Genomic DNA, 45,641 nt, shown 5'->3' on the forward strand with positions numbered 1-45,641 from the left:
CCGCCGCGTCGACCGGGAGCCCCGCCTGCGGCTGCGCGGGGACGCCGGCCGGGCCGCGCGTGAGCGCGGCCCGGGGGCGGGTCACTTCGAGGCGTCGGCCTCGGCGCCGGTGTCTGCGTCGGGCGCCGCGACGGCGGCGGCCACCCTCTCCGGGTCCGGCGCCTTCGTGAGGAGGCTGACGGCGACCAGGGCGACCAGGGCCGCGGGCAGTGCCGCGATGACCCCGTTCAGGCCGGCCGGGGTTCCGGCCAGCTGCCAGCCGATGGTCGTGGCCGCGCCCACGACGAGGGCGGCGACGGCTCCGGCGGTGGTCGCGCGCTTCCAGAACAGCACCGACAGGACCACCGGGGTGATCGCCGCGCCGTAGACGGTGTACGAGTACATCTGGAGCTCGAGCACGGTCGGGAAGTACAGGCTCAGGGCCAGGCCCGCGAGCGCGATGCCCAGGACCGACAGCCGCTGGACCACGAGCTTGCTGCGCTCGCTCACCCGGTCCCCCACGAAGCGCGCGTACAGGTCGTAGGCGACGTTGGAGGCTCCGGACAGCATGTACGACGAGCCCGTCGTGATGACGAAGGCGACCGCGCCGGCCAGGATCAGGCCGCCCAGGACGGCGGGCAGGTAGCCCTCGGAGGCCAGGCTCAGGACCGCCATGTCCCCGTTGATGCCGGGCATGAGGACGGCGGCGGCCGTGGCGAGCAGGACGACGGGGATGAAGACGAAGAAGCTGCCCACCAGCATGCCCATGGTGGACGACCTGGCCTCGCGCTCGTCCTTGGCGGCGGCGAGGCGCTGGTACATGTTCTGGTCGGCGAGGAGCAGCAGGAACAGCGGGAGGAAGTAGCCGAGGAGCTGGAGCGCGCTCAGTCCGCCGCTGAAGGTCCGCGCCTGCTCCGGCAGCCCGTCCCAGTAGGCGCCCGGACCGCCGACCGCGGCGAACACCAGGGGCAGCGCCATGCACAGGCCGAGGACGATGAGGATGGCGGACACGAAGTCGGTGTAGGCGACGGAGAACAGGCCGCCGCTGATCGTCAGCAGGGTCACGACGACGGCGATGAGCACGGTCCCCTGGGTGGCGGACAGCGGGGTGACCAGGCTGACGACGTACCCGCCGCCGACGAACTGCGAGGCGGTCAGGCCCAGGAAGGCGATGGTGGTGACCACCGCCGCGACGGTGCGGACCCCGATGCCGAAGCGCACCTCCAGCAGTTCGGGGATGGTGTGCCTGGACGCCCTCCGGATGCGGCGGGCCGCCAGGAGCAGGACGAGGATGCCCAGCGGGGTGCCCGCGAAGAAGACGAGCCCGGCCGTCGGCCCGTAGGTGTAGGCGAAGTTGGCGCCGCCGATGATGGTTCCGGACCCGACCCAGGTGACCAGCATGGTGGCGATCATGACCGGGCGGGGGAGGCTGCGTCCGGCGAAGAGGAAGTCGTCACCGCCGCGCAGCTTGCCGGAGCGCAGGAAGTAGAGGGCGATCCCCAGCATGGCCAGGATGTACACGGCGAGGATCACGAGATGGGTCGTCTGCATTGGCCACCTGCGAGGTTCGGTTCAGGGGATGGGCACGGGGGGAGACCACCGGCGGTGATCCGTCCGCCATGAAAGCAGTCGCGCCAGTGAAGTGCAACACTTATTGCAAAGAACGTGATCCTGATCACGTCACGTGCGTGTCACTCCGTCGCCGCAGGTCATCCACCCGGCCGTCGCTCAGAAGAGCTCCGTCTCCTCCCACAGGCGCTCCGTGTCGCGCACGGCCCGCAGCACCCCGTCCCCGCCGATCCGCGCCAGCTCGGCCAGCACCGCGTGGATCACCGACATCGCCGGGACCAGCGAGGGGAACATGCCCACCCCCTCGCTCGGGACGAGCAGCAGGTGCGCGGCGCCCTCCGCCAGCGGGGAGTCCCTGCGGTCGGTGATGACCGCGACCGGCACCGACCGCTGCCCGGCGACCCTCACCGCGGCGCGCAGCGCGGTGGGCAGCCGCCACAGGTCGCACGCCAGCAGCAGGTCCTCCGGTCCCATCCGCCCCAGGGCGTTGACCAGCGCCGTCCCCCCGACGTCGAACCGCTCCACGTCGTAGCCCATGATCCCGGCGGCGTGCGCCAGTTGCAGGCCGGGCGCCGCGAAGGTGCCCGAACCCACCACCCTGGTCCTGCGCGCGGCGTGGATGGAGGCGGCGAGCGCGCGCACCCTGCCGGGTTCGAGCGTGAGCTCCAGGGTCCGCAGCCCCTCGCGGTCGGCGCGGACCGCCGCCCGGACCGGGTCGGCGTCGGACCCGGCGTGCTCGGCCAGCACCTCCCCCGCGCTGAGGGAGGCCAGGTAGCGCGAGCGCAGTTCGACGCGGAGCGCCGGCCAGCCGCTGAACCCGAGGGCCTGCGCGGCGCGGACCACCGTGGCGACGTTGACCCCGGCGCGCTCGGCCAGTTCCGCGGTGCTCGCGTAGGACGCGAACCTCGGCTGGTCCCGCAGCACCCTGACCACGCGCTCGGCCGCGCGGCCCAGGCGCCCGTCGCCGAGCGCGGCCTCGATCCAGTCCGCCATCACCCCTCCGTCCCGGCGCGGCCGGAACACCCCGGGCCGCGCGTCCACCAAGCGATACCACCCCCTGGCCGTCCGCGCGCCTTTGATGCAACATATATTGCAGATGCGTGGCCCACACGCCGAGCCGTTCCATCGGAGGTACACATGACCCGCCAGTCCCAGCCGCCGCTCCTCTTCACCGGGGCGGGCCTCCTCGACCCGGAGGCGGGCACCAGGACGCCGGACTCCTGGCTGCTCGTGGAGGACGGGCTCATCGCGGGCAGCGGCCGCGGCCCCGCCCCCGAGAAGGACGGGGCCGTCGAGGTCGTCGACCTGGGCGGAGCCACCCTCATGCCGGGCCTCATCGACGGCCACATCCACGCGACCGCCTTCAGCGCCGACCTCGGCGCGGCCATGGACCACTCGCCCTCCTACATCGCCAGCTACGCCGCCACGTCCCTCAACGCCATGCTCAAGCGCGGCTTCACCACCGTCCGCGACGTCGCCGGGGGCGACTGGGGCCTGGCCCTCGCGGTGGAGGAGGGGCTGGTCGACGGCCCCCGGCTGATGTTCGGCGGCAAGGCCCTCTCCCAGACGGGCGGGCACGGCGACTTCCGGGGCCCCGGCCGCCAGGGCAACGACACCCACGCCTGCTGCCCCGGCGCCGGCGTGGTCTGCGACGGCCCCGACGAGTTCCGCCGGGCCGCGCGCGAACAGCTCCGCACCGGCGCGCACCACCTCAAGATCATGCTGTCGGGCGGGGTCGCCTCCCCGACCGACCGCATCGACTCCACGCAGTCCTCCGAGGACGAGATCCGCGCCGTGGTGGAGGAGGCCGAGGCCGCCAACCGCTACGTCACCGGCCACGCCTACACCGCCCGCGCCGTCAACCGGGGCCTGCGCCTGGGCGTGCGCTGCATCGAGCACGGCAACCTCATCGATCAGAGCAGCGTCGAGCTGTTCCTGGAGCACGACGCCTTCCTGGTGCCCACGCTCGTGACCTACGAGGAACTGTCCCTCCAGGGCGCCGCCTACGGCCTGCCCGCCGCGAGCCAGGAGAAGGTGGACACCGTCCTCACCCGCGGCATGGACGCGCTGCGCATGGCGCACGAGGCCGGGGTGAACCTGGTCTTCGGCAGCGACCTGCTCGGCGGTATGCAGGACCGCCAGAGCCGGGAGTTCGCCATCCGCGGCCGGGTCCAGCCCGCCGCCGACGTCCTGCGCTCGGCCACCGTCAACGCCGCCCGGCTCCTCGGCCTGGAGGGCGTCGTCGGCACCCTGCGCGACGGCGCCCGTGCCGACCTGCTGGTCGTGGACGGCGACCCCCTCGCCGACATCGGGGTGCTCGCGGATCCCGAGCGCAACGTGCGCACCGTCCTGCGCGACGGCCGCGTGCGGCACGAGCGCAGCGACGCGGACGCCGCCCTGGCGTAGGCCGTGTTCCGCGGGTCGTCCCGGGCCCGCGGCGATCGGCGCGAGCGCCGGGCCCACCGAAAGCACCCACGGACCACGCCCAGGTGTGCTGGCCGCTGAGGTCGGGAACCGCCCACCCCGCCCGACCCAAGCGAAGAGGGCCTCCGGTATCGGTGTGGATCGTCTGGATCTGCACCGACTCACCGGAGGACCCTCCGTGGTTCACACCATCCATGCCAACGCATCCCTGGCCCCGTGGGCGCCTCGCGCCGGCCCGCTGCGTGGTCGAGGACGGATGGTCGCCGCGCCGAGCCGGGGAGGGCCCGTGCGGGCCCTCCCCCTCAGGCGAGGCCCCGCCGGGGGTTCTTGGCCGGAGCGGTCATCGACATCCGCACGACGGCGGGCACCCTCTCCAGGTCGAGAGAGCTGCGCAGGTTCGCCAGGGCGTCCGAGCGCACCCGCTGCCACACCCCCCTGACGTCGGCGTCGTCGTCCAGGGTGAGCGCCAGCCGCAGGTGCGGCGCGTCGGAGGACTCCGTCAGCCTCGCACGTGCGCGGCGCACACCCGGGTAGTCCGCGACCTCCTGCTCCAGCGCTCCGCGGGCCACGCTCTCGGACATCTCCACCCGGCCGTCGTTGCCCTTGTCCAGGACCAGGCGCCCCACGGTGTCGTTGAGCCCCTGGATCATCAGCCAGCGCAACGCCAGGAACCCCGCGACGAACGCCACCGCGACCGCCGCGTACGGCACCCACGGCCGTCCGAGGAAGTCGGCCGCCGACGCGCTGAGCAGGGGGCTCTCCGCGAGGGACGCGCCGAACAGCCCGCGCCCCGCGGCGAGCGCCGCCAGCCCCGCGGCGAGCGGGACCGCGCCCACGACCGCGAGGCCCCAACGGTTCCCCCGGGCCGACCTGCGGGCCCTGTCTCGCACCACGGTCACACCTCCGCGTACCTGACATGGGTGGCGATCCGCATGCTGCGCAGCGGCGCCAGCTCCTCCAACCGCCGCTCCACGGCCGCGGTCACCTCCGCGGGCAGCCCCGCGGCCTCCCGCATACCGGTGCGCACGTGCACCCGGAGCCTGTTGCCCCGGACGGCGACGTTCACGGCGTCGACACCGCTGACCTCGTGCGCCGCCGCGGCCACCGCACGGCGCAGCGCGGGCCTGGTGAGCCCCACCACCAGTGCGGGGTCGTCGGTGCGCAGCGCGGTCCAGTGCCCGTGCCCGGGCGTGAGGGCTGCCACGATCAGCGCCAGGCCGATCAGCGCCAGGACGGCCGACGCGATCTGCACCGAGGGGGCGGACCAGGTGGTGGCCCCGGCATATCCGGTGGCCGCGCCCACCGGGATGAGCCGCAGCGGGCTCCCGGCGAGCGCGGAGATCACCTCGGCGGCGGCGACGACGGCCACGACGAGGATCACGAGCCCCGTGATCACCGCGGGCCACGACCTCCTCGGCCGGAAGGTATGGACCGCCACCCGCTTCGCCCGACGGTCGACGCCCTGGTCCGGGCGGCCGAGCACCTCTTCCACGGTGGTCATGTCAGCGCACCAGCTCCGCGATCTCGATGTCGATGTGGTGGACTTGCTTGCCGGTGGTCCGCTCGACCCGTTCCTTGACGTGTCCGCGGACACGGGCGGCGGCCTCCCGCGCCGAGCGCGGGTAGCGCACGGTGATCCGCAGCCGCAGGAGGACCACGTCACCGCTCACCTTCGCCCGTGCGGCCCTCGACCTGGCCGCGCGGGCCCCCTCGACCTCGCGGACGGCCCGGGCCGCGACCTTCTCGACCACTCCGGGCTCGATGACGGTGCGGCCCGCGGGGCCGTGTCCGCGCTCGTGCCGCCCGTGGTCCGGCCCGCCGGGCGGGTGCTCCCTCTGCCTGGGGACCGTATCGGTCCGCACTCCGGCCACGACCGCTCCTTCCCTCCGGGGCGCGTGTGTCGGCGGCGCCCTCGCCCGTCCGAGGGGCCCGCCTCAGGCCGATCGCCGCGAGAACATCTCACCGAGGTCGATCTCGCCCTCCATCGCCCGGCCCGCGACGAACCCGACGAGGCCCAGAACCAGGACCAGCGCGAAGGCCGCGAACCCGCCGAAGGCGGCGGCGAGCCCCAGTACCGTCCCGTAGGACAGGCCGACGATGGGCCACATGGCTTCCCCCTCTTGTCCAGCACCTGTTGCTTCCACGTTCAGAGCCCCGTCCGGCTGCCGTCGCCGAGACCGGCGACCACGTCCTCCACCGAGATGTGGACGGTGCGGCCGCCGGCCAGCGGGGCCAGGCCCCGGCGCAGCTCGGCTGCGATCTCCGGCAGCGGTCTCCCGAAGCGGACCACGACGCCCACCTCGACCCCGTCCGAGCGCACCGCGACGCCGTGCACGCGTCCGCCGGGCACGGGGGTGGCCAGCGTTCCGAACCCTCCGGACGACAGCTCCACCACGTCCGGGAAGCGGACGGCCTCCTCGGCCACGCGCCGGGCCACCTCGCCCGGGTCCCCACCGCCGGCCGCCACTACCGGACCCGGGGCCCGGAGTCGTCGGAGTCGTCGTCCTGGTCCTCGTCGGGCAGGTGGATGTCGTCCACCCTGATGTTGATCTCGGTGACCTCCAGGCCGGTCATGCGCTCCACCGCCGTGGCGACGTTGCGCCGCACGGAGGCCGCGAGGTCCTGGATGGCGGCCCCGTACTCGACGACCAGGTCGATGTCCACGGCGGCCTGGCGCTCGCCCACCTCGACCGAGACCCCGCGCGAGACGGAGCCGCGGTCGGCGCCGCCGCCGGTCACGGCGTCCCTCACGGCGCCGACGGCGCGCGCCGTCCCGCCGCCCATCGCGTGGACGCCGCCGATCTCACGCGCGGCCATCCCGGCGATCTTCGCGACCACCCCGTCCGCGATCTGGGTGCGTCCTCCCCCGTCGCCGGAGGCGTCCCCCCTGCCCGCCTCGCGGGCGCCCGGCACCTTCGCTTCGGTCCTGATGTCCGACACTGGTCCCCCCCTGCGCAGTGTGCAGAAACCCCGTGGTCACAGCGGTCGTCAGCGCTTGAAGACGTTCTTGGCCTTCTCGCTCGCGTCCTTGGCCTTGTCCTTGGCCCGGTCGGCCTTGTCCTTGGCATCGGCCTTGGCCTGGTCCGCCTTGCCCTCGGCCTCCTTGCCGCGGTCCCCCGCGGCCTTGCCGTAGGCCTCCTTGGCCTTGCCGGCGGCGTCGTCGAAGTGCTTGCCCATGTTTTCTGCCCCCTCCTCCGAGCGCATTGCTCTCGGAGATTTCGGACCGAAACCCGGTATCTGCGCCAAGGGATGGCCAGATGAGTTCCGAACTAAACACACCATATACACACTGTACGTAGCTACCAAGATACTTTGAGTAACGAATCGCTGGTCAGAAGAGGAGAGAGTCTTTCCCATCCCGCCTCCACGGGCACGACACACCCCTGCGTCGCGGGAAAACGAAAAGGGCGCCCCGGAAGGCGCCCCTGAGTCCGAAAAGCGGTCCCGCCCGGCGATCCGCCGGGGAGGCCGTGTCCCCGGCGTCAGCCGAAGACGACCGTCTTCCCCCCGTTGAGGAGGACCCGGCGCTGCGCGTGCCAGTTGACCGCGCGTGCCAGCGCCACCGACTCCAGGTCCCGGCCGATCGCGGTGAGCTGCTCCGGACTGTGCGTGTGGTCCACCCGGGACACCTCCTGCTCGATGATGGGCCCCTCGTCCAGGTCGGCGGTGACGTAGTGGGCCGTCGCACCGATCAGCTTGACCCCGCGCGTGTGGGCCTGGTGGTAGGGGCGCGCACCCTTGAAACTCGGCAGGAAGGAGTGGTGGATGTTGATGATCCGACCGGACATCTTGGTGCACAGCTGCTCGGAGAGCACCTGCATGTAGCGGGCCAGGACGACCAGGCCCACGTCGTAGGAGTCCACCAGCTCCAGGAGCCGCGTCTCCTGCTCCGGCTTGTTCCCCGCGGTGACCGGCAGGTGGTGGAAGTCCACGCCGTAGGAGTCCGCGAGGAACCCCAGGTCCGGGTGGTTGGACACCACGGCGGCGATGTCGGCGTCCAGGAGCCCGCTGCGCTGGCGGTAGAGGAGGTCGTTGAGGCAGTGGCCGAACTTGGACACCATGACGATCATGCGCGGGCGCACGTCGCGGGGGTTGAGCGTCCACTCGACGAACGCCTCGCCCGCATCGGACCCGAAGTCCCCCGCCAGCGCAGCGAACGCCCCGCGCAGCACGTCCTCGCCGACCGGCCCGTCGCCGCCCCGCTCCGCCACGAACTGCATCCGCAGGAAGAACCGGCCCGTGTAGTGGTCGCCGTACTGCTGACTCTCGGTGATGTTGCAACCGTGGTCGGACAGCAGGTTGGCCACTGCCGCGACGATGCCCCTGCTGTCGGGACACGAAAGGGTCAGGACGTACTCGCGCTCACTCATGGGAAAGAACCATTCCTGGGGTCGGACCGGCTAATCAGCCGTGACGCCCCAGGATATCGACCCGGGCCGCCCGGCGGAGCGGTTCCGGGGCGTCGTCCCGGCCACAGGGTTCACCGAACCGTTCACCATCGGGAATATGAAACACATTCATGTTCTGGCATCCTCGGACGCATGACAAGCCTGCGTGAGAAGTACGAGGCCGCGACGCGCGAACTCCAAGCCCCCTTCGCCATGGTCGACCTGGCCGCCTTCCGCGCCAACGCGGCCGACCTCACCCGCCGGGCCCACGGCAAGCCCGTCCGCATCGCCAGCAAGTCCGTGCGCAGCCGTGCCCTGCTCCGCACCGCCCTCTCCCTCCCCGGCTACGCGGGGATCATGGCCTTCACCCTCCCCGAGGCGCTCTGGCTGGCCGAGGGCGACTCCGAGGGCCCCTTGGACGACGACATCCTCGTGGCCTACCCCACCGTCGACCGGGAGTCCCTCACCCGGCTCGCGGGGGACCCCGACGCCGCCCGGACCGTCACCGTCATGGTCGACGACACCGCCCACCTGGACCTGATCAGCGCCGCCGTGGCCGACGCGGCCGCCTCCGGCGCGCGCGGAGCCGGGGCCCCGCCCGTCCGCGTCTGCCTGGACATCGACACCAGCTGGCAGCCCCTCGGCTCCCGCGCCCGCATCGGCTCCTTCCGCTCCCCCGTGCGCACCCCCGCACAGGCGGCGGCGCTCGCCCGCGCCGTCGTCGAGCGGCCCGGGCTGGAGCTGGCCGGGATCATGGCCTACGAGGGGCAGATCGCCGGGGTGGGCGACGCCCCTCCCGGGCGCCCCCTGTACGCGCGCGTCCTGCGCGCCGTCCAGCGAAGATCGGCGGTCGAGCTCGCCCGGCGCCGAGCCGCCGTCGTGCGGGCGGTGGGCGCCGTCGCCGACCTGCGCTTCGTCAACGGCGGCGGCACCGGCAGCCTCCACACCACCGGCCGGGAGAAGGCCGTCACCGAGCTCACGGCGGGGTCCGGCCTCTTCCACCCGCACCTGTTCGACCACTACCGGGCCTTCCGCGGCCGCCCCGCCGCCCTCTTCGCGCTCCCCGTCGTGCGCCGCCCCGCCCCGGGCGTGGTGACCGCCCTCGGGGGCGGCTACCCCGCCTCCGGGCCCGTCGACCCCCACCGGGCGCCCACCCCCCACCTCCCCGAAGGACTGTCCTACACGGCCAACGAGGGAGCGGGAGAGGTGCAGACCCCCCTCGTCGGCGCCGCGGCCGACGGCCTCGCCGTCGGCGACCGCGTGTGGATGCGCCACGCCAAGGCGGGCGAGCTCTGCGAGCGCTTCGACACCCTGCACCTGGTCGACTCCGACACCGGCGAGTACGTCGGCGCCGTCCCCACCTACCGGGGCGAGGGCCGGACCTTCCTCTGAGCCGGGCGGCGGCCCGGGCTCCGGGCCGCGCCACCGGCACCCGCGGAGCGGCCCGGAGCCGGCGGGGTCCGCCGTCCCCGCGCGCCCGCCACGGGGGCTGCCCCCGGTCCGCCGGGCCGGAGCCGCCTGAACACAGGACCGCCCGTACGACGAGGGGCCCGTGCGCCGAGCGCACGGGCCCCTCCCACCGGTTCCGCTACCCGCGGCGGCGGACCGCCCAGGCCACCACGCCCACGGCGATCACCGCGCCCACGCCGACCGCGAGGATCAGCGCCTCCGGGGGCAGCCGGCGGCGCGACTGGTAGGTGGTCACGACCTCGTCATCGCCCTTGATGACGATGCTGCCCTCCTCGGGGGCCACGAGGTGGCTCTCCACACGCACAGCGCCTCCGCCGACCACGAGGGCGCGTGCCTCGTCGACGATCCGTGCGCCGCGTTCGCGGGCCCTCCCGATCTGTCTACGGGCGATGTTGGCAGGCCGGGCCTGCTCACTCAGCTCGTCCAGGGTCTCCGCCAGCCGCCGCTGTTCGCGGGTGATCTCGGCCTGGATCTCAGCCGGGGTCTGGCGCGGTTCGGTGTCGCGTCCCGTCATGGGGCTCCGCCTCTCTCCACTGGCGCAGGGTCGTCTGAGAGCCCGAGTCCGAGTCCGAGCCGGAGTCCCGGCTCTCCTCCGCGCCGTCGGACGGACCGGAGAATCTCAGCGCGCCGTCGATTCCGTCGACCACGCGGAAGAAGTCCCGCGTGGACAACCACAGTTTATAGATGATGGCTATCTCGAAGGCGAGAAGCAAAACGCCCGCGGCGGCGGTGATCCAGCCGATCAGCGACGTGGTGCCGAGGACCGCGACGGCCAGGGGAGCCACCACGAACACCGCCAGCTGGAACTCGATACCGCCCACCAGGTGCGTCCTGATGCGCCTGGCGTTGAGCGCCGACCAGAAGCGCTGGTACCAGGGGAAGCGGGAGCGGAACTCCTGGTGGAGGTCCACCTTGGGCAGCGTCAGGTCCGGCTGCTTGCCCGCCGTGCGGTGGTTGCGCGCCTCCCGCTCGTTCTGGCTGTGCAGTATCTGCTCCAGCACGCCGATGCCGTGGCGGAGCACCGCCTGCTCTCCGCCGTCGCTCATCGTGCGTCCGCCGCCGGTGGCCGAGGCCGTGTCGTCGTCCTCGGGCTCCAGCATCGACAGGGTCGCACGGGCCCTCTCCAGCGCGGCCGCCAGGTGCGAGCGCATCTCCCTGCGCACCTTGTAGACCTGCAGGGCGTTGAGGTACCGGAGCATGTCCAGGAAGACGACGGCCAGGGCCAGCCACACGAACCACACCGGGTTGGAGTCGGGGGCGACCTCCTCGGACACGACGTACTGCCCGCCCATGAGGGCGACCGCGCACACCAGCACCCGGAACCGGTCGGACACGTAGTCCATCCACGACCCGAACAGGGACTCCGAACCGGTGAGCCGCGCCAGCTTGCCGTCCACGCAGTCCACGAGGAAGCACAGGATGTACAGGACCGCGCCCAGGGCCAGGAACTGCCGGTAGCCCAGGGCGAAGCAGACCGCCGCGCCGAGCCCCAGGAAGAGCGCGACCACCGTGAGCTGGTTGGGCGTGATCGAGGTCCGGTTGGCGACCAGGCGGACGAGCCGGACCGCGACCGGGTCCACGAGGGAGACCGTGAGCCAGGAGTCGCGCTCCTTGAGCGTGCGCTCCCTGACCTCGTCGAGTGTGAATCCAGGCATCGTCGCCAATACTCCCCAACACGAAGCGGATGTGTTCCGGCCCGGAGGCCGTGCCGACCACCACCGGAGGGGCGTGGCGCCCGGGTGCGCGAAGGGCGTCACCAGCGGGTCGACCGAAAGCACGAGTGCGGTCAACAATAGGTGATCGAACCGCTGGTCACCCCCAAAGCGGATGAACCGAACCGGAATCGCAACCGAAGCCGGTAAACCCAGCCTGACACAGGTGAAGAAGCGCCGCTCCCCGGGGCACCCCGCGCGCTCGCTACGGTAGGAGCAGTGAGCGGGCGGGGCCCCACCGCCCCGCCGACGAGCAGATGGGAACACCACGTGAGCGACCCGATCCGCCTGGCGCCCGGCGACCAGGCCCCCGACTTCACCCTCGACGACGCCGACGGCAAGCCCGTCACCCTCAGCGAGGTGCTGGCCTCCACCGGGCAGCGCGTCGTCCTGTACTTCTACCCGGCGGCGATGACCCCCGGGTGCACCACCCAGGCCTGCGACTTCCGCGACAACCTCCGCGAGTTCGGCTCGGCGGGCCTCACCGTCCTGGGCGTCTCCCCCGACACGACCGACAAGCTGGCCGCGTTCCGGGAGAAGGAGGGCCTGACGTTCACCCTCCTCGGCGACCCCGGCAAGGAGACCCTGCGCGCCTACGGCGCCTTCGGCGAGAAGAAGAACTACGGCCGCACGGTCCAGGGCGTCATCCGCTCCACCGTCGTCGTCGGCGCCGACGGCAAGGTGGAGAAGGCCTTCTACAACGTGAAGGCCACCGGGCACGTCGACCGCCTCAAGAAGGAACTCGGCGTCTGACCCTCCGGCCTCCGGCGGCCCGGCCTGGCCCGGCCCTGCGGGGCCTGGCGGCCGGGTCCGCCCGCGTCCCCGGTACAGTTGTCCCGACGGGGCCGTAGTCCAACCGGCAGGAGACGACAGCTTTAGGTGCTGTACAGTGCGGGTTCGAATCCCGCCGGCCCTACGAGGTGGTATGCGCCGGTCGGTGGGCTCCGCCCACCCTCCGCACGACCCGCGACACCCCGGGGGACACCCCCCACCCCGAACCGCAGGCGGTATGCGCCGGTCGGTGGGCCCCGCCCGCCTCCTGCGCACCGCGGTCCCGCACGGCGGGCCCCGGCGCCGAACCCCGCCACGGGCACAGGACCGGTGAGGACGGGGGCGTCGGGCCGCGACGGCCGCTCCCGCGGCCGGCCCGCTAGCGGCCGAGCAGGGCCCAGAGCACGACGGCCAGCAGGAGCACCACGCCGAGGGCGACGCCGGCGAACACCGGCAGCATGCTCTTCTCCGCGTGCCGGCCCGAACTCGTCAGCCCCAGCGTGTCCGTGGACTCGCGGATCGACGTCATGATCGAGTTCATCGCCTCGGGGCTGTTGCGCAGCCGCTCGTTGATGGACTCCGCCAGGACGTGGGCGCCCGCCTTGAAGTGCTCGCGGGCCGACTCCCGGTCCTGTTCGTCCCCGCCGCCCTCGCCGGGACGCGGCTCGGCCGGACGGGCCCCGGAGGCGGCCGTCTCCACGCTGGTCTCGGGCGCCCACGGGGCCAGGGCCGCGATCCGCAGCATCTTGGTGGCGTTCTCCGCGGTCAGCCGCTCGCCGGGCTCGACGCGGAGCAGGCCGGCGAGCACCGGCGCGAGCGGGCCCGCGTTCGCGGCCTCCGCGGGCTCGTCCAGCTGCTCCTGGCGCAGGATCTTGATGTAGCCCTTGCGGTCGTAGGGAGGGTGGCCCTCCACCGCCGCGTACAGGGTGGCGCCCAGGGACCACAGGTCCGACTCCGGCCCGACCGGTCCGGCCTTGGCCCTCTCCGGCGGGATGTAGGCGGGAGAGCCGATGATGCGGCCCGACGCGCTCAGCGCCGACTCGCCGTTCCAGGCGGCCAGCCCGAAGTCGGTCAGCACCACGCGCCCGGCCTGGCTGATCATCACGTTCTCGGGCTTGACGTCGCGGTGGACGATCCCCTCGGTGTGCGCGACCTTGAGGGCGTCGATCAGCTGGAGCCCGATCTCCGCCACCCGCTGGTAGGGCAGCGGGCCGCCCACCTGGATCAGCTCCTCCAGGGTGGATGCCTCGACCAGCTCCATGACGATCCACGGCCGGTCGTCCTCGTCCACGACGTCCAGGACGGTGACCAGGCTCGGGTGGGTGAGGCGCCCGGCGACCCGGGCCTCACGCGTGGTGCGCTGGAGGAGGGACTCGCGCTCGGAGCGGCTCAGGTCGGCCGGGAGCCTGAGCTCCTTGACGGCGACCTCGCGGTCGATGACCAGGTCGACGGCGCGCCACACCGTGCCGACACCGCCCCTGGCGATCTCCGACACCAGCTGGTAGCGCCCTTTGAGCAGGCGCCCCTCAGGACCGGAGTCGCCCATACCGGCTACCTCCGGACCTTCGGAAGAGCGCGACGCCCGGGGCCGCTGTGTGTGAGGGTTGTCTAGGGAGGACACGGTTATCCACGGGTCCATTCACCGGCCATGGTGGCCTCCTGCGGAGCATTGCGGTCGCTGTCACCATGTAGGTGCACGGATCACTCGTTATACCAGCAGGACGCCGAGTCCACGCTGGTAGTTGCCATAACACTGGCACATAGGTTCGCTTTCGTTATGTCCGACGAAAACCTGCGCATGCCATGACCTGCCTCTCCTTTACCCGTCCTTGCCCCGGCCATGGGGCGGGCGTGCGGGCGCGACACGCCCGCACGCCCCGGATCAGGACCAGAGGGACTCCGGGTCGCGGACCTCGACGGGACCGATCCCGGTGTCGGTGAGCGGCTGCCGGAGGCGGTCCGCGTCGCCGACCACCACGACGACGGCCTCCTCCGGGTGCAGGTACTCGGTGGCGGCCGAGTCCAGGCTCTCCTTGGTCAGCCTCTCGTAGCCGGCCCGGTTGCGGTCCACGTGGTCGTCCGGCAGGTCGTGGACGACCATGTCGACCAGGGCCCCCGCGAGGGAGCGCGCCGTCGAGTAGCTGACGGGCAGGCCCACCGTGTTGGACTCGCGCACCGCGGTGAGCTCCTCCTCCGTGACGCCCGACTCCCGGAGCTCGGCGACCTGCTCCAGCGACGAGGTGACGGAGTGGGCGGTGGTGTCCGCCTCCACCTGGGTGGACATGAAGAACACGCCGCTGTCGCGTCGCAGGTCGAACCGGGATCCGGCGCCGTAGGTGTAGCCGAGGCGTTCGCGCAGCTCCATGTTGAGCCTGGACGTGAACATGCCGCCCAGCACCTCGCTGATGCCCTCGGCCCTGGGCAGGTCGACCTGCGAGCGGGACGGGGCGCGGTGCGCGATGACCAGGGCCGACTGGACGGAGCCGGGGCGGTCGACGATCAGGATGCGGGGCAGCTCGCCGGGCGGCGGCGCCGGGACGGAGGACTCGCGCTCCGGGACGGAGGCGGCGTCGCCGAACACCGTCTTGCCCAGCTCCTCCAGGTCGATCCCGTCGAGGTCGCCGACGACCACCAGGGTCCCGGCGACGGAGGCGATGGACTCGGCGTGGAAGGACGCCACGGTCTCCGGGGTGATGTCGGCCAGCCGGACCGGGCCTCCCCCGAGCGGGGTGGCGTAGCGGCCGGTGAACAGCTGGCCGCCGAGGCTGCGCATGGCCAGGGTCCCGGCCGTGGCGGCCTCCAGCCAGAACCGCTCCAGCAGCTGCTCGCGGCGGCGGACGACGTCGTCCGGGTTCAGGGCGGGGCGCCGGACCGCGTCCGCGAACAGGCGGACGGCCTCGTTGACGCGGTTGGCGGGGGCGTCCAGGCCGGTGATGAATCCGTCCCAGTTGACGCGGGACATCCACTCGGCGCCGTGGCGCTCCAGTGCGGGGGCCAGGGAGCTGTTGCCGTCGGGGCCGTCCTCCAGCACCTCGCTCGTGAGCACGTTGACGCCCATGGCGTCCAGCGGCTCCACGGCGCCCCCGTGGGGGTGCACGAGGCGGAGGGAGACCAGTCGCTGGCCGGGCACGTCGATGGCGACGACGGTGCCGCCCCCGACGGTGACCCGTTGGGGCTTCGGGAAGGAGTAGGACGCTACGGCACCGAGTGGCGGGCGGGTCTGCGGCATGCTCTGCGGCTCTTTCTGCGGCTTGCGGTGACAGGGCCAGGGGTGGCGGCGCGCCCTAGGAGGCGCCGGCGGCGTTCGCCTCGGCGTCCGCCTGGAGGGTCTCGGCCTCCGAGGACTCCTCGGGGTCGAAGCGGACGACGAGCAGGTTGTCGTCGACCAGCAGGCGCTCGGCGGCGGCCCGCACCTCCTCCGCGGTGATGTCGTCCCAGCGCCGGGGCCAGGTGTAGGCGAGCTCCGGGTCGTCGAACAGCTGCGTGCAGCTGCTGATGCTGTCGGCCAGCCCGGCAGGACTGGAGATGGACTGGAGGTGGTCTCGCTCCATGACGGCGCGGGCGCGCTCCAGCTCCTCCTCGGTCACGCCGGAGGCCAGCTTCGCGATCTCCTCGCGCACGGCCTCCTCCAGCACGTCGCCGTCGACGCCCTCGCGGGCGAGCATGTTCACCAGCAGGAGGCTGTCGGTGTAGCGGAAGGGCAGGATGTCGGCCGCGGCGCCGCCGTCGTCGGCGGCGATGGGGCGGTCCACCACCAGTGAGCGGTAGAGGCGGCTGCCCTGCCCCTGGCCGAGCACGGCCGAGGCCAGGTGCACGGCGTCGAACTCCCGCTCGCCGTACGGGGGGACGCGGTACCCGATGAACACCCCGGCGGCGGGCACCGTCTCGGTGACGGCGTCGCGCACCGGACCGCCCAGGGGCGCTCCCAGGGAGGCGTCGGGCGCCTCGGGGACGAAGTCCCTGGCGGGGATCGACCCGAAGTACTTCTCGACGCGGGCCAGGACGTCCTCGGGGTCGAGGTCGCTGACCACGGTGAGCACGCAGTTGTCCGGCCCGTAGTGGGCCTTGTGGAACGACTTGACGTAGTCGAGGTCGGCGGCGTCCAGGTCGGCCATGGAGCCGATGGTCGGGTGGTGGTACGGGTGGCCCTCGGGGTACGCCAGGCGCAGGATGCGCTCCAGGGCGGTGCCGTAGGGCTGGTTGTCGTAGCGCTGGCGGCGCTCGTTCTTGACGACGTCGCGCTGGTTGTCCAGGACCTCCTGGGTCATGCCGTCGCGCAGCGTCTCCAGGCGGTCCGCCTCCAGCCACAGCACCCGGTCCAGGGCGTGCTCGGGGACCGTCTCGTAGTAGTTCGTGCGGTCGCTCGACGTGGAGGCGTTGATGTCGCCGCCGAGCCGCTCGATCTCCTCGAAGTGCTCGCCCTTGGACACGTTGCCGCTGCCCTGGAACATGAGGTGCTCGAAGAGGTGCGCGAAACCGGTGCGCCCGGGGACCTCGTGCCGGGAACCCACGCCGTACCACAGGTTGACCGCGGTGACCTGGCCGGTGGAGGCCGCCGCCGTCACCAGGCGCAATCCGTTGTCGAGCGTGTACTGACCAACCCGTCCCGCCGCTCCGATGGTGGTCACCAGTGCTGCACCCCGCTTCGCGCTGTCGCCTGAACTGCCGTCGTCCGCGCGGCCGTGCGCCGCCCCGGACGTCCTCTGCCGTGACGAGTACGACCCTATGGCCTAACGGGACCCGGGGGACACTGGAACGGCGCAACCGGTGGCCGAATCCGGGACGGACGCGCCAGGTGTCAGCTCCGGTACTCGGTCGTGTCCATGGAGGCGGCCATCTGGTCGTAGACGGCGGAGTGCTGGGAGTCGGCGGACCAGACGTACAGGAGGACGTCGCTCGTGGGCAGGAACCACATGCGCACCTCGAAGGTGTCGTCGTTGGCGCAGGTGACGTCCCAGACGGAGTGGTGCGACTTGAGGGTGTCGGCGTGTTCGGTGAAGTCGGAGACCCGCAGCTCGGCGTCCTTGATCCCGATGTCGCCGGAGGCCGCGGTGTTGAGGCTGCGGCAGCGGTCGGTGTTGTCCGCCCAGCCGTCCGCCTTGCTGTGGGCCCCGCCCCTGGAGGGCCACTCCTGGGGGTGGTTCTCCGCCGCGTGGGCGGTCAGCTGCACCGACCCGTAGGCGCAGGCGGCCTGGCCGGGAGGGCTCGCGCACAGCGTGCCGCCCTGGTTCTGGACGTCCCAGCCGTCGGGGACGTCGATGGTGATGCCCTCGACCGTCTGGGGGGTGAAGCCCTCCGGGCCGGGCGGTTCGACCGCCGGGACCATGCCGCTCTCGCCGCGCTCCAGCTCGATCGCGGTGCCGCCCTCCTCCGCGCCGCCCGAGCAGGCGCCCAGTAGCAGGAGTGCGGAGGCCGCTACGGCCGTTCCCGCCCCGGCGCGCACGCCTCGCGCCCGATGCCGTCGCCCGTGGATGCCCGCCATGCGTCGTCCCTCTCCCGCGTCCCGTGGTCAGAACCCAGTCGACCATAGCGCCCCCGGCACACGGTGCGAACCCGAGGATCCCGGCACGTTCGCGACAACCGAGGCGCTGCCGGGACGGGCGAGGGAGTCGCTGGACAGCGGCCACTACGCTGGGGCCATGGTGGACCTCGCGAAGATCACAGAACCCTTGTCCCTCACCCGGTTCGGGCCGCGCCCCCGGGGGCCGCTGGTACTGGAGCTGGACCTGACGGAAGGGGTGGCCGACGAGGCCCCCGGGGACCCGATCAGCCAGATCGTGAACCGGCGCCGGCAGCACTACCTGGACATCGTCGAAGGCATCCGCCGCGGTGCGCGCGACCCGGGGGTGGCCGCGCTCCTGGTCCGCGTGGACGCCAGGTCGCTGGGGTTCGCGAAGGTCCAGGAGCTGCGCGACTGCGTCGCCGACTTCCGCGCCGCGGGCAAGACCGCCGTGGCCTGGGCAGACTCCTTCGGGGAGACGGGCGAGGGCAACCTCCCGTACTACCTCTCCTGCGCGTTCTCCCGCGTGGTCATGGCCCCCACGGGGGTGCTCGGGCTGACCGGCCTGATGATGCGCGTGACGTTCCTCAAGGGCGCCCTGGACAAACTAGGCGTGTCCTACGAGGTCGGCAGGCGCCACGAGTACAAGAACGCGCTGAACAGCGTCACCGAGACCGGTTTCACGGAGGCCCAGAGGGAGGCGTCCGGCCGCATCGTCTCGTCGCTGGGCGACCAGCTGGTGGAGGCGGTGTCCGAGGCGCGCGGCCTGCCCGAGGAGAAGGTGCGCGAGCTGGTCTCGCGCGGTCCGTTCATGCCCAAGGAGGCCCTGGACGCCGGCCTGGTCGACGGCCTGGCCTACCGGGACGAGGTGTACGCCGACCTCCTCGGCGAGGTCCGGTCGCAGGCGGACGGGGCCGGGGACGGCTCCGCCCCGGAGCCCTCGCTCCAGTTCGTCACCCGCTACCACCGCAAGCACACCCCGGCGCCCCGCCCCCGCGCGGCGGGCGGACCGGGGTACATCGCGCTGATCTCCGCGACCGGGGCCATCAGCCTGGGAAGGACCCGGCGGTCCCCGCTGGGCGGCGGCACCGTCATGGGTTCGGACACCGTGACGGCGGCGTTCCGGGCCGCCCGCAAGGACCCGCAGGTCAAGGCGGTCGTGTTCCGGGTGGACAGCCAGGGAGGGTCGCCGACCGCCTCCGACGCGATCCGCCGCGAGTCCGAGCTGACCAGCCGGGCCGGCATCCCGGTGGTGTCGGCGATGGGCGACATCGCCGGTTCGGGCGGCTACTACGTGACGCTGGGCTCCGACGCGGTCGTCGCGCAGCCCGGCACCCTCACCGGGTCCATCGGCGTGATCACCGGCAAGCCGGTCCTGGGCGGGCTGCTGGAGCGGTTCGGCGTGACCAGCGACTCCGTGAGCACCGGGGAGCACGCGGGCATGTTCGACACCCGCAAGCCGTTCACCGAGTCCGAGTGGGAGCGGGTGAACGCGCTCCTCGACGAGATCTACGAGGACTTCACCGGCAAGGTCGCCGAGGCGCGCAAGATGACCCGCGAGCAGGTCCACGAGGTCGCCCGGGGACGGGTGTGGACCGGTCGCGACGCCAAGGAGCGGGGCCTGGTGGACGAGCTGGGCGGCCTGGAGACGGCCGTGCGCCTGGCCCGGGAGAAGGCGGGCGCCGGCCCCCTGCCCCTGCGCGCCTTCCCGCGCGCGCACCCGCTGGACCGGATCCGCCAGCACGAGTCCAGCGAGGACATGGCGGCCTCGCAGCCGCAGACGGTGCTCGGCGCGTGGGGCCCGCTCCAGCACGCGGCCGTGGCGATGGGGCTGCCCGCGGCCGGTCCGCTGACGATGCCCGACGTCTGGGACATCCGTTGACCGGTCCGTACCTGGACGCCATGGCGCTGCTGCCCGCCGGGGTCACCGTGGTGACCGTCGCCGACGGCCGGGACGACGTGGGCGCGACCGTCACCGCGTTCGGCTCGGTGTCGGCCGACCCGCCGATCGTGTGGGTGGGCGTGAGCGCGGAGGGCTACATGGCCGAGGTCATCGGGGCCGCCGGGGCGTTCGCCGTGAACGTTCTCGGCGCCGGACAGCGGGTGGTGGCGGGCCGCTTCTCGGCCGAGGGGCGCCCCAGCGCCAGACTCCTGGTGACGGACCAGCCCCACCACCGGGGCGGGCACACGCGCGCCATCGTGCTGGACGACGCGCTGGCCGCCCTGGAGTGCACGGTGCGGCAGCGCCTGGAGGTCGGCGACCACGTGGTGTACCTCGCCGACGTGGTGGGCCTGGCCGGTGTGCGGGGCGAGGGTCCGGCCCTGGTGCGCCGCTCCGGCCGCTACCACGCCCTGGACTGACCGGGGGGCCGTGCCGGGACCGGAGGGCTCCGGTCCCGGCACGGCGCTCACTCTCCGGCGATGAGCTCCCGGAAGTGGGCGTGCAGGTGCTCCGGCGAGGGTTCCAGCCCCGTGATCAGGCCGAACGCGTCACTGGCCTGGAAGACGGCCATGCCTCCGCCGCCCAGGGTCCGGCAGCCGCGCGCCTGCGCCGCGCGCAGCAGCTCGGTGCGGACGGGCCGGTAGACGACGTCGGCGACCCACAGGGACGGGCGCAGCAGACCGGGGTCCAGGGGGATCCCGGGGTGGTGCGCCATGCCCGTGGGCGTCGCGTGCACCAGGCCGTCGGCCCCGGCCAGGGCGGCTCCGAGCCCGTCCGTCCCCGCGGGACGGCAGACCGCCCCGGGGAACCGCTCCGCCAGACGGGCGGCGAGGGCCACGGCGCTCGTCCCGTCGACGTCGACCACGGCCAGCTCCCGCACACCGGACACCAGCAGGGCGTAGGCCACGGCCGCCCCCGCGCCGCCCGCCCCCAGCACCACGACCCGGTCCCCGGGCGCGTCCGGCAGCTCCTGCCGGAGCGACCGCGCGAACCCGGACCAGTCGGTGTTGTGCCCCACCGCTCCCCCGGCCCCGAACACGACGGTGTTGACGGCCCCCAGGGCCTCCGCCTCCGGGGAGAGCCCGTCGAGGGCCGGCAGCACGAGCCGCTTGCACGGGTGGGTGATGTTCAGCCCGTCGAAGCCGAGCCTGGACGCCGCCTCCACCAGGTAGCCGACCGACCCCGGCTCCATGCCGAGCCGGTCGATGTCGATCGTCCGGTAGACGAGGCGGCGTCCCAGCCTCGCGGCCTCCCTCTCGTGCATGGGGGGTGTGAGCGACGGGCCGATCCCCGCGCCGATGAGCCCCGCGAGGAAGGACCGCCCCGGGGCGCCGTACGCGCCGCTCACCGGGAGCGCTCCGCCCGCTGCGCGGCCATGCGCACGGTGCCGTTGGCGGCCCCGTACCCCTGGTAGCCGCCGACGCGCTGGACCACCTCGAAGAACAGCCGCCCGTCCACGGTCGGCGTGTAGAAGTGCAGGAACTCGCCCTCCTCCGACCGGTCGTGGAGGATGCCGCCCTCGCGCATGCGCTCCCTGGTGTCGGGGCGCAGCTCGGTCCGGCAGGCGAGGTCGTCGTAGTAGTTGTCCGGGATGGCCAGGGGCGCGACCCCCGCCTCGCGCAGGGAGCGCGCGACGGCGAAGACGTCGTCGCAGCCCAGCGCGACGTGCTGGGCGCCTCCGCCCGTGTCCGCGTGCTCGCCGCCCAGGACGGACACGTGCAGGGCGACGCGCAGGGCGGACGCCGGGTCGGTGAGGGCCCGGCTGCGCACGAGTCCGTCGGGGGCGGCCATCTCGACGCTCGTGTCCGGGCGCAGGCCGAGCAGCGAGCGGTAGAACAGGGACGCCTCGTCGAAGTGGTCGAAGGGCTGGAGGAGCCCGACGTGGTCGATGCCGGTCAGCCGTGCCCCGCCCCCCTCCCGGTAGCCGTCGACGGGCGGGGCCGAGAAGTCCTCCAGCCACGGCTCGCCGTCGTCCGGATCGTCCGCGCAGAAGAAGACCGCGGTCCCGTCGGGCGCGGCGACCGCGCTGAGCGCGGACTCCGCCGGGTCGCGGCGGCGCGGCAGGGGAGGCGCCAGGAGCCGCTCCGCGCGGCGCATCGCGTTGGCGGGGTCGGGGACGGAGACGCCCAGGGCGGTCACGGAGGCGGCGCCGCTCCAGGTGTGCCCGAGCCGGGGGTCGCTGGAGTTGAGCAGGACGCGCGCGTCGCCGTTGCTCCACAGCTGCACCGGTTTGGAGCGGTGGTCCCGGGTGTGGGCGAAGCCGAGCGCGCCGAGCAGCACGCGCACGCGCTCCGCCGACGACGGCTCGGCCGCCACCTCCACGAAAGCGAACCCGGACGGGCGGACCGGTTCGGGCAGCCGGCGCAGCCGCACGGCCCCGCGCGCGCCCTCCCCCTCCGCCGCGGCGGGTTCCTCCCCCGCGGACCGGCTCAGCCCGTCCTCCAGCAGCGACAGGGACCGCAGGGCGTCCGCGGCCGTGCGCCGCGCGTCCGAGGCCCTGAACACGTCGTTGAAGACCTCCAGGGACAGCGGGCCCGTGTAGCCCGCGGCCAGGACGTGGCCGGTGAAGGCGGTGAGGTCGAACCCTCCCTGGCCGGGGAAGCAGCGGTAGTGGCGGCTCCACTGCAGCACGTCCATGGCCATGCGCGGCGCGTCCGCGAGCTGGAGGAAGAAGATCTTCTCCCCCGGGATGTCGCGGATCCCGGACGGGTCGCCGTCACGGGAGAGGATGTGGAAGCTGTCCAGGCAGACGCCGAGGGACGGGTGGTCCGCCTCCCGGACGAGGCGCCAGGCGTGTTCGTGGTCGTCGACCCGGGTTCCCCAGGCCAGTGCCTCGTAGGCCACGCGCACCCCGTACTCCGACGCCGTCTCGGCGAGCAGGCGCAGCTGGGCCGCGGCCCGGGCGTCGTCGTCCAGGGCCGCCGCCGTGGCGTTGGAGCACACGAGCACCGTGTCCGCGCCGAGTTCGACCATGAGGGCGAACTTGTCCCGGGCACGGCGCAGGTTGCGCCGGAACCGGTCGTCGTCCACCCCCTCGATGTCGCGCATGGGCTGGTAGAGGTCGATGCCCAGGCCGAGCGAGGCGGCGAGCGCCCGTATCCGCCGGGGCCTGAGCGGCGACGCTATGAGGTCGTTCTCGAAGATCTCGACGCCGTCGAAACCGGCCTCGGCCGCGGCCCGGAGCTTCTCCTCCAGCGTGCCGCTCAACGACACCGTGGCGATGGAACGCCGCATGTCCGTCTCCCCTGTCCTTCCGTGTTCCGTCCGGTCCGCGGCCGTCTACGACCCGGAGTGCAAGGACTCGTACAGGGCCCGCTGCCCCTCGTCGAGGTGCTCCGCGAAGTAGTCCCTGGACCTGGTGCGGAACGCGTCCACGTCGACGTCGTCCACGACCTCCATGGCTCCGTCGGCGGCCCACCGGTCGAGGATCTCGGCCTCCGACTCCTCGATGCAGGCGCGGTTCTCCTCCCGGACCGTGCTGACCGCCTCCTGGAGCGCCTCCTGCTGGCGTTCGTCCATGAGTTCCCAGCTCTGGCCGGAGACCACGATGAGCTGCGATCCGATCTGGTGGCTCGTGAGGCTGATGTGGCTCTGGACCTCGTCGAAGCTGTCGGCGGAGATCGTGGGGATCGGGTTCTCCTGGCCGTCGGCGGTCCCCTGCTGGAGGGCGAGGTAGACCTCCTCGAAGGCGACGGTGGTGGGGGTGGCGCCCATCGCCTCGGCGTTGGCCAGGTAGATCGGGGAGTCGGGGAACCGCATGCGCAGGCCGCTGAGGTCGCCGGGGGTGCGGATGGGCCGGTTCGCGGTGAAGTGCCGGTCGCCGAAGTACCAGACGTCGAGGATCCTGACGCCGGTCGCGGCCTCGAAGTCCGCCTTCAGCTGCTCGGACTCCTCGGAGTCGAAGTAGCCGAACATCTGGTCGACGTCGTCGAACGCGTAGGCCGCGTCGAGCACCCCGATCGGCTCGTACGCCGAGCCGAGCGCGGCGGAGCCCTGGACGTCCATGTCGATGTCGCCCGACATCACCGAGGTGAAGGTCTCGGTGTTGTTGCCGAGCTGGCTGTTGGGGAAGGTCTCGACCGTCACTCCGACGCCGGCGTCCGCGACGCGCTCGGCGACCAGGTCGAGACCGCAACGGGTGTGGGGGTGGTCCGCGGTGTAGCTGTTGGCGAAGGAGAGGGTGATCTCGCCGTCGGCGGCCTCGTCGGCGCCGCAGCCCGCGAGGGCGAGGGCGAGGACGGCGACGGGGACCAGGGCGGTCCAGCGGTGGGGGGTGCGCATGCGGTGCTCCCTGGGGGGTCGTGCCGCCGTACGGCGGCGGTGGTGGTGGCGGTGTGTCGGGGCCGGCCCCGCTCCCCGGGGTGCGGGGCCGCGCAGGGGCGCGCCCCGGGGAGGCGCGGCTCAGAGGCCGAGGTACCGGGGCAGGAAGAGCACGAGGTCCGGCACGAAGGTGAGCAGGGCCAGGATGAGCAGCAGGGGCACGAGGAAGGGCGCCGTGCCGCGGAACACCTCGTGCATGGGGCTGCGGGTGGCCGAGCCGAGCACGAAGAGGACGCCTCCGATCGGCGGCGTGAGCAGCCCGATCATGAGGTTGACGATGACGATGATCCCGAAGTGGACGGGGTCGACCCCGAACTGCGCCGCGATGGGCAGCAGGACGGGCACGGTGATCATCAGTGCGGCGATGGGCTCCAGGACCGTGCCGAGGAGGATGAGCACGAGGTTCACCAGCAGCAGGAACACGATCGGGCTGTCGGTGAGCCCCAGCAGGAACGATGCGATGTCCTGCGGCACGCGTTCGCGGGCCAGGATCCAGCCGAGCAGGCCGGACGCGGCCAGGACGATCGCGATCGACGCGGTGGTCGTCGCGGTCTCCACGAGGATCCGCCACAGGGTGCGCGGGTCCAGCCGGCGGTAGAGGAGGCCGAGCGCGAGCACGTAGGCGGCGCCGACCGCCGCGGCCTCGGTGGGGGTGAAGAGCCCGCTCAGGATGCCGCCGAGCAGGATGAGGGGCGCGCCCAGCGGGCCGAGGACGCGTACGACCGCGGTGCGGACCTCGCCGGCGGTCGCCCGTTCGCCGGCCAGGTGCGGCTGCTTGCGCGCCCACAGGTGGACGGCGAGGGCGAGTCCGGCGGCCACGAGGAACGCCGGGACCACCGCCGCGGCGAACAGTGCGGCGGTGGAGACCGCGGCGACGGAGGCGTAGACGATCGCGGGGATGCTGGGCGGCATGATCGGGCTGATCAGGCTGGAGGCGGCGGTGAGCCCCAGGGCGAAGCGCTTGGGGTAGCCGCGGTCGGTCATCGCCGGGACGAGCATCTTGCCCATGCCCGCGACGTCGGCCAGGGCGGTGCCGCTCACCCACGAGAAGCCGACGCTGACACCGATGTTGACGTAGCCCAGGCTTCCCCGGAGGCGTCCCAGCAGGACCTGCGCGAAGCCGAAGATGCGGTCCGCGATACCGGTGTGGTTGGCGGCGACGCCCACCAGGATGAACAGGGGGATGGCCAGCAGCGGGAAGCTGTTGATCTCCTGCGTCGCGGTGCGCAGGCTCAGGCCGGTGGACTGGTCGGTCAGGAGCATGTACGCCAGGGACGGCCCGAGGATGGCGAAGGCGATCGGTACGCGCAGGGCCAGCAGGACGACGGTTCCCAGGAGGACGAGGCCGGCGCTCATCGGGTGGGCTCCTCGTGGTCGGTCGGTGCGGGGGGAGGGGTGCCGGGCGCGGGCGGCCCCGGGACGAGGATCGCGTTGGCCAGGGCGCGCAGCACGGCCACGGCGAGCCCGGCCATCGGGATCACGTAGGTCCAGGCCATCGGGATGCCCATCACCGGCGTGGTCTGCGGTCCGCCCGCGAACACGAGGTCGGCCGCGGCCGCGACGAGCAGGCCGCACGTCGCCGCGACGACGAGGTTGGCGAAGATCCACACGGCGCGCATCGCCCGGCCCCGGGCGACGAAGTCGACGAGCTTGAGGGTGATGTGCTCGTCGCGGCCGACGAGGTGTCCGACGAGGGAGAAGGCGAGCCAGACCAGGCCGAACCGGGCGAGCTCCCCCACCCAGACCCAGCTCTCACCGGGGACGTAGCGCTGGCCGGCCTGGATGAGCATCAGGACGAGGAGCATGGCCAGGAGCAGCGCGCCGAGGACGAGTTCCGCGGTCTCCAGCCATCGGACGGGTGCCGGGCGCGAGCCCGAGGGCCCGTCTCCGGACGTACTGGGGGGATTGGTCATCCCGGGCTCCACTCGACAAACGGGGGGTTGCATACGCCCTGTTCAGAGACGTGCTCCTGGAGGCCGTACGTCGTGGTTGTGAACTCTAGGTTTCGGTCGTCGCGCATGGCAAGCGATTGCCAAAAGTTGCCGTCCGGCGTAGAAAGTCCCCATGAGCCCGGTCAGGAGAAGCACGGTCTACGACGTGGCACGGGAGGCGGGCGTGGCCGCGTCCACGGTGTCCCGCGCCTTCAGCGACCCGCGGCGGGTCAACGCGGTCACCCGCGAACACGTCCTCAACGTCGCCGAGCGCCTGGGCTACCGGCCCAACCCGCTGGCGAGCGCCCTCCAGTCCGGCCGCACGGCCACGATCGCGCTCCTGGTCCCCGACATCGCCAACCCGCACTTCTTCGGCACGATACGGGGCGCCGAGGCCCGGGCCAGCGCCTCGGGGATCACCTTCATCCTGGGCTACACCCAGGAGTCCGCGGACAACGAGCGCGAGCAGATCCTGCGGCTGGACCGCTCGGTGGACGGCTTCGTCCTCGCCTCCAGCCGGATGAGCGACGCGACCACCGTCGAACTGGCCCGGGAGCACAACATGGCCCTGGTCAACCGCCAGGTCGAGGGGCTGCCCAGCGCGATCGTCGACAACGGCGGCGGCAGCCGGCAGATCATCGACCACCTGGCCTCCCTCGGGCACCGGTCGGTGGTGTACCTCAGCGGGCCCGAGCAGTCGTGGCAGGCGAAGGAGCGGTGGAGGGGGCTGAGCGCGGCGGCGGGGCGGTGCGGCATGGCGGCGACACGCCTGGGCCCCTTCTCGCCCCGCGTGGCGGGCGGCGCCGCGGCGGCGGACGCCGCGCTGGTGTCGGGGGCGACGGCGTTCGTCGCCCACAACGACCTGCTGGCGATCGGCATGCTGCGCCGCCTGGCGGAGCGCGGGATCCGCGTGCCTCGGGACCGCAGCGTCGTGGGGTACGACGACATCTTCGGCGCGGACTTCTGCGTGCCGGCGCTGACCACGCTCGCGGGCCCCCACGAGGAGGCCGGGCGCGCGGGTGTGGAGCTGCTGCTGAACCGGGTCTCGCGGGCCGCCGCCGGGGAGGCCCCGCGGCAGGTGGTCCTCCCGGCGCACCTGGTGGTCCGCGACTCGACCGGCCCGGCGCCGGACTGACCGCGCGCCGTCCCGGAGGGCCGGCGCCGCCCGCGCGGCGGGGCCCGTGCCCGCGCGCGCACCGTCCCTCTCCGGGAAGGCGGGAGGGCGCCGGGCCCGGCGCGCCCTCGCACCGGTCCCGACGCCCTCCGTCACGCCCGGGGGTCCGCCGTCACGCCCGCGGACCGGCCGGAGGCACGGCGGGTGCGAGGGTGGCGTCGGCGTGGGCGGTGTGGGCCGCGGAGGGCCTCCTGACCTTCCGGTGTTGATCTCGACGATCCACGCCTATGTCGGAGGCCCTCACCTGCCGTCACATCGCTGCCGGACCGTATCCGACCTCTGTGGTCGGTACAGCTAGGCGAGCCCCTCCTCCTCCAGCCACTCCTGGGCGACGTCGGCGGCGTTCTCGTTCTGGACGACGACGCGCTCGTTGAGCGAGGTCAGGGCCTCCGTGGTGAGTGCCGCCGAGACCGCGTTCAGGGCGCCTCTGGCGGTCTCGTCGACCTGCTCGCCGTTGATCAGCGGGGTGATGTTCTGGGCGCCGAACAGGTTCTCGGGGTCCTCCAGGACCACGAGGTCCTCCACCGCGATCTGCGGGTCGGTGGTGAACAGGTTCGCGGCCTGGATGTCGCCGTCCAGGAGGGCCTGGGTCAGCAGGGCCACCTCCAGGGAGCGGAACTCGCCGAACTCGATGCCGTAGACGTCGGCCAGGCCCACCACGCCCTGCTGGCGGGTCTCGAACTCCGGCGGCCCCCCGAGGGTCAGCTCGCCGGCGACGCCGGCCAGGTCGGCGAGGGTGCTCAGGTCGTGCTCCTCGGCGGTCTCGGCGGTGACCGTCACCGAGTCCTTGTTCTCCGCGCTGGAGGAGTCCAGGATCTCCAGGCCCTCGGGGAGCGCCTCGGTGATGAGCGCGTTGGTCTCCTCGCTGTTCCCGCTGGGCGCCTCGTCGTCGAGGTAGGCCAGGGTGGCGCCGTTGTACTCCGGGAACACCGACAGGTTCCCGGACTCGATCTGGGAGTAGTACACCTCGCGGCTGCCGATGTTGAGCTGGTAGGTGACGTCCACCCCCTCGGCCTCCATGGCCCGGCCGTAGATCTCGGCGAGCAGGGTGCTCTCGGGGAAGTCGGCGGAGCCGATGACGACGGAGCCGGATTCGGCGCCGCCTCCTCCCTCCCCGTCCTCCGCGTAGGGGTCGCTGCCGCCGCAGGCGGTCATGAGCACCGCTGCGAGTGGGAGCCCGACGAGGGCGAGCCTCTTGTCCATGTCCGAACCTTCTCTTCTCTCAGTACTGCGTCAGCATGCGGCGCCCGAGACCGCCTAGCGCGCCGACGCGGCCTCGGCGCGCAGCCCGGGTGCGACGAGCAGCAGCCGCAACCCGGCGAACAGGAGTGTGGTGAGCACCGCGAGCAGCACCACCAGCACGGAACCCCCCAGCATCATCGTCAGGTCCTGGCGGGCCTGGCCGTCGACGATGTAGCGTCCGAGCCCGCCCACGCCCACGTACGCGGCGATGGTCGCGGTGGCGACCACCTGGACCGCCGCGGTGCGCATCCCGATGAGGATGAGCGGGGCGGCCACGGGCAGTTCGAGCTTGAACAGCACCTCGCGGCCGCGCATCCCCATGCCGAACGCCGCGTCGCGCAGGCGGGGCTCCACCCCGCGCACGCCCTCGTGGGTGTTGACCAGGATCGGCGGGACGGCCAGCGCCACCAGCGCGCAGACCACGGGGACGAGCCCGATCCCGGCCGCCAGGACGATGAGGAACAGGACGCCGATGGTCGGCAGGGCGCGGGCGAAGTTGGCGAGGCTCGCGGTGAGGAACCCGCCCACGCCGGTGTGCCCGGTGAGCAGTCCCAGGGGGACGGCGATGACGGCGGAGATCAGCAGGCCGAGCAGGCAGAAGTAGACGTGCTCGGCCATGCGCGCGGGGATGCCCGCGCTCCCGGTCCACTGCGCCGGATCGGCGAACCACGCGACCAGCTCGTTCAGGATGTCCATGGCTGCCTCTCCCCCGGCGTGGTGCGTTCCCCGGCCGGGGTTCCCGACCCGGCACGCGCGGCGGCCCCGGCGGACGCGCGGGCGACCGCCCTGCGTCCCCGGCCGCTCCTCCTGTCGTCCCGGCGGGCCCAGGGAGTGAGCCCGCGCTGGGCGAGCACGAGCAGGGCGTCGGTGACGAAGGCCAGCAGGACGGTGAGCAGGACGCCGACCACGATGGGCGCGTCGAACTGGCGGCGGAACCCCTCGCTGAGGATCAGCTGGCCCAGCCCTCCCAGACCCACCAGGGAGGCGACGCTGACCATGCTGATGGTGGCGACCGAGGCCACCCGGAGGCCGGCGATGACCACCGGCACCGCCACCGGCATCTCCACGAACACCAGGCGACGCAGCGGACTGAAGCCCATCGCCACGGCGGCCTGGCGCACGTGCTCCGGCACCTGGCGGAGCCCGTCCACCACGTTGGGCAGCAGGATCACCAGCGTGTACAGGGCGAGCGGCACGACGGCCGTCCAGTCGCTGAACCCGGTGTAGGGCAGCATCAGGAAGAACAGGGCGATGGACGGCACCGCGTAGAGCACGTTGACGCCGGTCAGCACCGGCGGGTACAGCGCCTTCCAGCGCACGCACGCCAGGCCCAGCGGCACGGCCACCGCGAGTCCGATGAGGATGGACAGGTAGGCCAGCCGCATGTGCTCGGTCAGGCGGGGCAGGATCCCCCGGTCCGGCTCACCCGGGTAGCTCCAGTTCGCCACGCCCCAGTCGAGGACGCCGACCGCCCACTCCCAGGCCCCGCCCATCACTCGGCCACCGACCACAGTGCGGTGCCCAGGTCGTCCTGGGTGACCACGCCGGCCACGCGCCCCTCGGAGTCCACGCCGACGGCGCGGCCGGCCGGGGAGAGCACGGCGGCGTCGAGGGCGGCGCGCAGGGAGTCCGCGCCGACGTCGAACGTGTGGCCGTAGGGTGCGAGGTCGAGCGAGCCGAGGGCGGCCCCGGCGGGGGCGCGGTCGAGCCGGTCCGCCGCGGCCCACCCCAGCGGCATGCGGTCGCCGTCGACGACCAGCACCCAGGGCTCGCCCTTGCCGCGTGCGACGGCGGCCGCCTCGGTCACCGGGGTGCCGTCGCCGAACACGACGTCCTCGCGCAGCGACAGGTCGCGTGCGGGGAAGAACGACAGCCGCCGCACGCCCCGGTCGTAGCCGACGAAGGACTCCACGAACGCGTCGCGGGGGGCGGCCAGCAGGTTCTCGGGGGTGTCGTACTGGGCGAGCCGGCCGCCGGGCCGGAAGACGGCGATGCGGTCGCCCAGGCGGACCGCCTCGTCGATGTCGTGGGTGACGAACACGATCGTCTTGTGCAGGTCGGCCTGGAGCCGCAGCAGCTCGTCCTGGAGGCTGGCGCGCACGACGGGGTCGACGGCGCTGAAGGGCTCGTCCATCAGGAGGATGGGCGGGTCCGCGGCCAGCGCGCGGGCCACGCCGACGCGCTGCTGCTGGCCCCCCGAGAGCTGGTGCGGGTAGCGCCCGGCCTGGGAGGGTTCGAGTCCGACCAGCTCCATGAGCTCGTCGGCCCGGGCCCGGGCCCGGGACCTGTTCCAGCCGAGCAGCAGCGGCACGGTCGCGATGTTGTCGCGGACGGTGCGGTGCGGGAAGAGCCCGGCCTGCTGGATGACGTAGCCGATGGATCTGCGCAGTTCGGCGGGGTCGCGGCCGCGGATGTCGTCGCCGTCGATGAGGACGGCGCCCCCGGTGGGCTCGACCATCCGGTTGATCATCCGCAGCGACGTGGTCTTGCCGCTTCCGGAGGGACCGACGAAGACCGTGGTCTGTCCGGTCTCCACGGTGAGGTCCAGGTCGTCGACGGCGACCGTGCCGTCGGGGTAGAGCTTGGCAGCGCCCTCGAATGTGATCATCGGCCGGGCTGTCTCCGTTCGGGGACCGGGGTGGTGGTGAGACGGCGGTGAGCAGGCCGTCCGCACGTTACCCGTGTGCAGGTGGATCAAACGGTATGGTCTCGGCCGTGACCCGACCGGGACCTCGTGTCCGCGGCGGGTGGCGTCGGCGGCGGGGCAGGGCGTCGCCGTCCCGGACGCGGCCGGGCCCGGGGGCGCCGGCGGGGCCTTCCGGGTCCGGACACGCGAACGGGCCGGGCCCGTTCGTGGGCCCGGCCCGTGGGCCGGTTCCGCGGTGGTGGCGGCTCAGTCCTGAGCGGCGATCCACGCGGCGAGCTGGTACAGGTCGTCCAGGACGGCGTCGGCCCGGGCCGCGTCGTCCATGGCCGAGTGGCGGTAGCCGTAGATGCCGCGGCGGAGCAGGACCGCGCGCATTCCGGCCTTGAGCGCGGGGACGACGTCGTTGTCGACGCGGTCCCCGACGTAGAGGATCTCGCCGGGCGTGATCCCGGGGCGGCTCCGGCCGGCGAGCTCCACGACCCGGTCGAAGAACTCGGGGGCGGGCTTGGCGACGCCCCAGTCGTCGGAGATGCCGATGCCGTCCACGCCCAGGTCCATGGCGGCCAGGGCGGGACCGGCCTCGGGCGGCTGGTTGCCCGCGACGACCAGGGAGAGCCCGGCGTCGCGCATGGTCGCGAAGGCCGGGCGCACGTCGGGGTAGAGGTCGCGCACGCCGAAGTGCTCGCGCTCGCCGCCGGGGTCCTCCGCCCGCCACCGGGCGCTCTCCCGCGCCAGGTCGAACCCGGGCACGAGGAGCCGGAAGCCCTCGGTGAGGGTCCCGCCCGAGGCGATGACACCGCCGATGGTGCCGAAGAACGCCATGTGCGGGATGCCGAAGCGGTCGGCCCAGCGCGCGAAGATGCGCGTCTCGTCGACGAGCGTCTCTCCGACGTCGAACACCACGGTACGAATTGTCACGGTCAGGGAGTCTACAAGCACCCCTGTACCGTTCCGGGGGCGGACGGAGCCGGTGACCGTCCTCGGGACCCCGGTCAGCCGGGCGGTCGCAGCACGGCGAACGCGTCGGTGATCTCCAATCCCCGTGTGCGGAAGCGGAAGAGGGCCGCGGGGCGCCCGCCCGAGCGTCCGGAGGGCACGGAGCGGCCGGTCTCCTCGATCTGCCCGCGCCGCAGCAGGACCCGGCGCAGGTTGGTGGCCGCCACGTCGTGCCCGAGGGCCGCCCGGTAGTAGCCCGACAGCTCCGACATCGTGAACTCGGGCGGGGCGAGCGCGAACCCGACATTGGTGTAGCTGAGCTTGGCGCGCAGCCGGTGGTGGCCGGAGCGGACGATGGACGCGTGGTCGAACGCCATCGGGGGCAGGAGCGCGGCGGGGTGCCAGCCGGTGTCGGCCGGCACGACCGGGTCGATGTTCGCGGGCACGAGCCCGAGGTAGGCCGTGGCCAGGGTGCGGCGCTGGGGGTGGCGGCCGGGGTCGCTGCGCGTCTCCAGCTGCTCCAGGTGGGAGAGGTCGCGCACGTCCACCTTCTGGGCGAGCTGGCGCCGGATGGAGGCGCCGAGGCTCTCACCCGCCCCGAGCCGCCCGCCGGGAAGGGCCCACTCCCCCTCGCACGGGGGGAGGGCCCTGCGCCACAGGAGGACGCACAGTTCTCCCGAGCGGATCTGGAGGACGACGGCGAGCGCCTCGTGCGCCGACAGCACCGCGTGGTCCGCCTCGCCGCAGACGGAGGCCCTGACCTGTCCGTTTGCTTCCGGGTTGTCCACCCTGTCCCTTCCGTTCCTCGTCATGTTAAGCTGCACCAGGTTTGTGCCTGACAGACGAAAACCTGTTCATCCGCATCGACCTCTCACGGCACGGAGTCCGTACGACGTGCCCACAGCCCCAAGGAAGTAGTTGGACATGGCACCGGTCACCGCCACGGCGGACACCATGACCAGGCAGGAATGGGCCACCGAGGTCCGCCGCCTGGCAGAGGAGCGCGACGCTGTCATCCTCGCGCACAACTACCAGCGCCCGGAAATCCAGGACGTGGCGCACTACACCGGTGACTCCCTCGCGCTGTCCCGCCTGGCCGCCACCGTGGACGCCGGGACCATCGTCTTCTGCGGCGTGCACTTCATGGCCGAGACCGCGAAGATCCTCGCCCCGGAGAAGACCGTCCTCCTCCCGGACCCCGCCGCGGGATGCTCGCTCGCCGACACCGTCACCGCCGCGGACGTGCGCGCCTGGAAGGCCGAGCACCCCGACGCGGTCGTCGTCGCGTACGTCAACACCACCGCGGCGGTCAAGGCCGAGACGGACATCTGCTGCACGTCCTCCAACGCCGCCGACGTCATCCGGTCCATCCCGGAGGACCGCGAGATCCTGTTCCTCCCGGACCAGTTCCTCGGCGCCCACGTCAAAAGGGTCACCGGTCGCGAGAACATCCACATCTGGATGGGCGAGTGCCACGTGCACGCGGGGATCGACGGCCACACCCTGCGCGAGCGGGTCGCCGCCGAACCCGACGCCGAGGTGTACGTCCACCCCGAGTGCGGCTGCGCCACCTCCGCCCTCTACCTCGTGGGCAGCGGCGCCGTCCCCCAGGAGCGCGTGAAGGTCCTCTCCACCGGCGGCATGCTGACCGCGGCCGAGAACACCACCGCCAAGAAGGTGCTGATCGCGACCGAGACCGGCATGCTGCACCAGCTGCGCGGGGTCAACCCGACCACCGAGTTCGAGGCGGTCAACTCCCGCGCCGAGTGCCACTACATGAAGATGATCGACGCCGACAAGCTGCTCGGCTCCCTCCGCCACGGCACCACGGAGATCACGGTCGACGCAGACACGGCCGAGCGCGCACGGCGCTCCGTCGAGCGCATGGTCGCGATCGGCTCGCCCTCCCGGGGCGGCGAGTAGCACCGGCCCCGCCCCTCTCCGGCCGGCCGGGTCCGGGCCGCCCCTGCGGCCGCTCCCGGCCGGCCACGGAAATTCGGGTAACAGAACTCTTACCTTCGGGACACAGCTGTCTCTTTATCTCCACGCCGCTCCCCTCCCCTCGCTACCGTCACGGTTGAGCGGGGGAGAATCGTGACCAGAGATGGCGAAACAGGCGAACCAACACGGACGGCGATCGAGGCGCTCTACGACGCCTTCGCCCCACCCCTGTACAGGTACGCCTGGGCGCTCCTGGGAGACGATCCGGAGCAGGTCTCCGATGCCGTGCACGACGGGCTGGTGGCGGGCGTCGTCCTCGACGCGCGCCGCTCCGACCCCGCCGACCGGGGCCCCTGGCTGTACGCCCTGGTCCGCTCCGCCTGCCAGCGGCGCGGCCTGGCCCACGTCAGCCCCTACACCGGCCTGGCCACGGTGCCCGCCGAGGCCCCGGTCGCCCGCATGTTCGCCGGGCTGCCCGCCAGCCACCGCGAACTGGTCGAACTGCACCTGCGGCACGCGCTGCCCACCTCGGCGACCGCCCGCGTCCTGGGCCTGGACCCCGCGATCTGCGGTGAGCTGACCCGCTCCGCGATCCGCCGCGCGGCCGAGTGCCTGGCGGAGGCGACCGGCGGATCCGCCCTCGCCGACCGGGGGGAGGCCCCTCCCGAGGGGGCCCGGGCCGGGGAGGCCCTGCCCGATGCCCCCGGGGGGATCGGCTCCCCCGGCTCCGCGGCGTGGCGCGCCCAGGTCCACGAGGTCTCCTCCGCCCTCGCGCTGCTGCGCCCGCCCGGTCCGCCGCCCGGCCTCCGCGAGCGGGTGCTCCTCACCTGCCTCGACCCCGGGTCCTCCGGCGTCCGCGACCGGATCGCCGCCCAGATGCACCCGCTCACCGGCGAGGGCTACCCCCTGCACCGGTCCCGCGTGCCGGGAGAGCCCGAAGAGGTCCCGGAGGCCTTCGAGCCCGGCCCCGAACCCCTCCCCCGGGCCCTGCCCGGAGACCGCCTGACCACCGCGGACCACCCGGCGCACGAGGAGGGGGCGACCCCGCTCCCCGGTCCGCGCCCGGAACAGGACGACGAGGGGGCGCGGCGCCGCCGGGCCGACCACCGCCGCTGGTCGCTGCCCGCCGTCTCCGGCCTGGCCACGGTCGCGGTGGCGGTCTCCCTGTGGGCGTGGGCGAGTGCCGTGGGCGGCCCCTCCACGATGATCGGCACGGCCCCCGCCGAGGCCGAACGCGGTCCCGGCGCCTCGGACGTGGAGACCGCCTCGACCGCCTCCGACGCCAAACCCGAGGCCGGCCCCACCGGCCCGGACTCCGAGCCGACCGCTCCGGCCTCCCCCGAGGTCCCGGGGAAGCCCGGGGACGACGCTCCCGGGGAGGAGGCCTCCGGGGAGGGCACACCGGACGGGGGCGCCGCGCCCGCGCCGTCGGCCGGGGAGCAGAGCCCGCCCGCCGACGGCGGACCGGACGACGACCCCGACGGCTCGGACAGGGACGGCTCCGGGGACGACGACGCCCCCGGCGACCCGTCCGAGGAGGACGGGTCCGACGACGGGGGCGGTGGCGGTGGTCTGTTCGACGGGCTGCTGGGGCTGCTCTTCGGCGGTGGCTGACGCCGGGGCGCCCCGACCTCCCGCGCGGCCGTCGCGGCCGGACGTCTACGCGGGTGTCAGAAGGCGACGAGGAGGTGCTCGGCCGCGGTCCGCAGCCGCCGCTCGACCTCGTCGACGTCGCGCCGCCCCTTGAGGACCTCGACCAGCTCGAAGATCCACACGCTGGTGAGCGAGCCGACCAGGACGTACCCGGCGCCGGTCCGGTCGACCCCGGCGGCGGGGTCCTCCCCCGGCGGGGCGGTTCCGGCGCCCTCCAGGTTGCCGGTGGCCACCCGCCACACCAGGTCGGAGATGCGCACGTCCAGCTCGATCTTGACCTCGGCCATGATGAGCGACCGGATGAGCGCGTCGGCGAGCTCGGGCTCGCGCATCAGCCCGCGGGTGGCGCGCAGCAGGACGTCGACGGCGCGCTCGGCCGGGGAGTCGGCCGTGGGCGGCCGGCGGACGATCCCGCCCTCCAACAGGTCGAGCTCCTCGGTGACCACGGCGACCACGAGGTCCATCTTGGAGGGGAAGTACCTGTACAGGGTGCCGAGGGCGACCCCGGCCCGCTCGGCGACCGACCGCATCTGCATGGCCTCGACGCCACCGCGCACGGCGAGCGCGGCCGCCGTCTGCACGATGCGCTTTCGGCGCTGGGTCTGACTTCGCGACATGGTTCCGCTCGGCGCCTGCACCGCCACAGGATCTCTCCCATTCGTCGTCAGTCCGCGCGCTGCCCGCTCGCCACGGCGCTGAGGGCCAGGACTCGGCCGAGGCTCCTGTGAACCCCGACCGCACGAGAACACGTTATCCAACGGTTTCCCTCCCGCGCAGTTCTTCACGCCCATGATCCACACCTCATCGCACGACGTAGCAGTAGCAATACGAAGAGGACGCCAGGCTTTTCGGATATCCCGTCCAAGCTTTATAGAATATGTTCTATTTAGGGGGCTCGCTTGGCCCCCGCCCCCTATGCCCCACCCGGCCCCCTCCGGCCGCGGCCCCGGAACGACCACATCCTAGAATCGAACCGGATTCGGTTTCTAGTGAGAGGTCGCCCCCATGCCTGACGTGCCCCCCGTCGAGGACCTCGGGGACGGGGTGTGGAGCCTTCCGGTGCCCATCCCCGGCAACCCCCTCGGCTTCACCTACGTCTACGTCCTGACCGGCCCGGCCGGCCCCGTCCTCGTCGACACCGGCTGGGACCACGACGAGTCGTGGGAGGCGCTCGTCCAGGGCCTCGGGCGGACCGGGCACGCGGTGGAGGAGGTCCGGGGAGCGGTCCTCACCCACTTCCACCCCGACCACTCCGGCCTGGCCGGCCGCCTTCGCGAGGCCTCCGACGCCTGGATCGCCATGCACCCGGCCGACATCGCCGTGACCGAACACCTGGGCTCCGTCCCCGCGGAGACCCGCCGCGCCTCGATCGCCGACCAGCTGCGCCGCTCGGGCTTCCCCGACGAGGACGTCCGGACCCTCCTGGACGGACCGCGGCCGTTCACGCCCTCCGCCGTGCCCGACCTCGCCCTGGAGGACGGCGCCGCCGTCGACCTCCCCGGCCGCGACCTGCGCGCGGTGTGGACCCCCGGCCACACCCCCGGACACCTGTGCCTGCACCTGGCCGACGGCGGCAGGCTGTTCACGGGGGACCACGTCCTGCCCCGCATCACCCCGCACGTGGGCCGGTTCCCGCTCCTGTCCGACACGGGCGACCCCCTCGGCGCCTTCCTCGACTCCCAGGCGCGCATGGGAAGGCTCCCCGACGCCGACCGGCTGGTGTGCCTTCCCTCACACGAGAGCCGCTTCACCGGACTCACCGCCCGCTCGGAGGAGATCACCGCCCACCACGAGCAGCGCCTGGACGAGATGGCCGCGCTCCTCTCCGAGGGTCCCGCCACGCTGTGGGAGGTCACCTCCCGCCTCGCGTGGAAGCGGCCCTGGACCGGCATGCGCGTCCAGGCACGCCACATGGCCGCCGCCGAGACCGCCGCCCACCTGCGGCTCCTCGAAGCGCGCGGTCTCGCACACCGTTCCGAGAAGGACGGCCTGCCACGCTGGGTCGCCGTCGCCCCGGCACGGCGCCCGGCATAGGATCCCTTACCAACCGGCCCGACGCCGCCGCCGACCCAACTGCCGAGTAACATATGGGGCGCTCATGCCCGTCACCGGCGAACACGCGCGTCCGCGACGGCGACCACCCCGCCCACACACCGGCGGCACGCAGCGGCGAGCGGGCCAGCGACCCAACGAAGAGGTGGACTCTTGACCCAGCCGGGCAACAACACGGGACCGGGCCCACGGCCGTCCGCCGAGCGCCCCCTCCGCGTCGCCCTGCTGTCCTACCGCAGCAAGCAGCACGTGGGAGGACAGGGCGTGTACGTCCGCCACCTGTCACGGGAGCTGGCCGCCCTGGGCCACGAGGTCACCGTCTTCTCCGGCCAGCCCTACCCGGTCCTGGACGAGGGCGTCACCCTGGAGAAGATCCCCTCCCTGGACCTCTACAACGACGCCAACCCGTTCGTCGCCCCGCCCGTGCGCGAATGGCGCGACTGGATCGACGTCCTGGAGGTCGCCACCATGTGGACCGCCGGATTCCCCGAACCCCTCACGTACTCCCTGCGCGCCAACCGCGAACTGCGCCGGCGGCTGGACGAGTTCGACGTCGTCCACGACAACCAGACACTGGGCTGGGGCCTGCTCGGCATCAAGTCCGCCGGCCTCCCCCTGGTCACCACCATCCACCACCCCATCAGCGTGGACCGCAGGATCGAACTGGAGGAGGCCAAGGGCCTCCAGAAGCTCTCCAAGCGCCGCTGGTACGGGTTCGTGGGGATGCAGGCCCGGGTCGCCCGCAGACTCGACCCCATCCTCGTCCCCTCCCGGTCCTCGGCGGAGGACATCGCCAGGGAGTTCGGGGTCGACCCCGCGGCCATGGAGGTCACCCCCCTCGGCGTGGACACCCGCTACTTCCACCCGCGCCCCGAGCTGGAGCGCGTCCCCGGCCGCATCGTGTGCACGGCCAGCGCCGACAGCCCGCTCAAGGGCGTGGCGGTCCTCCTGCGCGCCGTGTCCAAGCTCGCCACCGAACGCGACGTCTCCCTGACCGTCGTGAGCCGTCCCCGGCCGGGCGGCCCCACCGACCGGCTGGTGGACGAGCTGAGCCTGCGCGACCGTGTCGAGTTCGTCAGCGGCATCGACGACACGGAGCTGGCCGAGCTGATCGCGAGCGCCCAGGTCGCCGTCGTCCCGTCCTTCTACGAGGGCTTCTCCCTGCCCGCCGTGGAGGCCATGGCCTGCGGCACCCCCCTGGTCGCCAGCCACGCCGGGGCGCTGCCCGAGGTCGTGGGAACCGACGGCGACGCCGGACGGCTCGTCCCCCCGGGAGACCCGGAGGTCCTGGCGGACGCGATCGCCGCCCTGCTCGACGACGGCGCCGAGCGCGGGCGCATGGGCGCCGCCGCCTGGCAGCGCGTCCAGGAGCGCTTCACCTGGCGTGCGGTCGCCGAGCTGACCGCGCGGAGGTACGCCTCCACCATCGACCTCGTCAGGGGCGGCCGCCCCGCCGACGACACCCGTCCCGCGCCCGCGCGGGCCCGCGCGAACGGCGCCTGACCCGGCGGGCCGCGCGCACCACCACCCGCGTCCGCACCACCTAGGGAGCCTCCACTGATCACCGTCGACTTCAACCTGTTCCCCGTCGGACCGGGCGACCGCGTTCTCGACCTGGGCTGCGGCGGCGGCCGGCACGCCTTCGAGGCCTACCGCCGCGGGGCCGACGTCGTGGCCTTCGACCAGAACGTCGGCGACCTCGCCGAGGTCGAGACGATGTTCGCGGCGATGCGCCACGAGGGGGAGGCCCCCGAGGAGGCCAGTGCCGAGACCGTCAAGGGCGACGCCCTCGACATGCCCTTCGACGACGACAGCTTCGACCGGGTGGTCGCTGCCGAGATCTTCGAGCACATCCCGCACGACACCGCCGGGATGAAGGAGCTGTTCCGGGTGCTGAGACCGGGCGGGATCGCCGCGGTGACGGTTCCGAGCTTCCTGCCCGAACGCCTCTGCTGGGCCCTCTCGGAGCAGTACCACACCAACGAGGGCGGGCACATCCGCATCTACACGCGCGCCGAGCTGGAGGCCAAGCTCAAGGCCACCGGGTTCGAGATCGGCCCGCACCACCACGCGCACGCCCTGCACGCACCGTACTGGTGGATCAAGTGCGCGGTGGGCACGGACAACGACGACCACCCCCTCGCCAAGGCCTACCACGACATGCTGGTGTGGGACATGCTCCAGGCCCCGAAGGTGACCCGGATCGCCGAACGCCTCCTCAACCCGGTCATCGGCAAGAGCGTGGTCGTGTACGTGCGCAAGCCGCACGCCGCCTGATGGCCACCCCGCCCGCCACCGCACCCGCCCCGGAAGGGACCCTGCGCCTGCCCGGCGTGCTCAGCACCGAGCAGCTGCACCGCTCCGCCCACTACCTGGCGCGGAGCCAGGAGGAGGACGGCGCGATCCCCTGGTTCCCCGGGGGCCACACCGACGTGTGGGACCACGTGGAGTGCGCCATGGCGCTGACCGTCACCGGGCTGAGCGTGCCCGAGCACGGTGAGGCCGCGAGACGCGCCTACCTGTGGCTGGAGCGGACCCGCCACCCGGAGGGCGGCTGGCCCGCCAAGTTCCGGCAGGGCGTACCGGTCACGGAACTGCGCGAGGCCAACCACGCCGCCTACCCCGCGGTGGGCCTGTTCCACCACCTGCTCGTCACCGGCGACACCGGGTTCGCCGAACGGACCTGGCCCGTGGTCGAGAGCGGCCTGGAGTTCGTCCTCGGGCTGCGCGGCGAGCACGGCGAGATCCTGTGGGCGCGCTCGGAGGACGGTTCGCCGGGCGACCACGCCCTGCTGACGGTGTGCGCGAGCGTGCACCACGCCCTCCGGTGCGGCGTCGCCCTGGGCGCGCGGCTGGGCCGGGACCGGCCCGAGTGGTCGGCCGCGGCCGACCGGCTGGCGACGCTGATCAACGAGCGGGAGGACCTGTTCTCCGACCGCAGCAGGTTCTCCATGGACTGGTTCTACCCCGTCCTGGGCGGGGCCGTCCGCGGCGCCGCCGCCAAGGAGCGCATCGGGGAGCGCTGGGACACCTTCGTCATGCCGGGGCTGGGGGTGCGCTGCGTGAGCGACCAGCCGTGGGTGACCGCGGCCGAGTCGTCGGAGCTGGTGCTCACCCTGGCCGCCGTGGGTGACGTCGAGGGGGGCGTCCGCGTCATGCGGGACGTGCAGCACCTGCGCGACCCCGACGACGGGGTCTACTGGACCGGCTACCAGTTCGCCGAGCAGGTGCGCTGGCCCGTGGAGCGCAGCACGTGGACGTCGGCCGCCGTGATCCTGGCGGTGGACGCCCTCACCGGGACCACGCCGGGGTCCCGGGTGTTCCTGCACACCTGGGACGAGGAGCCCGCGGTCCGGTAGCGGAACCGCGCCCGGCCCGCGTCCGCGTACGGACGGGGAGGGCGGCACGGGACAGCCCCGGCGGTGGATACCGCCGGGGCTGTGCCTGTTCCGGGCCTCCGCTCCGCTAGGGGACGCCCCACTCCTCGGACCGGCGCGTCTCCTCGCCCCCGCCCGGCGGCGGGACCTCGCCCCCTCCGCCCGGGTCCGGCTGCTCCGGGATCCCCGGCTGCTCCGGGTCCGTCGGCACCTCGGGCTGCTCCGGGATCCCCGGCTCCTCCGGGTCCGTCGGCACCTCGGGGACGGCGGGCTGCTCCGGCTGCTCCTCGCCCTGCGAAGGAGCCTCCGGCTCCTGGGTGGACGGGTCCGGGGCCCAGTACTGCGTGGATCCGGAGAAGGCCGGCTCCGGGAACTGGACCACCTCGCGCCCCTCCATCGCCCTGCGCATGTAGTCGCGCCAGATGGGCGCGGCCACACCGCCACCGGAGATGTCGTACCCGGGGATGCTGAAGCTCTGGTTGTTCTGGTTGTACACGCCCACGGCCGTGGACAGCTGCGACGTGTACCCGACGAACCAGGCCGCGACGCTGTTGTCGGTGGTACCGGTCTTGCCCGCCGCCGGGTGTGTGTAGAAGTTGGCGGACGAACCCGTGCCCCCCTCGATCACCTGCCGGAGCGCATGGGTGACGTCGGCCGCGGTGGACTCCTCCAACGCCCGGGAGCTCTCGACCTCGGGGCGCAGATCCTCGCCCTCGGTGTCGATGATCTCCTTGACCACGTGCGCCTCGACGTGCTCCCCACCGTTGGCGAAGGTCGCGTACCCGCTGGCCTGGTCGACCGGGCGGACCGTGGAGACGCCCAGGGCCATGGTGGGCACGAGCTGGTTGTCGAGGATGCTCCCGTCGGGGAGCCCCGCCGCGTAGGCGGTGTCCCGGACGTTCTCGTAGCCGGTCTCCATCGTCAGCTCGATGTAGCCGAGGTTGTTGGAGACCCGGGTGGCCTGGACCAGGTCCATGGGGCCGCCCGGCGCGTTGCCGGCGTTCTGGATCGTGGAGCCGGCGATGCTGCGCGGGCCGCTGCCGTTCACGATGCTGCGGAGGCTGTACCCCTCCTCCAGCGCGGTGGCCAGCACGTAGGGCTTGAACGCCGATCCGGCCTGCGCCCCGCCCAGGAGCGCGCTGTCGTACTGGTTCTCGTAGTAGTCGTGGCCGCCGTAGAAGGCCAGGACCTCGCCCGTGGCCGGGTCGATCGTGGTCAGGCCGACGTTGACGCCCTCGGGCAGGACCTCCGGGGGGATCGACGCCTCGACCGTCTCGTAGGCGGCGTCCATCAGCTCCTCGTCGAAGGTCGTGACGATGGAGTAGCCCTGGCGGTTGATCTGGTCCTCGGTGTAGCCGAGTTCGGCCATCTCCCGCATCACGGCCTCGTACATGTACCCCCGGTACCCGCTGAGGTCGGTGCCCTCCAGGGGCTTCTCCGGCTCAGGGGCGGGGAACTCCATCGCGTCGGCCTCCGCCTGGGTGATGGCCTCCGTGGTGACCAGGCCGTTGACGACGTAGCGCCAGCGCTGCTCCATCTCGGGGGTGGTCTCCACGTCGGCCTCGCCGAACGGCGTCGGCTGCTGGATCGCCGCGGCCAGGAACGCCGCCTCCTCGGGCGTGAGCTCGTCGACGTCCTTGTGGTAGTACGCCTGGGCCGCCGCCTGGATGCCGTACGCGTTGCGTCCGAAGTAGATGGTGTTGAGGTACTGCTCCATCACCCACTCCTTGGACTCGCTCTGGTCGACCTTGATGGAGATGATGATCTCCTGGATCTTCCGGGAGACCGTCTGCTCCAGTGACACGCCCTCGTAGTAGTTGCGGACCATCTGCTGGGTGATCGTGGAGCCGCCCTGGACCTGCTGCCCGGTGACGGTGGACCACACGGCCCGCGTCGTCCCCCGGATCGAGACCCCGGGCTCCTCCCAGAAGCCGCGGTCCTCGGCGGAGATGACGGCCTCCACGATGTGGTCGCCGCCGGCCACCATCTCGTCATAGGTGACGGGTTCGCGGTCGGTGCCCCGGTACGCGAACTCCGTCTCGCCGTCGGCGAAGTAGAAGGTCGACCCCTGTTCGAGCGCGTCGGCCTTGGCCGCGTCGGGCACCTCCACCGTGGTGTAGAAGAACGCGAACACGGCGGCGCCGAGGACCACGAACAGGCCCGTGACGATGAGGAAGACCCGGAGGATCCGCCACCACAGGGGCTTCTTGGCCTTCTTGGCCTTGGCCGCCTTCGGGTCTCCCGGACCCTTGGGGCCGCCAGGTCCCGTACCGCCGGGCCCAGCGGGGCCCTTGGGGCCCCCGGGACCGTTGGAACCGCCCTTGCCGCCCGAACCGTGCGCGGCCGAGGCCCCGGTGGGTTCCTGGCTGCCGGACCGTCCCCCGGGCGTCTCGCCCGGGGCGCCGGCGGCGGTTCCGGCGGCACCCGCGGCGCCGAGTGCGCCGACGCCCGCCGAAGCGGAGGACCCGCGCGTGCCCTGGTCCCCCTCACCCGCACCGGACTCGTCGGTCACGTAGTCCGAGAGGCGGCGCGGCGCGGGCCAGAGCGCGGCGGTCTCGGCGGCGGAGGACTCGTCGATCCTCTCCGCCTCGGCCTTGTCCGGAGCGACGGCTCCGGGCGCCGGGAGCTCGTCCCCGTACAGGGGCGCCGGCTCCGCGGCGGACACACGGTCCGCGGGCCACGAAGCGCGGGGGCCGGGGTCCCCGGCGACGACCACGGCGTCGGCGGACTCCCCGCCGTCGGCCCCGGCCGCACTGTCGGTCGCGCCGTCGGCCGCGTCCTGCGGCACGGGGAAGGCCTCGGTCCTCGGGGTGGGACCCTCCTCCGCGTCTTCCTGGGCGGCCTCGGAGGACACGGTGCGAACGTCCCGGGAAGTGGGGGCCTCCCCGGCGTCGACCGCGTCATCCGTCTCCGGCGCGTCCTCGCCCGAGGCGTCGACCGCGTGCGCGGTACCCTCGCCCGGGGACGACGGGCTCCGGTCGGAGCCGTCTTCGCCTGTCCCGGCGGACGAGGACCCCTCCATCAGGTCGGGATCGTCGTAACCCTGCTCGGCGAGGGTCTGCGCGACCCGCTCCCGGAAGAACGTGCCGCTGGTCTTGAAGGTGATCGGGCTGATGAACTCCGGCTCCGGCTGCTCGCCCGTTCCGCCCTGCGCCTCGTCGGCGTCGTCGGGGGACTCGGGCGCGCCACCCCGTGCGGCGGGCGCGCCACTCTCAGAAATGTTCTTGCTGGACAGCTCTTCGGCAGAGGTGTCTTTTACTTCCGGCGTGTGCTTCTCGGGACGCTGTCCATCCGCCCCGCCTTCGCCGTGTGTGCTCTCGCTCAGCTCCCCGCCCCCATGGCAAATCACGTCCGGCACCGTGCCGTCCTTGTGTTTGACGCGCGAGTGCCCCTGATCGTTCAGTTCGAGTCAGGACTGAAGCGGTAATGAGGGGAATAACGCCACCATCGCTCCGCCCTCCACGCAACGATACCCGCCCGTAACCAGGTCGAGGTCGAATCCGTTACGGCGCTGTCACTTCTTACCGAGGGCTTACCCTCGCCAAGCGTGTTTCGGGTCAGTTGTTGAATGCCTCACTTTCTCATGTCCGCGACAGTTCCGCGCACTCCGGGAACCACGCCACCTCCGCGGCGCGGGCGGTGTCCCCGGAGCACACCCCCGTACGGGGCACGGGAGAGCGGTCAGGCGACGCGTTCGAGGACGCGCATCGACCCGAGGGCGCGCACCTCCTCGAACCTTCCGGACTCCAGCGCCCTGAGGTAGATGTTGTGCGGCGGACGTCCGCCGTCCGCGGGGTCGGGGAACACGTCGTGGATGACGAGGACCCCGCCCACGGCGACGTGGGGGCTCCAGCCGGCGTAGTCGTTCTGCGCGGCCTCCTCGCTGTGCCCGCCGTCGATGAAGACCATCCCGAGCGGGGTCCCCCACACGGCGGCGACCTCGGAGGACCGGCCGACGACCGCGATGACCTCGTCGTCCAGGCCGGCGCGGGTCATCGTGCGGCGGAAGTGCGGAAGGGTGTCGAACCTGCCGGTCTGCGCGTCCACGAGCGAGGCGTCGTGGTACTCCCAGCCCTCCTGGTGCTCCTCCGAGCCCCTGTGGTGGTCCACCGTCAGGACCTTCGTGCCCGTGGCACGTGCGGCCGCTCCGAGGAAGATCGTGGACTTGCCGCAGTACGTGCCGATCTCCACGACGGGGCCGACGGCGGAGTACCGGACCGCCGTCTCGAAGAGGAGCGTGCCCTCGTCGGTGGGCATGAAGCCCTTGGCTTCCTCTGCGGCGGCCAGGAGGTCCGCGGGGATCGTCTTCGTCATACGTGAATTCTCCCACCGACCGAAACGAGCACCGTCCCCCTACCGGCCAGAAACACAGAAGAACACGGGAAGAACACAGAGACCCGCCCTTCTCCGACGACTGCGGGTTCCGGAAACACCGGGTTCCAGAAACACTCTTTTCACAAACGCACAAGCATGCGCGCAAAAAAGGAGGGGGCCGCCCACAAGGCAACCCCCTCCCCTACAAAAAACCGTGGCAGCGACCTACTCTCCCACCCCACCACAGGGCAGTACCATCAGCGCAAGGAGACTTAACGACCGGGTTCGGAAAGAGACCG

The 45,641-nt window shown here is 72.8% G+C and carries 42 protein-coding genes, 1 tRNA gene and 1 rRNA gene; 13 read left to right on the forward strand and 31 right to left on the reverse strand.

Going from position 1 to position 45,641, the window contains the following annotated elements:
* Positions 1-81 precede the first annotated feature (81 nt).
* Both ACWGL3_RS09400 and ACWGL3_RS09405 read right to left on the reverse strand, forming a co-directional pair.
* Complete coding sequence (locus ACWGL3_RS09400) at positions 82-1,530, reverse strand: sodium:solute symporter family protein (RefSeq protein WP_267946253.1); 1,449 nt, start codon at positions 1,528-1,530, stop codon at positions 82-84.
* Positions 1,531-1,707: 177 nt separating this feature from the next.
* The gene (locus ACWGL3_RS09405) at positions 1,708-2,541 is read right to left on the reverse strand and encodes a MurR/RpiR family transcriptional regulator (RefSeq protein WP_267946254.1); all 834 of its coding nucleotides are present in this window, start codon (positions 2,539-2,541) and stop codon (positions 1,708-1,710) included.
* Between the two features lie 144 nt (positions 2,542-2,685).
* Between ACWGL3_RS09405 and ACWGL3_RS09410 the strand changes: the two genes are divergently transcribed.
* Positions 2,686-3,954 carry an amidohydrolase family protein gene (locus ACWGL3_RS09410; RefSeq protein ID WP_452461140.1) on the forward strand — a complete coding sequence of 423 codons (1,269 nt, stop codon included), beginning with the start codon at positions 2,686-2,688 and terminating at the stop codon, positions 3,952-3,954.
* 320 nt (positions 3,955-4,274) lie between these two features.
* Here ACWGL3_RS09410 and ACWGL3_RS09415 read toward each other — a convergent pair whose 3' ends face one another.
* The 8 genes from ACWGL3_RS09415 to purU form a co-directional block, all read right to left on the reverse strand.
* Positions 4,275-4,865 (reverse strand): Asp23/Gls24 family envelope stress response protein, encoded by a 591-nt coding sequence (locus ACWGL3_RS09415; RefSeq protein WP_267946256.1) that lies wholly within the window; start codon positions 4,863-4,865, stop codon positions 4,275-4,277.
* 2 nt (positions 4,866-4,867) lie between these two features.
* On the reverse strand, positions 4,868-5,473 hold the full coding sequence (locus tag ACWGL3_RS09420) for a DUF6286 domain-containing protein (protein ID WP_267946257.1): 606 nt from the start codon (positions 5,471-5,473) through the stop codon (positions 4,868-4,870).
* Between the two features lies 1 nt (position 5,474).
* Positions 5,475-5,843: a hypothetical protein gene (locus tag ACWGL3_RS09425; RefSeq protein WP_452461141.1), complete on the reverse strand. Its 369-nt coding sequence runs from the start codon at positions 5,841-5,843 to the stop codon at positions 5,475-5,477.
* Between the two features lie 63 nt (positions 5,844-5,906).
* Positions 5,907-6,080, reverse strand: a complete 174-nt coding sequence (locus ACWGL3_RS09430) for a hypothetical protein (RefSeq protein ID WP_267946259.1) — start codon at positions 6,078-6,080, stop codon at positions 5,907-5,909.
* 38 nt (positions 6,081-6,118) lie between these two features.
* Entirely contained in the window at positions 6,119-6,439 is a 321-nt protein-coding gene (locus ACWGL3_RS09435; RefSeq protein ID WP_267946260.1) for a hypothetical protein, read from the reverse strand.
* A complete protein-coding gene (locus tag ACWGL3_RS09440) occupies positions 6,439-6,912 on the reverse strand; it encodes an Asp23/Gls24 family envelope stress response protein (RefSeq protein ID WP_267946261.1) in 474 nt (157 codons plus the stop codon). The genes ACWGL3_RS09435 and ACWGL3_RS09440 overlap by 1 nt, the downstream gene beginning before the upstream one ends.
* A gap of 48 nt (positions 6,913-6,960) precedes the next feature.
* Positions 6,961-7,149 (reverse strand): CsbD family protein, encoded by a 189-nt coding sequence (locus ACWGL3_RS09445; protein WP_267946262.1) that lies wholly within the window; start codon positions 7,147-7,149, stop codon positions 6,961-6,963.
* 305 nt (positions 7,150-7,454) lie between these two features.
* Positions 7,455-8,342, reverse strand: a complete 888-nt coding sequence (purU, locus tag ACWGL3_RS09450) for a formyltetrahydrofolate deformylase (protein WP_267946263.1) — start codon at positions 8,340-8,342, stop codon at positions 7,455-7,457.
* A 171-nt stretch (positions 8,343-8,513) separates the two neighbouring features.
* Between purU and ACWGL3_RS09455 the strand changes: the two genes are divergently transcribed.
* On the forward strand, positions 8,514-9,752 hold the full coding sequence (locus ACWGL3_RS09455) for an alanine racemase (protein ID WP_267946264.1): 1,239 nt from the start codon (positions 8,514-8,516) through the stop codon (positions 9,750-9,752).
* 196 nt (positions 9,753-9,948) lie between these two features.
* On the opposite strand, the gene ACWGL3_RS09460 is transcribed toward ACWGL3_RS09455, so the two are convergent.
* Both ACWGL3_RS09460 and ACWGL3_RS09465 read right to left on the reverse strand, forming a co-directional pair.
* Positions 9,949-10,344, reverse strand: coding sequence for a DUF3618 domain-containing protein (locus ACWGL3_RS09460; RefSeq protein WP_267946265.1), 396 nt, complete (start codon positions 10,342-10,344; stop codon positions 9,949-9,951).
* Positions 10,304-11,485, reverse strand: coding sequence for a CDP-alcohol phosphatidyltransferase family protein (locus ACWGL3_RS09465; RefSeq protein WP_452461142.1), 1,182 nt, complete (start codon positions 11,483-11,485; stop codon positions 10,304-10,306). Before ACWGL3_RS09465 ends, ACWGL3_RS09460 begins: the two co-directional genes overlap by 41 nt.
* A gap of 327 nt (positions 11,486-11,812) precedes the next feature.
* Between ACWGL3_RS09465 and bcp the strand changes: the two genes are divergently transcribed.
* On the forward strand, positions 11,813-12,295 hold the full coding sequence (gene bcp / locus ACWGL3_RS09470) for a thioredoxin-dependent thiol peroxidase (RefSeq protein WP_267946267.1): 483 nt from the start codon (positions 11,813-11,815) through the stop codon (positions 12,293-12,295).
* Between the two features lie 88 nt (positions 12,296-12,383).
* Positions 12,384-12,458 (forward strand) — tRNA-Leu (locus ACWGL3_RS09475).
* A 234-nt stretch (positions 12,459-12,692) separates the two neighbouring features.
* On the opposite strand, the gene ACWGL3_RS09480 is transcribed toward ACWGL3_RS09475, so the two are convergent.
* The 4 genes from ACWGL3_RS09480 to ACWGL3_RS09495 all read right to left on the reverse strand — a co-directional run bounded on the left by ACWGL3_RS09480 (position 12,693) and on the right by ACWGL3_RS09495 (position 17,795).
* On the reverse strand, positions 12,693-13,859 hold the full coding sequence (locus tag ACWGL3_RS09480; protein ID WP_344178195.1) for a serine/threonine-protein kinase: 1,167 nt from the start codon (positions 13,857-13,859) through the stop codon (positions 12,693-12,695).
* A 336-nt stretch (positions 13,860-14,195) separates the two neighbouring features.
* A complete protein-coding gene (locus ACWGL3_RS09485; protein ID WP_267946269.1) occupies positions 14,196-15,542 on the reverse strand; it encodes a M16 family metallopeptidase in 1,347 nt (448 codons plus the stop codon).
* 55 nt (positions 15,543-15,597) lie between these two features.
* Entirely contained in the window at positions 15,598-16,941 is a 1,344-nt protein-coding gene (locus ACWGL3_RS09490; RefSeq protein ID WP_267946270.1) for a M16 family metallopeptidase, read from the reverse strand.
* Positions 16,942-17,111: 170 nt separating this feature from the next.
* Positions 17,112-17,795 carry a hypothetical protein gene (locus ACWGL3_RS09495; protein ID WP_267946271.1) on the reverse strand — a complete coding sequence of 228 codons (684 nt, stop codon included), beginning with the start codon at positions 17,793-17,795 and terminating at the stop codon, positions 17,112-17,114.
* A 157-nt stretch (positions 17,796-17,952) separates the two neighbouring features.
* Between ACWGL3_RS09495 and sppA the strand changes: the two genes are divergently transcribed.
* Entirely contained in the window at positions 17,953-19,695 is a 1,743-nt protein-coding gene (gene sppA, locus ACWGL3_RS09500; RefSeq protein ID WP_352986493.1) for a signal peptide peptidase SppA, read from the forward strand.
* A 20-nt stretch (positions 19,696-19,715) separates the two neighbouring features.
* Positions 19,716-20,174 carry a flavin reductase family protein gene (locus ACWGL3_RS09505; protein WP_352986571.1) on the forward strand — a complete coding sequence of 153 codons (459 nt, stop codon included), beginning with the start codon at positions 19,716-19,718 and terminating at the stop codon, positions 20,172-20,174.
* 47 nt (positions 20,175-20,221) lie between these two features.
* On the opposite strand, the gene ACWGL3_RS09510 is transcribed toward ACWGL3_RS09505, so the two are convergent.
* The 5 genes from ACWGL3_RS09510 to ACWGL3_RS09530 all read right to left on the reverse strand — a co-directional run bounded on the left by ACWGL3_RS09510 (position 20,222) and on the right by ACWGL3_RS09530 (position 25,988).
* Positions 20,222-21,103 (reverse strand): shikimate dehydrogenase, encoded by an 882-nt coding sequence (locus tag ACWGL3_RS09510; protein WP_267946273.1) that lies wholly within the window; start codon positions 21,101-21,103, stop codon positions 20,222-20,224.
* On the reverse strand, positions 21,100-22,989 hold the full coding sequence (locus ACWGL3_RS09515; RefSeq protein ID WP_452461143.1) for a bifunctional sugar phosphate isomerase/epimerase/4-hydroxyphenylpyruvate dioxygenase family protein: 1,890 nt from the start codon (positions 22,987-22,989) through the stop codon (positions 21,100-21,102). Before ACWGL3_RS09515 ends, ACWGL3_RS09510 begins: the two co-directional genes overlap by 4 nt.
* 45 nt (positions 22,990-23,034) lie before the next feature.
* Positions 23,035-24,036, reverse strand: coding sequence for a DctP family TRAP transporter solute-binding subunit (locus tag ACWGL3_RS09520; RefSeq protein ID WP_452461144.1), 1,002 nt, complete (start codon positions 24,034-24,036; stop codon positions 23,035-23,037).
* Positions 24,037-24,156: 120 nt separating this feature from the next.
* On the reverse strand, positions 24,157-25,431 hold the full coding sequence (locus ACWGL3_RS09525) for a TRAP transporter large permease (RefSeq protein ID WP_267946276.1): 1,275 nt from the start codon (positions 25,429-25,431) through the stop codon (positions 24,157-24,159).
* Positions 25,428-25,988 carry a TRAP transporter small permease gene (locus tag ACWGL3_RS09530; protein WP_267946277.1) on the reverse strand — a complete coding sequence of 187 codons (561 nt, stop codon included), beginning with the start codon at positions 25,986-25,988 and terminating at the stop codon, positions 25,428-25,430. The genes ACWGL3_RS09525 and ACWGL3_RS09530 overlap by 4 nt, the downstream gene beginning before the upstream one ends.
* A gap of 151 nt (positions 25,989-26,139) precedes the next feature.
* On the opposite strand from ACWGL3_RS09530, the gene ACWGL3_RS09535 reads away from it, so the two are divergent.
* Positions 26,140-27,141, forward strand: coding sequence for a LacI family DNA-binding transcriptional regulator (locus tag ACWGL3_RS09535; protein ID WP_267946278.1), 1,002 nt, complete (start codon positions 26,140-26,142; stop codon positions 27,139-27,141).
* A gap of 333 nt (positions 27,142-27,474) precedes the next feature.
* Here the strand turns inward: ACWGL3_RS09535 and ACWGL3_RS09540 are convergent, their stop codons facing one another.
* The 6 genes from ACWGL3_RS09540 to ACWGL3_RS09565 form a co-directional block, all read right to left on the reverse strand.
* Complete coding sequence (locus ACWGL3_RS09540) at positions 27,475-28,383, reverse strand: ABC transporter substrate-binding protein (RefSeq protein WP_267946279.1); 909 nt, start codon at positions 28,381-28,383, stop codon at positions 27,475-27,477.
* A 54-nt stretch (positions 28,384-28,437) separates the two neighbouring features.
* Entirely contained in the window at positions 28,438-29,118 is a 681-nt protein-coding gene (locus ACWGL3_RS09545; protein ID WP_267946280.1) for an ABC transporter permease, read from the reverse strand.
* Complete coding sequence (locus ACWGL3_RS09550; RefSeq protein WP_267946281.1) at positions 29,106-29,915, reverse strand: ABC transporter permease; 810 nt, start codon at positions 29,913-29,915, stop codon at positions 29,106-29,108. The genes ACWGL3_RS09545 and ACWGL3_RS09550 overlap by 13 nt, the downstream gene beginning before the upstream one ends.
* Positions 29,915-31,030, reverse strand: coding sequence for an ABC transporter ATP-binding protein (locus ACWGL3_RS09555; protein ID WP_267946282.1), 1,116 nt, complete (start codon positions 31,028-31,030; stop codon positions 29,915-29,917). Before ACWGL3_RS09555 ends, ACWGL3_RS09550 begins: the two co-directional genes overlap by 1 nt.
* Before the next feature lie 285 nt (positions 31,031-31,315).
* A complete protein-coding gene (locus ACWGL3_RS09560; RefSeq protein ID WP_267946283.1) occupies positions 31,316-31,987 on the reverse strand; it encodes an HAD family hydrolase in 672 nt (223 codons plus the stop codon).
* Between the two features lie 74 nt (positions 31,988-32,061).
* Positions 32,062-32,793: an NUDIX hydrolase gene (locus ACWGL3_RS09565; RefSeq protein ID WP_431061535.1), complete on the reverse strand. Its 732-nt coding sequence runs from the start codon at positions 32,791-32,793 to the stop codon at positions 32,062-32,064.
* 136 nt (positions 32,794-32,929) lie between these two features.
* On the opposite strand from ACWGL3_RS09565, the gene nadA reads away from it, so the two are divergent.
* Positions 32,930-33,928: a quinolinate synthase NadA gene (gene nadA, locus ACWGL3_RS09570; RefSeq protein WP_267946285.1), complete on the forward strand. Its 999-nt coding sequence runs from the start codon at positions 32,930-32,932 to the stop codon at positions 33,926-33,928.
* Positions 33,929-34,099: 171 nt separating this feature from the next.
* Entirely contained in the window at positions 34,100-35,560 is a 1,461-nt protein-coding gene (locus tag ACWGL3_RS09575) for a sigma-70 family RNA polymerase sigma factor (protein ID WP_452461145.1), read from the forward strand.
* A gap of 56 nt (positions 35,561-35,616) precedes the next feature.
* Here ACWGL3_RS09575 and ACWGL3_RS09580 read toward each other — a convergent pair whose 3' ends face one another.
* Positions 35,617-36,243, reverse strand: a complete 627-nt coding sequence (locus ACWGL3_RS09580; protein ID WP_267946287.1) for a TetR family transcriptional regulator — start codon at positions 36,241-36,243, stop codon at positions 35,617-35,619.
* Between the two features lie 361 nt (positions 36,244-36,604).
* Here ACWGL3_RS09580 and ACWGL3_RS09585 point away from each other — a divergent pair, with 361 nt between their 5' ends.
* The 4 genes from ACWGL3_RS09585 to ACWGL3_RS09600 all read left to right on the forward strand — a co-directional run bounded on the left by ACWGL3_RS09585 (position 36,605) and on the right by ACWGL3_RS09600 (position 41,010).
* Positions 36,605-37,633 (forward strand): MBL fold metallo-hydrolase, encoded by a 1,029-nt coding sequence (locus tag ACWGL3_RS09585; protein ID WP_267946288.1) that lies wholly within the window; start codon positions 36,605-36,607, stop codon positions 37,631-37,633.
* Between the two features lie 171 nt (positions 37,634-37,804).
* The gene (locus ACWGL3_RS09590) at positions 37,805-39,154 is read left to right on the forward strand and encodes a glycosyltransferase family 4 protein (protein ID WP_267946289.1); all 1,350 of its coding nucleotides are present in this window, start codon (positions 37,805-37,807) and stop codon (positions 39,152-39,154) included.
* A gap of 54 nt (positions 39,155-39,208) precedes the next feature.
* Positions 39,209-39,928, forward strand: a complete 720-nt coding sequence (locus ACWGL3_RS09595) for a class I SAM-dependent methyltransferase (RefSeq protein ID WP_267950491.1) — start codon at positions 39,209-39,211, stop codon at positions 39,926-39,928.
* A complete protein-coding gene (locus tag ACWGL3_RS09600; RefSeq protein ID WP_267946290.1) occupies positions 39,928-41,010 on the forward strand; it encodes a prenyltransferase in 1,083 nt (360 codons plus the stop codon). The genes ACWGL3_RS09595 and ACWGL3_RS09600 overlap by 1 nt, the downstream gene beginning before the upstream one ends.
* A gap of 106 nt (positions 41,011-41,116) precedes the next feature.
* Here the strand turns inward: ACWGL3_RS09600 and ACWGL3_RS09605 are convergent, their stop codons facing one another.
* The 3 genes from ACWGL3_RS09605 to rrf form a co-directional block, all read right to left on the reverse strand.
* Positions 41,117-44,386, reverse strand: coding sequence for a transglycosylase domain-containing protein (locus ACWGL3_RS09605; RefSeq protein ID WP_452461146.1), 3,270 nt, complete (start codon positions 44,384-44,386; stop codon positions 41,117-41,119).
* A gap of 323 nt (positions 44,387-44,709) precedes the next feature.
* Positions 44,710-45,342 (reverse strand): class I SAM-dependent methyltransferase, encoded by a 633-nt coding sequence (locus ACWGL3_RS09610; RefSeq protein WP_452461147.1) that lies wholly within the window; start codon positions 45,340-45,342, stop codon positions 44,710-44,712.
* Between the two features lie 212 nt (positions 45,343-45,554).
* A 5S ribosomal RNA gene (gene rrf, locus ACWGL3_RS09615) occupies positions 45,555-45,641 on the reverse strand; the annotation flags it as partial.

This window comes from Nocardiopsis sp. NPDC055824, assembly GCF_053616335.1.

Coding starts and splice junctions, on each gene's coding strand:
- ACWGL3_RS09400 (WP_267946253.1), bottom strand. CDS start 1,530: ATGCAGACGACCCATCTCGTGATCCTCGCCGTGTACATCCTGGCCATG.
- ACWGL3_RS09405 (WP_267946254.1), bottom strand. CDS start 2,541: ATGGCGGACTGGATCGAGGCCGCGCTCGGCGACGGGCGCCTGGGCCGC.
- ACWGL3_RS09410 (WP_452461140.1), top strand. CDS start 2,686: ATGACCCGCCAGTCCCAGCCGCCGCTCCTCTTCACCGGGGCGGGCCTC.
- ACWGL3_RS09420 (WP_267946257.1), bottom strand. CDS start 5,473: ATGACCACCGTGGAAGAGGTGCTCGGCCGCCCGGACCAGGGCGTCGAC.
- ACWGL3_RS09430 (WP_267946259.1), bottom strand. CDS start 6,080: ATGTGGCCCATCGTCGGCCTGTCCTACGGGACGGTACTGGGGCTCGCC.
- ACWGL3_RS09445 (WP_267946262.1), bottom strand. CDS start 7,149: ATGGGCAAGCACTTCGACGACGCCGCCGGCAAGGCCAAGGAGGCCTAC.
- purU (WP_267946263.1), bottom strand. CDS start 8,342: ATGAGTGAGCGCGAGTACGTCCTGACCCTTTCGTGTCCCGACAGCAGG.
- ACWGL3_RS09455 (WP_267946264.1), top strand. CDS start 8,514: ATGACAAGCCTGCGTGAGAAGTACGAGGCCGCGACGCGCGAACTCCAA.
- ACWGL3_RS09460 (WP_267946265.1), bottom strand. CDS start 10,344: ATGACGGGACGCGACACCGAACCGCGCCAGACCCCGGCTGAGATCCAG.
- ACWGL3_RS09465 (WP_452461142.1), bottom strand. CDS start 11,485: ATGCCTGGATTCACACTCGACGAGGTCAGGGAGCGCACGCTCAAGGAG.
- ACWGL3_RS09480 (WP_344178195.1), bottom strand. CDS start 13,859: ATGGGCGACTCCGGTCCTGAGGGGCGCCTGCTCAAAGGGCGCTACCAG.
- ACWGL3_RS09485 (WP_267946269.1), bottom strand. CDS start 15,542: ATGCCGCAGACCCGCCCGCCACTCGGTGCCGTAGCGTCCTACTCCTTC.
- ACWGL3_RS09495 (WP_267946271.1), bottom strand. CDS start 17,795: ATGGCGGGCATCCACGGGCGACGGCATCGGGCGCGAGGCGTGCGCGCC.
- sppA (WP_352986493.1), top strand. CDS start 17,953: ATGGTGGACCTCGCGAAGATCACAGAACCCTTGTCCCTCACCCGGTTC.
- ACWGL3_RS09505 (WP_352986571.1), top strand. CDS start 19,716: ATGGCGCTGCTGCCCGCCGGGGTCACCGTGGTGACCGTCGCCGACGGC.
- ACWGL3_RS09515 (WP_452461143.1), bottom strand. CDS start 22,989: ATGCGGCGTTCCATCGCCACGGTGTCGTTGAGCGGCACGCTGGAGGAG.
- ACWGL3_RS09520 (WP_452461144.1), bottom strand. CDS start 24,036: ATGCGCACCCCCCACCGCTGGACCGCCCTGGTCCCCGTCGCCGTCCTC.
- ACWGL3_RS09525 (WP_267946276.1), bottom strand. CDS start 25,431: ATGAGCGCCGGCCTCGTCCTCCTGGGAACCGTCGTCCTGCTGGCCCTG.
- ACWGL3_RS09530 (WP_267946277.1), bottom strand. CDS start 25,988: ATGACCAATCCCCCCAGTACGTCCGGAGACGGGCCCTCGGGCTCGCGC.
- ACWGL3_RS09535 (WP_267946278.1), top strand. CDS start 26,140: ATGAGCCCGGTCAGGAGAAGCACGGTCTACGACGTGGCACGGGAGGCG.
- ACWGL3_RS09540 (WP_267946279.1), bottom strand. CDS start 28,383: ATGGACAAGAGGCTCGCCCTCGTCGGGCTCCCACTCGCAGCGGTGCTC.
- ACWGL3_RS09545 (WP_267946280.1), bottom strand. CDS start 29,118: ATGGACATCCTGAACGAGCTGGTCGCGTGGTTCGCCGATCCGGCGCAG.
- ACWGL3_RS09550 (WP_267946281.1), bottom strand. CDS start 29,915: ATGGGCGGGGCCTGGGAGTGGGCGGTCGGCGTCCTCGACTGGGGCGTG.
- ACWGL3_RS09555 (WP_267946282.1), bottom strand. CDS start 31,030: ATGATCACATTCGAGGGCGCTGCCAAGCTCTACCCCGACGGCACGGTC.
- nadA (WP_267946285.1), top strand. CDS start 32,930: ATGGCACCGGTCACCGCCACGGCGGACACCATGACCAGGCAGGAATGG.
- ACWGL3_RS09585 (WP_267946288.1), top strand. CDS start 36,605: ATGCCTGACGTGCCCCCCGTCGAGGACCTCGGGGACGGGGTGTGGAGC.
- ACWGL3_RS09600 (WP_267946290.1), top strand. CDS start 39,928: ATGGCCACCCCGCCCGCCACCGCACCCGCCCCGGAAGGGACCCTGCGC.
- ACWGL3_RS09610 (WP_452461147.1), bottom strand. CDS start 45,342: ATGACGAAGACGATCCCCGCGGACCTCCTGGCCGCCGCAGAGGAAGCC.